Origin of the sequence: Streptomyces radicis, from assembly GCF_003626575.1 — a bacterium.
Taxonomy (GTDB): Bacteria; Actinomycetota; Actinomycetes; order Streptomycetales; family Streptomycetaceae; genus Streptomyces; species Streptomyces radicis.
In genome coordinates this window covers 1-57,671 of sequence record NZ_RBDY01000033.1, presented here as the reverse complement: position 1 = coordinate 57,671, position 57,671 = coordinate 1, and the positions used below count along the sequence as shown (strand labels likewise).

The 57,671-nt window shown below is 75.1% G+C and carries 47 protein-coding genes, 1 tRNA gene and 1 pseudogene (1 of these 49 running past the window's edge); 34 read left to right on the top strand and 15 right to left on the bottom strand.

The genetic code is table 11. The annotated features are described in order from the left end of the window. The 6 genes from D7318_RS27650 to D7318_RS27625 all read right to left on the bottom strand — a co-directional run. Positions 1-289, bottom strand: the start of a protein-coding gene (locus D7318_RS27650; RefSeq protein ID WP_220729845.1) for a carbohydrate ABC transporter permease. It extends 686 nt beyond the left edge of the window; the window shows 289 of its 975 coding nt (coding positions 1-289); its start codon is at positions 287-289; its stop codon lies off the left edge, out of view. A 7-nt stretch (positions 290-296) separates the two neighbouring features. After that, complete coding sequence (locus D7318_RS27645) at positions 297-1,592, bottom strand: extracellular solute-binding protein (RefSeq protein ID WP_183091636.1); 1,296 nt, start codon at positions 1,590-1,592, stop codon at positions 297-299. Positions 1,593-1,828: 236 nt separating this feature from the next. Beyond that, positions 1,829-2,899 carry a LacI family DNA-binding transcriptional regulator gene (locus D7318_RS27640; RefSeq protein ID WP_230424138.1) on the bottom strand — a complete coding sequence of 357 codons (1,071 nt, stop codon included), beginning with the start codon at positions 2,897-2,899 and terminating at the stop codon, positions 1,829-1,831. Next, positions 2,896-4,689, bottom strand: a complete 1,794-nt coding sequence (locus tag D7318_RS27635) for an alpha-amylase family protein (protein ID WP_120699956.1) — start codon at positions 4,687-4,689, stop codon at positions 2,896-2,898. The genes D7318_RS27640 and D7318_RS27635 overlap by 4 nt, the downstream gene beginning before the upstream one ends. 131 nt (positions 4,690-4,820) lie before the next feature. Further along, on the bottom strand, positions 4,821-6,653 hold the full coding sequence (locus tag D7318_RS27630) for an MBL fold metallo-hydrolase (RefSeq protein ID WP_120699955.1): 1,833 nt from the start codon (positions 6,651-6,653) through the stop codon (positions 4,821-4,823). 149 nt (positions 6,654-6,802) lie between these two features. Next, on the bottom strand, positions 6,803-8,971 hold the full coding sequence (locus D7318_RS27625) for an AfsR/SARP family transcriptional regulator (RefSeq protein ID WP_183091635.1): 2,169 nt from the start codon (positions 8,969-8,971) through the stop codon (positions 6,803-6,805). Between the two features lie 346 nt (positions 8,972-9,317). Between D7318_RS27625 and D7318_RS27620 the strand changes: the two genes are divergently transcribed. The 14 genes from D7318_RS27620 to D7318_RS27555 all read left to right on the top strand — a co-directional run bounded on the left by D7318_RS27620 (position 9,318) and on the right by D7318_RS27555 (position 24,732). Next, positions 9,318-10,046, top strand: coding sequence for an SDR family NAD(P)-dependent oxidoreductase (locus D7318_RS27620; RefSeq protein WP_220729841.1), 729 nt, complete (start codon positions 9,318-9,320; stop codon positions 10,044-10,046). Between the two features lie 154 nt (positions 10,047-10,200). Next, on the top strand, positions 10,201-11,085 hold the full coding sequence (locus tag D7318_RS27615; RefSeq protein WP_183091634.1) for an ATP-grasp domain-containing protein: 885 nt from the start codon (positions 10,201-10,203) through the stop codon (positions 11,083-11,085). After that, positions 11,082-12,227, top strand: a complete 1,146-nt coding sequence (locus D7318_RS27610) for an AMP-binding protein (RefSeq protein WP_120699951.1) — start codon at positions 11,082-11,084, stop codon at positions 12,225-12,227. The genes D7318_RS27615 and D7318_RS27610 overlap by 4 nt, the downstream gene beginning before the upstream one ends. Next, positions 12,224-13,618, top strand: coding sequence for a hypothetical protein (locus D7318_RS27605; RefSeq protein WP_120699950.1), 1,395 nt, complete (start codon positions 12,224-12,226; stop codon positions 13,616-13,618). Before D7318_RS27610 ends, D7318_RS27605 begins: the two co-directional genes overlap by 4 nt. An 8-nt stretch (positions 13,619-13,626) precedes the next feature. Then, complete coding sequence (locus D7318_RS27600; protein ID WP_120699949.1) at positions 13,627-14,940, top strand: phenylacetate--CoA ligase family protein; 1,314 nt, start codon at positions 13,627-13,629, stop codon at positions 14,938-14,940. Continuing rightward, the gene (locus D7318_RS27595) at positions 14,937-16,676 is read left to right on the top strand and encodes a prenyltransferase/squalene oxidase repeat-containing protein (RefSeq protein WP_120699948.1); all 1,740 of its coding nucleotides are present in this window, start codon (positions 14,937-14,939) and stop codon (positions 16,674-16,676) included. The genes D7318_RS27600 and D7318_RS27595 overlap by 4 nt, the downstream gene beginning before the upstream one ends. Positions 16,677-16,684: 8 nt before the next feature. Continuing rightward, positions 16,685-17,146 (top strand): tautomerase family protein, encoded by a 462-nt coding sequence (locus D7318_RS27590; protein WP_183091633.1) that lies wholly within the window; start codon positions 16,685-16,687, stop codon positions 17,144-17,146. After that, a complete protein-coding gene (locus D7318_RS27585; protein ID WP_120699947.1) occupies positions 17,143-17,436 on the top strand; it encodes an acyl carrier protein in 294 nt (97 codons plus the stop codon). The genes D7318_RS27590 and D7318_RS27585 overlap by 4 nt, the downstream gene beginning before the upstream one ends. Beyond that, positions 17,433-18,488 carry a class I adenylate-forming enzyme family protein gene (locus D7318_RS27580; protein WP_183091632.1) on the top strand — a complete coding sequence of 352 codons (1,056 nt, stop codon included), beginning with the start codon at positions 17,433-17,435 and terminating at the stop codon, positions 18,486-18,488. The genes D7318_RS27585 and D7318_RS27580 overlap by 4 nt, the downstream gene beginning before the upstream one ends. After that, positions 18,478-19,998, top strand: a complete 1,521-nt coding sequence (locus tag D7318_RS27575; RefSeq protein ID WP_120699946.1) for an aromatic amino acid ammonia-lyase — start codon at positions 18,478-18,480, stop codon at positions 19,996-19,998. The genes D7318_RS27580 and D7318_RS27575 overlap by 11 nt, the downstream gene beginning before the upstream one ends. 44 nt (positions 19,999-20,042) lie before the next feature. After that, positions 20,043-21,284 (top strand): 3-deoxy-7-phosphoheptulonate synthase, encoded by a 1,242-nt coding sequence (locus D7318_RS27570; RefSeq protein ID WP_120699945.1) that lies wholly within the window; start codon positions 20,043-20,045, stop codon positions 21,282-21,284. Then, complete coding sequence (locus D7318_RS27565; RefSeq protein ID WP_183091631.1) at positions 21,268-22,560, top strand: MFS transporter; 1,293 nt, start codon at positions 21,268-21,270, stop codon at positions 22,558-22,560. The genes D7318_RS27570 and D7318_RS27565 overlap by 17 nt, the downstream gene beginning before the upstream one ends. Before the next feature lie 61 nt (positions 22,561-22,621). After that, positions 22,622-24,028 (top strand): ATP-grasp domain-containing protein, encoded by a 1,407-nt coding sequence (locus D7318_RS27560; protein WP_120699943.1) that lies wholly within the window; start codon positions 22,622-22,624, stop codon positions 24,026-24,028. Beyond that, positions 24,022-24,732, top strand: a complete 711-nt coding sequence (locus tag D7318_RS27555) for an MBL fold metallo-hydrolase (protein WP_120699942.1) — start codon at positions 24,022-24,024, stop codon at positions 24,730-24,732. The genes D7318_RS27560 and D7318_RS27555 overlap by 7 nt, the downstream gene beginning before the upstream one ends. Here the strand turns inward: D7318_RS27555 and selB are convergent. The 3 genes from selB to D7318_RS33085 form a co-directional block, all read right to left on the bottom strand. Further along, positions 24,715-26,559, bottom strand: a complete 1,845-nt coding sequence (gene selB / locus D7318_RS27550; protein ID WP_120699941.1) for a selenocysteine-specific translation elongation factor — start codon at positions 26,557-26,559, stop codon at positions 24,715-24,717. The two genes, D7318_RS27555 and selB, sit on opposite strands and share 18 nt — an antisense overlap. Further along, positions 26,556-27,875 carry an L-seryl-tRNA(Sec) selenium transferase gene (selA, locus tag D7318_RS27545; protein ID WP_120699940.1) on the bottom strand — a complete coding sequence of 440 codons (1,320 nt, stop codon included), beginning with the start codon at positions 27,873-27,875 and terminating at the stop codon, positions 26,556-26,558. Before selA ends, selB begins: the two co-directional genes overlap by 4 nt. A 14-nt stretch (positions 27,876-27,889) precedes the next feature. Then, positions 27,890-27,983 (bottom strand) — tRNA-Sec (locus D7318_RS33085). Positions 27,984-28,095: 112 nt separating this feature from the next. Between D7318_RS33085 and selD the strand changes: the two genes are divergently transcribed. The 7 genes from selD (at position 28,096) to D7318_RS27515 (ending at position 32,698) form a co-directional block, all read left to right on the top strand. Then, complete coding sequence (gene selD / locus D7318_RS27540) at positions 28,096-29,103, top strand: selenide, water dikinase SelD (RefSeq protein WP_120699939.1); 1,008 nt, start codon at positions 28,096-28,098, stop codon at positions 29,101-29,103. Between the two features lie 93 nt (positions 29,104-29,196). Beyond that, positions 29,197-29,901 carry a hypothetical protein gene (locus D7318_RS27535; RefSeq protein WP_120699938.1) on the top strand — a complete coding sequence of 235 codons (705 nt, stop codon included), beginning with the start codon at positions 29,197-29,199 and terminating at the stop codon, positions 29,899-29,901. Between the two features lie 7 nt (positions 29,902-29,908). Beyond that, a complete protein-coding gene (locus D7318_RS27530; protein WP_120699937.1) occupies positions 29,909-30,508 on the top strand; it encodes a MauE/DoxX family redox-associated membrane protein in 600 nt (199 codons plus the stop codon). After that, positions 30,496-31,023 carry a hypothetical protein gene (locus D7318_RS27525; RefSeq protein WP_120699936.1) on the top strand — a complete coding sequence of 176 codons (528 nt, stop codon included), beginning with the start codon at positions 30,496-30,498 and terminating at the stop codon, positions 31,021-31,023. The genes D7318_RS27530 and D7318_RS27525 overlap by 13 nt, the downstream gene beginning before the upstream one ends. Then, positions 31,023-31,943: a peptidoglycan-binding domain-containing protein gene (locus D7318_RS27520; RefSeq protein WP_120699935.1), complete on the top strand. Its 921-nt coding sequence runs from the start codon at positions 31,023-31,025 to the stop codon at positions 31,941-31,943. Before D7318_RS27525 ends, D7318_RS27520 begins: the two co-directional genes overlap by 1 nt. After that, positions 31,943-32,119 carry a hypothetical protein gene (locus tag D7318_RS33080; RefSeq protein WP_183091630.1) on the top strand — a complete coding sequence of 59 codons (177 nt, stop codon included), beginning with the start codon at positions 31,943-31,945 and terminating at the stop codon, positions 32,117-32,119. Before D7318_RS27520 ends, D7318_RS33080 begins: the two co-directional genes overlap by 1 nt. 63 nt (positions 32,120-32,182) lie before the next feature. Next, positions 32,183-32,698, top strand: a complete 516-nt coding sequence (locus D7318_RS27515; protein ID WP_120699934.1) for a hypothetical protein — start codon at positions 32,183-32,185, stop codon at positions 32,696-32,698. A 34-nt stretch (positions 32,699-32,732) separates the two neighbouring features. Here the strand turns inward: D7318_RS27515 and D7318_RS27510 are convergent, their stop codons facing one another. Further along, positions 32,733-34,292, bottom strand: coding sequence for a peroxidase family protein (locus tag D7318_RS27510; RefSeq protein ID WP_120699933.1), 1,560 nt, complete (start codon positions 34,290-34,292; stop codon positions 32,733-32,735). Between the two features lie 284 nt (positions 34,293-34,576). Between D7318_RS27510 and D7318_RS27505 the strand changes: the two genes are divergently transcribed. The 7 genes and pseudogenes from D7318_RS27505 (at position 34,577) to D7318_RS27470 (ending at position 43,301) form a co-directional block, all read left to right on the top strand. Next, complete coding sequence (locus D7318_RS27505) at positions 34,577-35,803, top strand: PP2C family protein-serine/threonine phosphatase (RefSeq protein WP_120699932.1); 1,227 nt, start codon at positions 34,577-34,579, stop codon at positions 35,801-35,803. A gap of 170 nt (positions 35,804-35,973) precedes the next feature. After that, positions 35,974-38,484, top strand: a complete 2,511-nt coding sequence (locus D7318_RS27500) for a GTPase-associated protein 1-related protein (protein WP_183091629.1) — start codon at positions 35,974-35,976, stop codon at positions 38,482-38,484. A 94-nt stretch (positions 38,485-38,578) separates the two neighbouring features. Further along, complete coding sequence (locus D7318_RS27490; RefSeq protein ID WP_120699931.1) at positions 38,579-39,334, top strand: dienelactone hydrolase family protein; 756 nt, start codon at positions 38,579-38,581, stop codon at positions 39,332-39,334. A gap of 193 nt (positions 39,335-39,527) precedes the next feature. Next, positions 39,528-40,532 (top strand): pectate lyase family protein, encoded by a 1,005-nt coding sequence (locus D7318_RS27485; protein WP_120699930.1) that lies wholly within the window; start codon positions 39,528-39,530, stop codon positions 40,530-40,532. A gap of 310 nt (positions 40,533-40,842) precedes the next feature. Beyond that, positions 40,843-42,360 (top strand): glycoside hydrolase family 43 protein, encoded by a 1,518-nt coding sequence (locus D7318_RS27475; protein ID WP_120699929.1) that lies wholly within the window; start codon positions 40,843-40,845, stop codon positions 42,358-42,360. A 14-nt stretch (positions 42,361-42,374) separates the two neighbouring features. Continuing rightward, positions 42,375-42,500 (top strand): annotated as a pseudogene (locus tag D7318_RS35040) (transcriptional regulator); the annotation flags it as partial. 198 nt (positions 42,501-42,698) lie between these two features. Next, positions 42,699-43,301, top strand: coding sequence for a CBS domain-containing protein (locus tag D7318_RS27470; RefSeq protein WP_147437841.1), 603 nt, complete (start codon positions 42,699-42,701; stop codon positions 43,299-43,301). 8 nt (positions 43,302-43,309) lie between these two features. Here the strand turns inward: D7318_RS27470 and D7318_RS27465 are convergent, their stop codons facing one another. From D7318_RS27465 to D7318_RS27450, 4 genes are read right to left on the bottom strand one after another with little or no spacing between them, the layout of a single operon-like run. After that, on the bottom strand, positions 43,310-44,341 hold the full coding sequence (locus D7318_RS27465; protein ID WP_120699927.1) for a pyridoxal-phosphate dependent enzyme: 1,032 nt from the start codon (positions 44,339-44,341) through the stop codon (positions 43,310-43,312). Beyond that, the gene (locus tag D7318_RS27460; RefSeq protein WP_220729839.1) at positions 44,262-45,290 is read right to left on the bottom strand and encodes a GHMP family kinase ATP-binding protein; all 1,029 of its coding nucleotides are present in this window, start codon (positions 45,288-45,290) and stop codon (positions 44,262-44,264) included. Before D7318_RS27460 ends, D7318_RS27465 begins: the two co-directional genes overlap by 80 nt. After that, positions 45,287-46,129: a Rossmann-like domain-containing protein gene (locus D7318_RS27455; RefSeq protein WP_120699926.1), complete on the bottom strand. Its 843-nt coding sequence runs from the start codon at positions 46,127-46,129 to the stop codon at positions 45,287-45,289. Before D7318_RS27455 ends, D7318_RS27460 begins: the two co-directional genes overlap by 4 nt. Further along, the gene (locus tag D7318_RS27450; protein WP_120699925.1) at positions 46,126-46,893 is read right to left on the bottom strand and encodes a class I SAM-dependent methyltransferase; all 768 of its coding nucleotides are present in this window, start codon (positions 46,891-46,893) and stop codon (positions 46,126-46,128) included. The genes D7318_RS27455 and D7318_RS27450 overlap by 4 nt, the downstream gene beginning before the upstream one ends. Before the next feature lie 110 nt (positions 46,894-47,003). Between D7318_RS27450 and D7318_RS27445 the strand changes: the two genes are divergently transcribed. The 4 genes from D7318_RS27445 (at position 47,004) to D7318_RS27430 (ending at position 51,990) form a co-directional block, all read left to right on the top strand. Then, positions 47,004-48,260 (top strand): MFS transporter, encoded by a 1,257-nt coding sequence (locus tag D7318_RS27445; protein ID WP_220729837.1) that lies wholly within the window; start codon positions 47,004-47,006, stop codon positions 48,258-48,260. Between the two features lie 835 nt (positions 48,261-49,095). Then, a complete protein-coding gene (locus D7318_RS27440; protein WP_220729835.1) occupies positions 49,096-50,178 on the top strand; it encodes a FecCD family ABC transporter permease in 1,083 nt (360 codons plus the stop codon). 1 nt (position 50,179) lies between these two features. After that, the gene (locus D7318_RS27435) at positions 50,180-50,995 is read left to right on the top strand and encodes an ABC transporter ATP-binding protein (RefSeq protein WP_120699923.1); all 816 of its coding nucleotides are present in this window, start codon (positions 50,180-50,182) and stop codon (positions 50,993-50,995) included. Further along, positions 50,995-51,990 carry an ABC transporter substrate-binding protein gene (locus D7318_RS27430; protein WP_120699922.1) on the top strand — a complete coding sequence of 332 codons (996 nt, stop codon included), beginning with the start codon at positions 50,995-50,997 and terminating at the stop codon, positions 51,988-51,990. The genes D7318_RS27435 and D7318_RS27430 overlap by 1 nt, the downstream gene beginning before the upstream one ends. A gap of 78 nt (positions 51,991-52,068) precedes the next feature. Here D7318_RS27430 and D7318_RS27425 read toward each other — a convergent pair whose 3' ends face one another. Beyond that, complete coding sequence (locus D7318_RS27425; RefSeq protein WP_120699921.1) at positions 52,069-53,295, bottom strand: right-handed parallel beta-helix repeat-containing protein; 1,227 nt, start codon at positions 53,293-53,295, stop codon at positions 52,069-52,071. A gap of 685 nt (positions 53,296-53,980) precedes the next feature. Here D7318_RS27425 and D7318_RS27420 point away from each other — a divergent pair. Both D7318_RS27420 and D7318_RS27415 read left to right on the top strand, forming a co-directional pair. Next, positions 53,981-54,775, top strand: a complete 795-nt coding sequence (locus D7318_RS27420) for a pectate lyase (RefSeq protein WP_120699920.1) — start codon at positions 53,981-53,983, stop codon at positions 54,773-54,775. Between the two features lie 300 nt (positions 54,776-55,075). Next, positions 55,076-57,671 (top strand): beta-ketoacyl synthase N-terminal-like domain-containing protein (locus D7318_RS27415; RefSeq protein WP_120699919.1); only part of this gene is annotated, 2,596 nt, incomplete at its 3' end.

Sequence of the window (57,671 nt, the reverse complement as noted above, 5' to 3'; positions counted from 1 at the left end):
TGAAGACCAGGGTGTTGAGCAGCGAGGTGGCGACCGAGGGGTCGTCGAAGAGCTGCCGGTAGTTGTCGAGGCCGACGTTGTGGGTGGGGCCGATGCCGTCGTAGTCGGTGAACGACAGGACCAGGCTGGCGATCATCGGGCCCGCCGTGAGCAGGGCGAAGCCGACGAGCCAGGGCAGGATGAACAGGTAGGCGGCGCGCGTGTCGCGGTGGCGCCACGAGGCGAGCCAGCGGCGGGCGCGGGCGCGGCGGTCGGGCGGCGCGGCGGGGGCGATCGGGTGGGTGGTCACGGCCGGTTCACCTCTCTCCCTGGTAGGCGAGGTCAAGGGCGGTCTGGGCGCGGTCCTGGGCCTCTTCCAGGGCCTCGCGCGGCTCCTTGTCGCCGGAGAGGACCTGGTTGACCGCGCTCTGCCACGCCCTGCGGAACTCGGTGCCCGCGCCGTTGGCGGGGACGGAGAACGAGGCGTCCTGCACCGCGTCGATCAGGAGGCTGGCCTCGTCGAACGCCGCGCTGCCCGTGGGCTCCCAGATCTCCTCGCGGATGACGCGGTCGGCCTCGACGTTGCCCGTGAAGTCGCCGATGTAGGGCGACCCGGCGTCCCTGATCTCCCCCGCCTTGGCGGTCGCGGCCTCGATCCAGGACTCGGCGGCGGTCATCGTCGTGATGAACTCGCACGCCTCATCGGGGTGCGCGCTGCCCTTGGGGATGGCCCAGCTGGCGCCCGAGACGAAGTTGATCGGGCGCCCGTCGCGCCCCAGGAAGGGCTCGGTGCCCAGGGGCACGTCGGGGGACGCCCCGGCGAGGACATTGATGTACCAGTCCTCCATGGGGTAGGCGCCGATCTGGCCCTGGGCGATCTGGTTCTCCGCGCCGAACTGGTCGAACGAGTCCCGCAGCGACTTGAAGCGCCCCCAGCCGCCCTGGGCGTCGATCAGGCCCACGGTGTACTCGAGCGCCTCGACGACCTCGGGGCTGTCAAGGCGGGCGGTGCGGCCGTCGTCGCTGATGAGCGAGCCGCCGTTGGCCTCGACCCACAGCGGGAAGAACTCCGGGATCTTGGGGTCGAACCCGATGCGGGTGAGCAGCCCGCCGTCGCGGGTGTGCAGGTCGTCGGCGAGCCGGGCCAGGCCGTCCCAGTCGGAGGTGTCGACCTCCCGCCGCCCGTCGCCCGCCTCGGCGAGCACGTCCTGGTCGACCAGCAGCAGGCGGGTGTCGTAGGAGTCGGGCAGGCCGAAGACCGTGCCGTCGAGCGTGGCCTCGTCGATGGCGCCCGCGCGGTAGTCGGCGGGGTCGACGCCCTGGTCGTCGAGGCAGTCGGTGAGCGGCACGAGCGCGCCGCGGGCCGCGTAGCCGCCGATGAGGGCGCGGTCCATGCGGACGGCGTCGGGCGGGTCGTCGGCCGCGACGGACGAGAGGAACTGCTGCTCGTCGAAGGCGCCTTGGTTGACCTGGACGTCCAGGGGATCGAGGGCGGCGGTGGCCAGCTCCATGCGGACGGCCGAGAGCGCGTCCCCCGCGGTGAAGCCCATGGTGGTGAACGTGTCGGGCTCGTCGGCGAACGTCACCCCGCCGCAGGCCGCGAGCGTCAGCATCCCGGTGGCCGCGGCGGCCGCCGCGAGGCTCCGGCGTGAACGCGGGCGTGGGCGTGGGCGCGAACGTCGTCGAGCGCGCCCCGAAGTGCGCCGGTGTGGTGGTGCCGCCATGGTCACTCTCCCTTGAGCCGGGGTGACGGACGCCATATGGCATCGATCCCATGTGGGAACGTAGTCATATCGGGTCGCGGGCGTCAACAGTCGGGACATGGCGGATCGTCGGGGCGGAGGGCGCGTCAGCTGGCGCCGATGTCGGCCCCGGGCGCGGAAGCGGGTGCCGCGGTGGAGCCACGCAGCACCAACTCCGGGCGCAGCGTGCGGGTTTCGGCGCGGCCATGGCCGCCGTCGATGCGCTCGATGAGCAGCTGAGCGGCGCGGTTGCCCATCTCGTACACCGGCTGGCGCACGGCGGTCAGCCCGGGCTCGACCACCCGCATCCACGTCAGGTCGTCGAAGGACACCATGGAGCAGCGCCCCGGCACCGCGGCACCGCGGCGCTTGAGCTCCTGCCAGACCGCCTCGGCCATGACGTTGTTCGCGGCGAAGACGGCGGTGACATCGGGGTTGGCGTCGAGGAACGCCGCGACGTCGCGCCGCGGGTCGTCAGGGCGCAGGCCCAGGTCGAGCACCAGGCGGCGCGCCAGCGGGACCCCCGCGGCGCGGTGGGCCGCGCGATAGCCCTTGAGGCGGTTCCTGCCGGTGTCCCACACCGTCTCGTCCACCACGACGGCGATCCGCCGATGGCCCAGGGCGAGCAGGTGGCCCACGGCCTCGCGGGCGCCGCTCTCGCTGTCGATGATGACCGCGTCGCAGCCGCGCACGCCCGAGCGCCGGTCCACCTCGACCACGGGCGTGCCATGCCCGACCAGCAGCTCCGTGGCCTCGCGGCCGACCGGCGCGAGCAGCACGCCCGCGGCGCGCATCGCGACGAACGCCTTGGCCCCGCGCACCGCTTCGGCCTCGTCGCCGTGGTCGTCCACGAGCACCACCTGGTGCCCCGCCGCGGCCACGGTCTGCTCGACGCCCGCGGCGAGCTGGGCGTAGAACTGGTTGCGCAGGTCGGAGACCAGCAGGCCGATCAGCCCGCTCGAGTGGCCCTTGAGCGTGCGCGCCGAGATGTCGGGCACATAGCCGAGGCGGGCCGCGGCCTCCTCGATCCTGGCCTTCAACTCGGGCGCGACATAGCCGTGTCCGGCCAGCGCGCGGGACGCCGTGGACTGCGAGGTGCCGACCTCGTCGGCGATCTGGCGCAGGGTGACGCGCGCACGCCTGCCCCGCCCGCCGCCCGGCGCCTTCCCACCGCTCAACGCGGCTCCCCCCGCGCCTCGTCCCGCGCCTCTTCCCCGCCCGCCGCGCGCCCGGCCCGCCACCGCGCCCAACCGGCGCGCAGGGCCGCGTAGTCGCTCTCCTCCAACGGCTCGCCCGTCCTGTCCACATGGGTGGCGGCATAGAGCGCGGGCACGCCCAACTCGTGCTTGACGGCGGCGTAACGGCGCCACTGGTCGCGGTCGGGCGCGCACCAGTCGTCGGTGTCGACGGGCGTGCCGGGGCAGGAAGCGGCGGCCACGGCGGCCCGGTAGCGCATCTGGGGAACGACGGGCGCCCAGGGCTCGGGATCGTCGAGGCGCAGCATGTCGTTGAGCCGGATCATGTCGGTCACCGCGGCGAACGCCGGGTGCGGAGTGTGGGTCACCACCAGCGCATCCCGTTTCGCCTCCTTCGCCGCACCGTGGATCACGGCGAGTTGATCGTACAGCAGCGCCACACCCCACGCCGTTCCATGGCCGGTGAGGCAGGCCCCCGACGGGGTGTCAGCGGTGAAGTCGATCTTGAGCCCATCGGCGTCGAGGCCATCGGGGGAGAGCATGCGGGCGACGTTCTCCGCGAGCCTGGCCGCGGCCCCTGGATGGCCCGGGTCGAGGGCGACGGGCCGCCCGTCCGGCGTGCGCACGCAGTGGGCCGCGGGCGCGCCCTCGGTGGCCCAGGCGCGCCACCACAGCAGCACACGCTGGCCTGTGGCGTGCCGCTCGGCGATCCACCCACGAAGATCGGGCCACTTGGCGGGGTCGGGGTGCCAGGAGGCGTACACGCGCTGCCACTTGTCGTCGATGACGACCGTGCCGGGCACCAGGCCATGGGCGCCGAGGGCCGCGAGGTGGGCGTCGTACTCGGCCCGCGTGGACAGCTCGGGCGCGGGCAGTCCCGTCTCCGCCGCCCGGTGGCACTGCGCGCCCCAGCCGCAGAACATCGGCTCGAACCACCAGGCGGGGCGCTCGGCCCGGCCCCGTGCGCCGTCCGCCGCCTCGGGCGCCCACGCGTGGGCGGCGAGCCAGGCCCGGTGGGCGCGCAGCCCGGCGTAGGGGTCGCGGTGGCCGGGCGAGAGCAGCAGGGCCGGGGTGCGGAAGGAGCCGGAGACGCGCGTGTGGCCCTCGTAGGCGAGCCTCAGGTGCCAGCCCTGGTCGGAGGGCACATAGTCGCAGGTGGTGAAGGTGAGTTCGCGGACGGGGGCGCCGAGGCCCGCGGTCAGCCAGGGCCGCGCGCCCGCGGTCTCGGGCGGGGCGTCGTCCGGCAGCGGCGTCGCGGTGAACGCGAGGCAGAGCGGCGCCGGGGTGAAGAACCAGTGGCCGCGCCCGGGTCCCGCGTCCCCGCACACCCCCAGGGTGGCGCTCTCGCCCGCGCCGCGCAACAGGCGGCGCGGGGGCCCGGGATTGGGCGTGAACAGCGTCGACCAGGCGTGGCCGCTGGGCCGCAGGCCCCCGCCGCGCCCGCCGAACGCGGCGCGGGTGGCCAGCAGCGCGACCTCGTCGAGCAGCCCGTTCCCCCGTACCTCCCACGTGAGTTCGGGCCCCTCCGGCGTGCACACGACGCGGGTGGCGGCCGCCTCCCACGCGGTACCGCGGCGGGCGACGGTGACGACCGGGTGCGGGCCCGCGGTGTCCAGCTCCGGTGGGTCGACGGACAGCGTCTCGTCGCGGACGCCGACGCGGTCGAGTGCGCCGCACAGCTGGAGTTCGAGCCGATGCCCCTCGGCGTCGAGCACGGCGGTGCGGCCATGGGGCGCGACGGTGAGCCGATAGCCGGGCGCGACGATGCGCAACGACCCGTCGTCGGCCCGGCGGGCGTCGCACGCCGGTTGTTCTCTCGCTTCTCCGCCCGCCGGGCGAGGTGCGGCTTCCGCGCCCGGTTGCCGCCCGTCGGCCCGGCGCGCGTCGCTCGTCGGTCGTTCCCTCAACGGACGTTCACCAGCGCCTCGGCCTGCTGCCCGAACCGGGTCCGCCCCACGGTCAGGTCCGCCGCCACGCGCAGCCGCTCGGCGTGCGGCGTTCCTATGGGCACCCGCAGCGTGAACTCCACGACCGCCTCGCCGTGCGGGCCCAGGTCCACGCGGGCGAGCGGCGGATCGGCGTGCCAGCCGTCGGGCAGCGCGAGGCGCACCTCGGCGCGCTCCCCGCGGGGGAACGGATTGCGCACCTCGACCTCGAAGCGCGCCTTGCCACCGGGCGGAACGGTCGAACGGTACGGCGCGATCCTGGCGCCGAAGCCCTCGGCGTCGAAGTCGACATCGGCGGGCAGGATCTCGCGGTGCAGCCGGGCCAGCTGCTCGCCCTTGGCCAGCAGCATCTCGAGATAGGCGTCGGTGACCGCGCGCGGCGCCCAGTGGCCGCTGATCATCAGCTCGGGGCGCAGGCGCAGGTACAGCTCGGCGCTCCGGGTGAAGTCGTCGACGCGGAAACGGTTGCGGTACTGGTAGTTGAGCACCTCGGGCCGCAGGCCCGGCTCCCACTCGGTGGTCTGCTGGTCGCCCGTCGCGATGACGCGGCGGCCGTCCACCGTGAAGGAGTAGGCGGCGGCGTAGCGGGTGTGCCCCGGCAGGTCGTGCACGCCGATCTCGTACTCCCGCCAGCGCACGGACGCGTCGAGCCGCAGCCCGCGGTCGACCGGGATCGGGTCGTACCACAGGCACGGCAGGTCCCACTGCTCGGGCCGTGCCAGGACGGGCGCGATGTGGGCGGGCGCCCAGACCTCGGTGGAGTGGACCTCGCGCAGCAGGTTGAACCCGGCGACATGGTCGTCGTGGTAGTGCGTGGGCAGGGCCACCTCGACCCGGTCGACGCCGTGGTCGCGGCGCAGCGCCTCGATCGAGGCGAGCAACGGGCGGCGCGAGGCGCGGTCATGGCCGCCGGGCAGCCCCGTGGTGAGGTCGTAGCCGAAGTCGAGCAGCAGCGCCGTGCCCTGGTCGGAGAGCAGGGCGTAGGACGTGGCCACGCTGGTGGTGTTGCGCAGGAGGTGCGGCGTGACCTCGGCCCAGGGGTGGGCCAGGACGCGCTCGGGGTCCCATGGCGTGCGGCGGTTCATGTCGAGCAGCTCCGTCAGGCGCGAGCGGAGCCTGGCCACGGCCGCGGGCGGGTCGGTGACGGGCTCGCCATGGGAGGGGAGCAGCAGATCGGGCCCGTGGCCCAGGAGTTGGAGGCACGACAGAACGGTGGCGGCCACGCCCTCCTTGCCCTGGTTCTCGTGGAAGCCGGTGTACGCCCACTGCGTGGCGGCCAGCGACCACAGGCGCCCTTCGCCGTGGATCAGATCGCCGACGAACGCCACGCGGCGCCCCTCGACGTCCACCAGATAGCCGACGGAGCCCGGGGTGTGGCCGGGCAGCGGCAGCGTGTACACCTCGGCGTGCCCGTAGCGCGCGGTGCGGTACTCCGCGGCGGTGCCGGTGACCGGCACCTGGCGCAGCAGGGAGAAACGGTCCTGGCGGACGTCGTAGTCGTTGTCCAGCGGGCGGGTGCGCCAGTGCTCGTCCACGCCGGCGATCAGGTCACGCTCGACCGGCGGGACCCAGACGCGGATCCCCGCGGCGTGGGCGCGGGCGAGGCCCTGCACCTGGTCGCGGTGGTGGTGGGTGACGAGGACGTCGGTGACCTCGTCCACGCCGTAGTCGGCGAGCCGGTCGAGCACGGCGCCGTCGCCGAAGTCGATCAACACGGCCCGCCGTCCGCTCCGCAGCACATAGACGTTGCAGGTGTCGCGGAAGCGGAAGACATCGGTGGCGACGCGCACGGAAAGGCCCCTCCCTTGGCACTCCGGGGTCGGTCACCGTTATGGGATCGATCCCAGATGGGAACGATGTCATCTGCTTTCCACGCGCGTCAACAGGCCGGGAATTGCGGCGGCGGGGCGTTGCGCGCCAAGGCTCCCGCCCCGAAGGCTCAGACCCCGCGGTGTCCCTCGGCGTCGCGCAGGAGGTGGCACAGCGTCTCGTCGAACGCGCCCGACGGCGCGCCGACGGCCACCGGCACCGCCGCGGCTCCCTCGCCGAGGCGCGGCGGGCGCAGCAGGTCGCCGATGCTCGCCGCGAGGCTCATCGCCAGGCCCTCGTGCCCCTCGTCCCACGCGTGGTCGACGGCCGCGCTGAGCGCCGCCCGCTCCGTGTGGAACCACGCGAGCGGCGCGTCGATCAGCTCGTGCGGATCGGCGGCGAACCGCGTCCCGCGCGCGGCCCCGTGCAGCCGCGCCCCCGCCTCGGTGGCCAGCGCGAGCCACGCCTCCAACGCCCGCAGCACGGCCGAGCGGCGCTCCGCCGCGGGGAGCTCGGCCTCGGCCCGCTCCCTGGCGTACAGGCGCGCCAGCGGGTGGTGGCGGTAGCGGGGGTGTCCGGCGTGGTCCCAGCCCGCGATGGCGATGAGGTGGGCGTCGACCAGGCGCTCGACCCGTTCCTCCGCCTCGCCCGGATCGACGTCGAGCAGGGGCGCGGCGACCCAGGACGCGAAGTCGGGCGCGCGCACGAGCCCGAGGAGGGCGAACGTCCGCCGCTCGCGCGGCGCCAGGTCGCGGTAGCCGGTGGCGAGGGTGGCGCGGACCCCGAGGTCCCCGGCCTGGAGGACGTCAAGGCGCCGCCGCTCCTCCGCGAGCCGCCGGGTGAACCGCATCAGGTCACCGCTGGTCTGCTGGGCGAAGCGGGCCGCGGCGATCCGCAGGGCCAGGGGCAGCCGCCCGCACAGGGCGGTGATCTCGCGGATCGCGCCGTGCCGGTCGGCGCGCTGGCCCGCGGGCATGGCGCGTTCGAAGAAGACCACGGCGTCGTCGGCGTCGAACGCGTCGAGCGTGAGGTGGTGGGCGGCCTCGAGCCCGGCGAGGCGGCGCCTGCTGGTGACCAGCGTCGCGTTGCCGGAATGGCTCGGCAGCAGCGGGCGGACCTGGGCCTCGTCGACCGCGTCGTCGAGGACGATCAGCAGGCGTCGGCCCGCGCACCCGGCGCGGAAGAGGTCGCCGCACTCGACGGCGTCGTCGGGGACGGCGTCGTCGGGGACGTCGAGCGCGCGCAGGAAGCGGCGCAGGACGGCGAGCGGCGCAACGGGCCCGCCCTCGTCGTCGCGCAGCCGGGCGTAGAGGTGTCCGTCGGGGAACGCCTCGGCGACATGCCGCGCGGCGTGCACCGCGAGCGTGGACTTCCCCACCCCCGGCATGCCAGAGACGACCAGGAGCGGGGGCGCGTCGCCTTGCCCCGTGGTGAGCACGTCCCCGATCCGCGTGAGCTGGGCGGCCCGGCCCGTGAAGTCGGCGATGCCCGCGGGGAGTTGCGAGGTGGGCGGCGCGGCGCGGCGGGGCTCGGGCGCGCCGTCGTGGACGTCGAGCCAGGGCTCCCTCGTCAGGATCGCCTCGTGCAGCCGCCGCAGGTCGGGGCCCGGGTCGAGGCCCAGCTCGTCGGCCAGCAGCTCCCGCCCCTCGCGGTAGGTGCTCAGGGCCTCGGCGACGCGCCCCGACCGGTAGAGCGCCAGCATCAGCAGGGCGCGCAGCTGCTCGCTCAGGGGGTGCTCGGCGACGAACGTCCGCAGCTCGCCCACGAGCTCGGCGCACCGCCCGAGGGCGAGCTCGGCCTCGGCCTTCCTGAGGAACGCGTCGACCCTCCGCTCCTCAAGGGCCGGGGCCTCGCTCCTGACCAGCTCATCCGTGCCGTCCGCCAGCGGCCGCCCCCGCCACAGCGCCAGGGCGGTGCCCAGGATCCTGACGGCCTCGGCGCGCCGCCCGGCCGCGAGCGCCGACCTGGCCGCCGCGGTCAGCCGGTCGAACTCCGCGAGATCCGACTCGTGTTGGCGTAACGGCAGCAGATAGCCGCCGCCCCGCCGCGCGATGCGGTCGTGGCCGAGCCTGGCGCGCAACTGCGAGACGTACTTGTGCACCTGCGACATGGCCGTCGGCGGCGGGTCCTCGCCCCACAGCACGGCCACCAGGTGCTCGGCGGGGACGACGCGGTCGGCGCGGAGCAGGAGCGCCGCGAGGACGGACCTGACCTTCCTGCCGCTGAGCCTGACGACGGCGCCCCCTCGGCGCACCTCGATGGGGCCGAGGACCCGGAAGCTCAATCTGTCTCTGGTCATCTCGATTCCGGCCGGGGGCACGGGGACTTCCTGGGGACTTCCGGGAAATTCCGTGCCGACAATCTTCATGGATCCGCCGAGCCGCCACTTTATCCGCGCTCGGGGAACGCTACAAGTCCGCCGTGCGTCAGGGGCGTTGCCGGAGAGAGAGCCACGCGCCCACGGGCGGGCGCGACTTCGGCGAAGGCCGGGCCGACGAGAAGCCGATGGGAAGGATATGGGTAGCCGCCACGCCTAGGGTTGCCGTCGATCAATGGCGAACGCGCCCGTGCGTCGTCGTCCGCGCGGCTCCGCCGGTGCGGACGGGGAAACGCGCCGCGGGTGTGTGACGGCGAAGGGGGTTCCTGTGTCCAGGGTCGTGGTGGTCAGTGGAGGCGGAACGGGGATAGGCCGTTCCATCGCCGAGAGGTTCGCCGCGGGGGGCGACGAGGTCTTCGTCCTGGGGCGGCGCCCCGAGCCGCTCGACGCGGTCGCGGCGGCGCGCCCCGAGGCCGCGATCCACCCCGTTCCCGTCGACCTGACGGACACCGACCAGGTGATCGAGGTCGGCAAGCGGCTGGGCGAGCGCACGGTCGACGTCCTGGTCAACAACGCGGGCGGCATCGTGCGCGACGAGGAGCCGGGCCTGGCCGGGGCGTTCGACGGCTTCCGGCGGACGGTGGAGCGCAACCTCCTGTCCGCCATGATGCTCACCGAGGCCGTGTGGCCCGCGGTGCGCCGCCCCGGCGGGCGCGTGGTCAACATCAGCTCGATCGCCGGTCAGCGGGGCGGCGGCGACGCCTACGCCGCGGCCAAGGCCGGGATGATCGCCTGGGGTTACGACCTCGCCGCCAGGGGCGGCGGTGAGGGAATCACCGTCAACACCGTGTCGCCCGGATATGTGCAGGACACCGAGTTCTTCAACGCGCGGGGCCGCTCCGCGCGCCACGACGCGCTCGTCGGCCAGACCCTGCTCGGCCGGGCCGGGACGCCCGATGACATCGCGGGGGCCGTCCACTTCCTCGCCTCACCGGACGCCTCCTGGATCACCGGGCAGGTGCTCGGCGTGAACGGCGGGGCCCTGCTGGGCCGTTGAGATGACACCTTCGGCGGCAACACGCGGCAATCCCGCGCAACGTATTCTCTACATTTTCCCCGACCGCGGTTCACGGGCCGCGGGCGAATGGGAGCGCGACGAGTTCTGGCCCGTTTACCTGAGGGCCGCCGATGAGGTCGGTCTCGGATTCGGCGTGGCCAATCCCGAGCACATCGTCCTCGCCGGAGGAAAAGCCCTCTGGAATGGCGAGCCGCTGTGCAGGGAACGCGATGTCATCGTCCACGACATCCGCTCGGAACCCGCCCTCGACGTCGACCTGTGGACGAGTCTCACGCTCGTCTGCTCGCTGCGCGAGATGGGCTTCTGGCCGGCCATTCCCCTCTCGGCCGCGCTGCTGTTCAACGACAAGTTCGCCACCGCCGAGGCCCTCGCCGACTCCCCGATCCCGCTCATCCCCTCCGTCAGGATCACCACGGGGCGTGACCTGGCGCGCGTGGACTACCAGGCGCTGGTCCCCGACGCGTGGTTCCCGGTCTTCGTCAAGCCCGCCTCCTGGGGGCGTGGCCTCGGCTGCGTCCGCTGCCCCGACCGGGCCACCCTCGACGCGGTGCTCGGCCTGGCCTCCGGCAGCGGCGCCGCCATGCTCGTCCAGCCCTCGCTCGGCGACCGGGTCACCGACCTGCGGGTCGTCGCGGTCGAGGGCGAGATCGTCGCCCTGTACGACCGCGTCGGCGGCGGCGACTCGCACGTGGCCAACGTCAGCCGCGGCGGCTCGGTCAGGGTGCGCACCGCGGTCGAGCCCGGCGTGCGCGAGCTGGTCGAGCTGGTCCACCGGCGGTTCGACCTGCCCTATGTGTGCGTCGACCTGCTGCGCACCCCGTCGGGCGAGCTGTGGCTGTCCGAGCTGGAGCTCGACGGCGCGGTGTCCGCCCTCTTCGACTCCCCCCAGGCCGTCAGGCGCGTGGTCGGCGGGCGCTTCCTCGCGTACGCGGCGCGCCTGCGGGCCCATCGGCACCGGTCCGGCGAACCCGGCGCGGCACAGCGGCGGTTGGCACCCACAGGAAGGCACGAGCGATGAGCACGCGTATCGGTTCGGTCGGGACCCCCGACGTCCTGGCCGACGTGGACAGGCCCGCGCCCTGGAGCCACGCGGACCTGAGGGCGGCCACCGAGGAGCGGGCCCGCTCCGCCGGCGGGGTCTTCGTGGCGAGCGGCGGCACCAGCGGGGACCCCAAGCTCACCGTCATGGCCCCCGACCTCGGCGTTCCCAAGGTGGTGGCGCACTGGCGGCCGCTCGGCCCCGGGGACTGCCTGCTCAACCTCTTCTCCACCGGCAAGATGTGGGGCGCCCACTACTTCTACAACGCCCTCGCCACGGCCTGCCACGCCACCGTGGCGCCCATGGGCGCGCTCCACCCCGAGGAGTTCCGCCAGTGGGTCGACGTGATCGTCGACATGGGCGTCAACGCGCTCGCGGGCGCCCCCAACGTGCTGGCCCGCTTCGCCGAGACCGCGGCCGCCGCCGGGCTGCGGCTGCCGGTCCGCGCGGTGATCTGGTCGGGCGAGCCGATGACCGGGGCCAGGGTCGCCACGCTGAAGGCGGCCTTCCCCGAGGCGGGCCTGTGGGGGAACTACGGCTCGATCGAGACGTTCGTCATCGGGACCAGCACGCCCGACTGCCGCCTCGGCGCCCTGCACCTGCTGCCGGGACAGCTCGTCGAGCCGAGGGACGAGGGCGCGCTGCTGACCCGCGTCGGCGAAGGGTGGCCCACCCCAGCGCGGCGGTTCAGGCTCGGCGACCGGCTGCGCGCGGCCGAGTGCCCCTGCGGCGCGGCCGACGCCTTCGAGGTGGTCAGCCGCGCCGACGACAACGTCAAGCTCTACGGCGGCATGGTCTCCATCGGCGAGGTGCACGCCCGCGCCTCGCGCCTCGACGGCGTGCGCGACACCCAGCTCCTGCTCTACCGCGACCCCGAGGTGCCCTCGGCCGTCGTGGGGATGCGGCTGCGCTACACCGGGCCCAACGGCGACGCCGCGGCCGTCAGGGCGGCGCTCGTCCGCGCCATGGAGGACCTGGACCTGTGCGACCGGCACACGCCCGAGGCGTTCACCGTCGAGCACGCGGACGACGTGGAGCGGAGCCCCCGCACCCTCAAGGTGCTTCCGGTGCTGTGGCGGTCGGCCGACGACCTCGCCGCGGTGGTCGGGGGCGCGGCGTGAGCGCCGGGACCGGCGCCGCGCCGGCCGACCTGATCGCGGAGAACGCGCCGACCCGCGCCTACCTCGCCGCCACGACCGGCGGCGCCCACCCGCCCCTCGACCCCGAGCTGCCCGGCTACCGCCGCTTCCGCTCCTGGTTCACCCGCCCCCTGCTCTCCCGCCCCGCCATCCTCGACGCCGACGAGGCGCGGCGCCTCGACCACGACCTGCCGCTGCTGCTGCGCACCCTCCAGGCGCTCCCCGACCGGCTCTTCGGCGGCGACCAGGAGAGCTTCGCGCGGGCGCTCGGCTGGACCCAGCCGAGCGCGCGGGTCGCGCTGCGCAAGCTGTCGGGCCCGCCGGTCCCGCTGGGCCGCGCCGACCTGGTGCGCGGCCCCGAAGGCTTCCGCCTCGTGGAGTTCAACACCTCCAGCTCGCTCGGCTCGATGGAGTTCGGCGAGCTGTGCAGGGCGGTGCTCGGCGACCCCGGGTTCACCGGCTTCGCCGCCGCGCACGCGCTCGACTTCCACGACCCGATGCCCCTGATGGCCGCCACCCTGCTCGAGACGGCGGGCTGGCGCGCCGCGCGGCGGCCCACGATCGCCCTGGTCGACTGGGTCACCTCCCCGGTCACGGTGAACGCCTCCCTCTTCATCGACCTGCTCTCCGAGCTCGGCTTCCCGATCGTGGTCTGCACCGTCAAGGACCTGGAGTTCGGCGCGGGCGGGCTCGTCGCGCGCGGCGAGCGGATCGACGTCGTCTACCGGACGTTCCTCTTCAAGACCGTCGCCGAGGACCCGGCCGCCGACGAGCTGCTCGAACCCCTGGCCCAGGCGGTGGCGCACGGCGCGGCCCGGGTGTTCTCCCCGTTGAACGCCGACCTGTTCGGCTCCAAGCTCTGCCTGGCGATGCTCAGCGACGCCGACGCGGCGGACCCGCTCACCCCCGACGAGCGCGAGGTGGTCGATCGGGTCCTGCCCTGGACCCGTTCGATGCGGGGCGCCGACGCCACCCCCGCGCCCGGCGGCGGGTCGCTGGCCGAGTACGCGCGCGCCCACCGCGGCGAGCTGGTGCTCAAGCCCAGCATCGGGCACGCGGGCCGGGGCGTCGTCGCGGGGTGGCTGACCGAGCAGGACGCGTGGGACGCGCTGGTCCGCGCCGCCTGCGCGGGCGACCACGTGGTGCAGCGCCGCGCCGACTCGGTCGCCGAGCGCTTCCACGCGCCGGGCGCCGCCGGGCCCGCCACGGCCACGTGCTACCTGCACTGGGGCCTGTTCGTCACCGCCGCCGGGCTCAGCGGCGGCTTCGTCAAGGGGCTGCTCGACCGCGAGCAGGACATCCGCTTCCTGGGCGACGGCTCCCACGTGGGCTGCGTCTTCCACTCCGCCGTCCGACCGACGCGCCAGCAGTGAGGGATCCAGTGATAGTCAACTCCAAGGAACGGCTCGAAGCCGTCCTCGAGGCCGAGCGGCAGTTCCGCGACGCCCGCGGCTCCGTCCCCGCCGAAGGCTTCTACCGCGACAAGATCGCCCAGGCGTGGGGCCGGGCCCGCCGCGCCCCCGCCTACCTGCACATCGGCGACTTCGGCTGGCCCGCCTTCACCGCGCTGCCCACCACCCCCAAGGAGCGCCTCAAGGCCGACCCGTGGAGCTTCGTCGCCACCACGCTCCAGGCCAGCGCCAAGTACTACGAGACCACCGGCACCACGGGCACCGCGACGCCCACCCCGCGGCTGGCGGAGGACATCCTGTGGAACGCGGTCTCCGTGGCGGGCGCCTGGCGCGACCCGCTGGGCGACGAGCCGCGCGTCCTGAGCCTGCTGCCCTCGGACATCGTGCCCGTCGGCGACCTGGTGGCGTCCGTGTGCGAGTACCTGGGGGTGCCGCACGCCCGCGCCTACCCGTTCGCCACCGGCATCTCCGACTGGGACCGCCTCGTCGGGCTGCTCACCACCTTCCGCCCGACGGCGCTCTTCCTGGCCCCGGGCGTGGCCCTCCAGACCACGCGCCTGCTCCAGCAGCGCGGCCTGCTGGAGCAGGCGCGTGCCTCGGTCACCACCCTCATGCTGCTCGGCGAGGTCAGCGTGCCCGCCATGCGCGAGCGCCTCGGCGCCTGGTGGGACGCCAGGGCCTACGACGCCAGCTACGGCAGCACCGAGACCGGGACCCTGGCCGCGGCCTGCCGGGCCGACGGGCTGCACCTGCTGGCCGCCGCCCACTACGGCGAACTGGCCGACGCCGAAGGCCGGGTGACCCCGTTGCGCGCGGGAGCGTCAGGCCGCCTCGTGGTGACGCCGCTCAACCTCCACGCGCGCCCCCTGCTGCGCTACGACACCGGCGACGAGGTCGCGGTCGCCGACGGCTGCGCGTGCGGCCTCGCCACCCCCACGCTCACCGTGCACGGGCGCGCGGGCGACGCCCTGGTGATCGGCGGGGCGGCGCTCGACCCCAGGTCGGTCGAGGAGGTCGTCTACGGCGAGACGACCGCGACCGGCTATGTGCTCGAGGTGGACCGGGCCGCCGAACGCCTCCTCGTCCTGCTGGAGCGCCAGGTCGGCGCCGACCGGGCCGGGGAGGACGCGGTGGCCGCCGCGTTCCTCGGCGCCTTCGCCCGCCGCACCGGGCTGACCTGCGACGACGTCGTCTTCGTCAACACGCTGCCCGCGGCCACCAAGAGCGGCGGCTCACGGAAGAGCTGGAAGCGCTCCAACATCCGCTTCGTGGAGCCCCGGTGACCGCGCCCACGGCCCCCACGGCCCCCGGGGCGCGGGTGCCCGTCTCCGGCGCGCCCGACCTGTGGTGCACCTACGCCGCGGTCCGCACGCTCGCCTGGCTCGGCCGCGCCGCGCGCACGCCGCACCGCGCGGCCACCGTCGCCCATGTGCGCGGGCGGCGCAACGCCGACGGCGGCTACGCCTGGAGCCGCGGCATGCCGTCCGACGCGTGGGCCACGTTCTACTGCGTGGCCACCCTTGCGGACCTGGGCGAGCCGCAGGACGAGCCGGAGCGGACCGCCGCCTGGGTGCGCGGCGTCTGGTCCGGCGAGGCGTACGCGATGACCCCGGGTCAGCGCCCCGACGTGTGGGCGACCCACTTCGCCACCCGCACCGCCGTGGAGCTGTGCGGCGACGACGTGCCCGACCGCGCCCGGCTGCTCGCCTGGCTCGGCCGCCTCCAGACCCGGGGCGGCGGGCTGAGCTGGTCGCCCGAGCACGCCGACGCGGGGGACGCCGACGCGCGGGCCTGCTTCTACGGGGTGGCGGCCTGGCGGGCGTTGAACGCCCTGCGGCCCGCCGCCCCGCCGTGGGACGTGCCCGCCCTGGTCCGCTGGCTGCGCGGGCGGCAGACCTCATCGGGCGGGTTCACCTTCGCCCCCGACGCCACCGTGCCCTGCCTGTGGGCCACCTACCGGGCCACCGGCGCCCTGGCGGCGCTCGGCGCGGCGCCCGACGCCGACCCCGCGCCCTGGGTGCTCGGCCAACGGCTCGACGGCGGCGCGTTCACCCGTTGGCCCGGCTACCGGGTCGCCGACGTGTGGGCGTCCTTCAGCGCGGTCGGAACGCTGCGCACCGCGGGGGGCGTCACCCCCGAGGTCGCCGCGGCGGTCGAACGGCGGCTGGCCCGACTCGCCCTGCCCACCGGCGGGTTCACCTACCGCGAGGCCGAAGAGGCGGCCGACGCCCTGCACACCTCCGCCGCGGCCCTGGTCGCCGAGCCCGACGCCCCCGAACTCCCCGAGCTGCGGCGCTGGTTGGAGGGCTGCCGACTGCCCAACGAGGACGGCGTGATGTACATGCCGGGCCGGGGCGCCGAGGTGCGCTGCACCCTGTGGGCCCTGGCCGCGGGCGCCTTCCGCGACGACCCCGCGGGCGCGGGCGCGATCAGCGCCTGGCTGACGCGCCTCCAGAACCCCGACGGCGGCTTCGGCTACTGGCACGGGCGCGGCTCCGACCTGATCTCCACCGCGGCGGCCGTCGAGATCAGACGGCTCGTGGGCCGCCCCGGTGACCCCGCGCTCGACCTCGACGGCCTCGCGGCGTTCGTCGAAGGCTGCGACCGCGCCCGCCACGGGGAGCGGGGCCATGGCAACGTCCCCGGCGCCCCCGCCACCCTGCGCTCGGGGCTGCACGCCGCGCGCGTGCTCGACTTCATCGGCCGCGCCGACCGCGCCGCCGTGGCCGACGCCCTCGACCGGCACCGGGTGCGCGGCGGCGGCTGGGCCAACCAGGGCGCCAGGCTGCCCGACCTGCTCTCCACCTACGAGGCGGTCGCCACCGCCGACCGGCTCGGCATCGCGGTCGACGCCGCCCATGTCCGCCCGTTCCTCGACCGCACCGCGTCCGAACACGGCGCGTCCTGGTCGCCGTTGGCCCCCGCCACCGGCGACCCGCTGGCCGACTGCCTCCACCGGCTGCTGCGTCGGCGCCTGGCCACCCCGGCGGCCCGGCTGCCCGCCCTGACCCTGTCCTGAGAGCCGCCATGCCCACCATCACGATCGACACCCCCGAGCTGCCCGTGCCCCGGCGCAGGGCCGTCGCGGTCCGCCTCACCCGCTGGCTGTCCCGGCACGGCGTCACCCCCGCGCACGTCGTGGTGCGCTTCGTCGACACCCCGCCGCACAGCGCCTTCAGCGGCGGCATGCCGCTCGACGCCCTGCCCCAGGGGGACGGCCAGGTGCGGCACGCCTCGGTCGTCTGCTGCGTCGGCCCTGAGCGCGACGAGCGCTTCAGGGAGGCCCTGGCCGACGAGGTCGCCCAGGCCCTTGGCACCACCGAGCAGACGCCGTTCCTGTACGTCGAGTTCCGCCCCACGTCGCCCGCCCATGTGTACCTGGCCAGGGCGGGGCGGCTCACCAGGGCCGACGGGGCGCCTGGCGCCGACCACCAGGCCGTCGCCGACCACCAGGAAGCCGCCGACCACCGGAGAGAAGGGGAACGATGAGCGAGTCAGGCACGCCCGAGACCGTCACCCGGGTACGCGAGGCGCTCAGCCCGTACCTCGGCGACGAGGTCGCCACCGTCGACGCGGGGCGGGACCTCGCCGAGGCGTTCGGCGAGCGCTACGACAGCCTCACGGCCATGGAGTGCGTCACCGCGGTCGAGGCGGCCTTCGGGATCGAGGTGGACTTCGTCGCGCACGACGTCCGCCACTGGTTCGCCTCGGTCGAACGCATCGCGCGATTCGTCGACGGCGAGCTCGAGGACCGCGTGCGCCTGGGGAGCCACGGATGAGACCCGGGGACGACGGGGCCGAGGCCGACGTGCCCTTCGCCACCTCTGGCCAGTCGGGCGCCCCCGTCGTCTGGCTGCGCTCCGTCGCCCAGCTGCGGGCCGAGGCGGCCGTGGTCGCCGACGCCGTGGTCGGCGACGTGGACCGGGTCGTCACCTACGCGCCGCCCCTCCACCTCTACGGCCGCGTCTTCGGCGCGGTCCTGCCCCGCCATCTCGGCGTGCCCGTACGGCAGTTGTGGGACAGCCCGTTCACCCCGCCCGACCTCGCGCCCGGCTCGCGCACCCTGGTCGTGTGCCTGCCGTCGACCTGGGAGCTGCTCGACCGCGTCGTCGACCGGCTCAGGACCGCCACCGTGGTCGCCGTGCACAGCACCGCCCCGCTGCCGCCCTCGGCGCACCGCGTCATCGCCGCGCTCGCGGGCAGCGCCTTCCGGGCGGTCGAGATCCTCGGCTCCACCGAGACCGGGGCCGTGGCGCACCGGACGCTCGCCCCGCGCCCCGCGCTCCCGGCGCTGTGGACCCTCTTCCCCGACTGCTCCCTCATCAGGACGGCGGGCCCCGGCGACGAGCAGCCGCTGCGGGTGGCGGGGCCCCGGCTGGCCAGGGTCAGGGAGGCGGCCGTGCCACCGGCCGCGCTCACCCTGGACGACCTGGTGCGCCCCGTGGGGGAGCGGTCCTTCGAACTCCTCGGGCGCGCCAGCCGGATGATCAAGATCAACGGGCGCCGCGTCGACCTGGCCGAGGTGGAGCGCGCGGTGCGCGAGGCGTTCCCCAGGACCGACATCGTCTGCGTGCCGCGCCGCGACCGGATGCGCGCCGAGCACTACGACCTCTACTACGCCCAGGGCCCGGTCGAGGTGCGGGCCGCCGAGGTGCGGGACGTGCTGGCCGCCGCGTTCCCCGGCGTGCCCGTGCCGCGCGCGGTGCGCCGGGTCCCCGAGATCCCCCGCAGCGTCGCGGGCAAGGTGCGCGTCGACCGCCTCCCGGCCCTCGGCGAGAGCGGGCGGCCGCCGCGCACGGCACCCGGGGGAGCCGACGGCCGTGCTCACTGAGACCGAGCCCGCCACCGTCGCGGGCCTCATCGCCGAGGCCGCATGGGAGCGCCGCATCGAGCTGACCGCGCGGCGGCGCCAAGCCCTCGCCCACGGGCGCGCGTCGCTGACCAGGGCCGTCAGGCAGCGGCCCGTCTACGGCGTGAGCCGGGGCTTCGGGCCGCTCGCCGACCACCCGGCCGACCCGGACGCCGCCGTCCAGGCGAGCGGCCTCATCGACCACCTCACCGTGGGCCAGGGCAGCCCGCTGCCGCCCACGGTCGCCCGGCTGATGGTCTGGCTGCGGCTGCGCGGCATGGCACTCGGCCACTCAGGCGTCGAGCCGGAGACCTGGGAGGCGCTGGCCGCCCAGTGGAACGCCGGGTTCACCCCGGTCGTGCCACGCGAAGGCAGCCTCAGCGCCAGCGGCGATCTCATCCCGCTCGCGCACGCCGCCGCGGCCGCCGCCGGGCGCGGCGAGGCATGGCGGCGCACGGACGGCGGCTGGCGCCGCGAGCCCGCCGCTGCGGCCCTCGCCCGGCGGGGGCTGACCCCGGTGCGCTGGGAGGCGAGGTCGGCCCTGGCCTTCGTCAACGGCACATCGGCCGCGCTGGCCACGGCCCTGGTCAACCACGCGCGGCTGCTCGGGCTCGCCCACGCGGCCGCCGCCGCCACGGGGCGCCTCGCGCTGCTGCTCGGCAGCGACCCCGTCCCGTTCAGCGACGCGCTGGCCGCCGTGCGCGGCCACCCGGGCCACCGCACCGCAGCCGCGCTGATCCGCAGGCAGCTGACCGACGCCAGGCCAAGGGACCCGGACCGGCCGCTCCAGGAGCCCTACTCGCTGCGCTGCGCGCCCCAGGTCATCGGCGCGGTCATCGATCAACTACGCCTCCAGGAAAGGGTGTTGCTCACCGAGGCCACCGGCTGCACCGACAACCCCGTGCTGGTCGAAGGGGAGCTGTACCACGGCGGCAACTTCCACGCCGCGCCCGTCGCGCTGGCCGCCGAGCAGCACGCCGTGTGCGTGCACCAGCTGGCCTACCTGCTGGAACGCCAACTCGCCCTCGCCGTCGACCCCCGGCGCAACGGGGGGCTGCCGCCGCTGCTCGCCGCGCGCCCCGGGCGCGACAGCGGGCTCGCCGGGGTCCAGATCGCCGCCACCTCCCACCTCGCCGCGATCCGGCAGCGCGCCTACCCGGCGTCCTGCACCCCGCTGCCCACCAACCTGGGCAACCAGGACCATGTGCCCATGGCGCTCAACGGCGCCAACGCGGCCGCCGAGATGCTCGACCGCGCCTGGTGGGTGGCGTCCTCGCTCTACCACGCCCTCGCCCAGATCCGCCGCCTCCAGCGGCTCGAACGCCTGTGGCCGCACACCGCGAAGGGCGGCCTGTGGGAGCGCCTTGCCGAGCACACCCCCCAACTGACCACCGACCGGCCCATGGCGGACGCCGTGGCCACCCTCGCCGCGCGCCTGGAGGAGGAGTTCGTCCCCCGCGCCGCCCGTCCCCCCGGAGGGCCCCACCGATGACCCCGCCCACGACCCCGCCCATGACCTCACCGTTGCCCCCGCCCATGACCGGAGCCACGAAGGCGCCGCGCCCGCCCGCGCAGCAGCCGCGCTGGGCGGGCGGCGTTCCCCTCGCCGATGTCGTCGGCGAGCTGGCGACCCGCCCGCCCCTGGTCTCCGCCGAGTCCTGCTACGCCCTGCAACGCGAGCTGAGCCTGGCGGCCGCCGGCGGCGCCGTGGTCGTCCAGGCGGGCGACTGCGCCGAGCCGTTCGCGGACGCCGACCGGGAGCGGATGACCCCCAAGGTGGAGCTGCTCGGCGCCATCGCCGACGTCGTGGAGTCGGTCGTCGGCCTGCCCGCGGTCCGCGTCGGACGCTTCGCCGGGCAGTACGCCAAGCCCAGGTCGCGGGAGACCGAGCGGCTGCCCGACGGCCGCACCCTGCCCGTCTACCGCGGCGACGCGGTCAACGGGACCGCGCCGACCCCCGAGGCCCGCACCCCCGACCCCACCCGCCTGCTCGCCGCCTACGACCACGCCGCCCTGGCCCTCGACGCGCTCCGTCTCGCCGAGTTCCTGCCGGTCTTCGAAGGGCCCGCCCCGAGCCTGTGCCTCACCTACGCCAGCCACGAGGCGCTGCTGCTCGACTACGAGGACGCGCTCGTCCGCGACGACGACCGGCGGGGCGGCGGCTACGGCTCGTCGGGGCACCTCCTGTGGATCGGCGAGCGCACCCGGCAGGTCGACGGGCCGCACATCGCCTTCGCCGAGCGCGTCACCAACCCCGTCGGCGTCAAGGTGGGCCCCGACGCCTCGGGCGCCGAGGTCGGGGCGCTGATCACCCGGCTCACCGAGGGGCGCCCGCGGGGCCGGCTCTCCCTCATCGTCCGCATGGGCCCCCGCATCGTCGACGAACTTCCCCGGCTGCTGGGGGAGTTGGGGGACCTGGCGGCGCGCGCGCTCTGGATCTCCGACCCCATGCACGGCAACACCCGCCGCAACCACCACGGCCAGAAGACCCGCCTGCTGCCCGACATCGAGCGCGAGATCAGGGCCTGCGGCGCCGCGCTGCGCGCCCACGGGCTGCCCCTGGGCGGCGTGCACCTGGAGACCACGCCCGAGCCCGTCGTCGAGTGCGTCGAGACCGAGGCCGACCTGGCGACGCGCCTCGACCGTTACACCTCGACGTGCGACCCGCGGCTCAACGCCGAGCAGGCCCTCGCCGTGGCCCGCGTCGCCGCCGAGGTCCGCCTCGATCGCCCGCCCGTCCCCACTCCCGAAAGCCACCGACGTGCTGACCTCCCGTGACCCCGGCGCCGGGGCCCAGGGCGCCGCCGCGGCGCCCACGAGCCTGTGGCGGCACCGCGACTTCCTGCTCTACTGGTTCGGCCAGACCGTCTCGCGCGGCGGCACCCAGGTCGCCGAGCTGGTGCTCCCGCTGGCCGCGATCTACCTCTTCGAGGCGTCGGCCGGCCAGCTCGGCGTGATCAACGCCATCGCGTTCGCCCCCTATCTGCTGGTCACCCTGCTGGCCGGCGTCTGGATCGACCGGTCCACCAAGCGCGGCATCCTCGCCGTCGCCGAGCTCGGCCGGATCGTCGCCCTCGGCGCGGTGGCCGCCCTCACCCTCGTCGACGGCCTGGAGCTGTACCACCTCTATCTGGTCGCCGCCGTCATGGGCGTGTGCGCCGTGCTCTTCGACGTGTCGGGAACGGCCTATCTGCCCTCGCTCATCGAGCGCGACCAGCTCCTCGACGGCAACAGCAGGCTCCAGGGCAGCATCGTCGTCACCCAGGCGGGCGGCCCCGCGCTCGGCGGCGTGCTGGTCAGCCTCGCCAGCGCCCCTGCCGTCCTCGCGGCCAGCGTGATCAGCCCGATCGCGTCCCTGGCCGCGCTGTTCGGCATCCGCCACAAGGAACGCCCGCCCGAACGCCCCGAGCGCCGCGACACGTTCGCCGAGATCGGCGAGTCACTGCGCTTCATCGCCCGGGACCGCTACCTGCGCTTCCTGGTCGTCAGGTCCGGCGTCAACAACCTCTTCTTCATGGCCAGGACCACCATCCTGCCGCTCTTCGTGCTCGACGTCCTCGGCATGAGCAGCGCCCTGCTCGGCCTGGTCCTGGCCGCGGGCGCGGTGGGCGCGCTCACCGGGGCGACCCTCGCCAAGCGGATGGCCCTGCGCCTCGGCCCGGGCCGCGTGATCGCCTTCGGCTACGGGGGCGCCTCGCTCGCCCAGATCATCCTGCCGCTCACCATGGGCCCCACCCCGCTGGCGCTCGCGATGCTGCTGACGATGTTCTTCGTCAGCGGCACGCTGATGACCATCGGCAACACCAACGTCGCCACCTTCCAGCAGATGGTCATCCCGCGGCGGAAGATCGGCCGGGTGGTCGCCGGGATGCGGACGGTGACCTGGGGCGCCATGCCGCTCGGCGCCCTGCTCGGCGGCTGGCTCGGCTCGGTCATCGGCATCCGCGAGACCCTCTTCGTCACCGCCACCGGATTCTGCCTCTCCGCGCTGTGGATCGCGCTCTCGCCCATCGCGAAGCTGCGGACCATGCCGGAGCCCCCCGAAGAGGACTGAGCGGACGGCGGACCGCCGACGCCCCCCGAGATTCCGACCGCTGGAGACATGGTGAGGAGACATGGTGGAGCACGAGCACGAGACAGGCGGGCGGGTGCCGCCGGAGCCGCGGGAGGCGTTCCTCCTCGCCGGTGCCTTCCGGGTGATCTGCCGCAACCCCCGCTTCGTGACCGAGTTGGCCGACCGCGGGCTGCGCGTCCTGGTGCTGACCCCCGAGTCGTCGAGGCCCGTGGTCGAGCGGGCCAGGGCCGTCGCGCCCGGGATCACCGGGCTGATCGCCGACATCCGCTACGTGTCGGGGGCGATGGACCGGGAGGCGTCGTTCAACGCGGACGCCTTCGCCGCGTTGCAGGAGTGGCGCGTCCGGCACCGGATCGTCGGCGCCTACGCCATGGAGGAGATGCTCGTCGAGCCGACCGGGCTGATCTGTGACGCGCTCGGGCTGCCGGGGCCAGGGCTGCGCGCCAGCCGGGTGTGCCGGAGCAAGTACCTCCAGCGCGCCTACGCCCGCACGTTCGGGCCCCTCTCCCTCACGGTGCCCCCGGGGCGCCGCGACCGCGTCGACCTCGCCTCGCTGACCTGCCCGGTGGTGGTCAAGCCCGCGGCGCGGCACGCCAGTTCGGGCGTGGTGGCCTGCGCCACCGCCGACGAGGTCGCCAGGGCGCTGCGCGACTACCCCGCGCACGAGACGATCCTGATCGAACGCCAGGTGATCGGCGAGGAGTTCTCCGTGGAGTCCCTCGTCCAGGACGGCGAGATCCGCTTCGCCTCCGTGACGGGCAAGGAGACCACCGAGGACGCGGCCAGGTCGTTCGTCGAGCTGGCCCACTCGGTCCCGGTGGGGGAGCGGCGGATCGGCGGCACCGACGTGACCAGGGCCGTCACCGAGGCGAACCGGCGCGTCCTCGCCGCCCTGGCGTTCGAGAACGGCGTCGCCCACTCCGAGTGGCGGGTGACCGACACCGGGGAGACCCACCTGATGGAGATCGCCTGCCGCACCCCGGGGGACGGGCTGACCGCGCTCTACGAGCTGGCCTGCGGCGAGCCGTTGGAGCCCCAGATCATCCGCGTCGCGCTGGGCGAGCCCGCGGCGTTCCCCGCGCCGCGCCGCCGGGCCAGGCAGGTCTATCTCGACCATCCCCCCGGCGTCCTGCGCGACGTCACCGTCGACCTGCCGGGCGCGCGGGCCCACTGGGTGGGCGAGGGCGGGCTGTGGCCCGAGCCGAGCCCCGGAGTGCCAGGCGACCCGCCCGCGCTGCGCGCCGTGCTGGTCCTGAAGGAACGCGGCGCCGTGATCGGCCCGTTGCGCTCCTCCGACGACCGGGCGGTGACGTTTCTCATCGACGCGGACACCCCGGCGGAGCTCGACGCCATGGAGAAGAGGGCCCGCGCCGCGATCGCCGTACGGGTCGATCCCGTGGAGCCGGTGGATCCCGTCGATCCCGTCGCCCTGGAGGCGCCGTGCTGATCCGCACCGTGGTGGCCGACGCCTGGGGCACCAAGTGCTACTACGTGGCCCGCGGCCCCGGCGACGAGTGCGTCGTCGTCGACCCCGGCATGGGCGTGACGGACCGGCTGAGGAAGGCCGTCGAGGCGCACGGGCTGCGCCCGAGGGCCGTGTTGCTCACCCATGGGCACCTGGACCACACCCACTCGGCGGCGGCCGTCTCCTCGGCGTTCGGCATCCCGGTCTATCTCCACCCGGCCGACCACGGCATGCTCGTCGACCCGATCCCTGGCCTGGGCGACGAGTTCGGGCCGCGGTTCGAGCGGCTGCTCGGGCCGCGCTGGCGGTGGCAGGAGCCCACCGACGTCCGGCCGCTCGAGGGCGGCTCCGTCCTCGAGCTCGCCGGGCTCAGGCTCGGCGTCGACCACACCCCGGGGCACACCCCGGGATCCGTCATGTTCAACCTGTCGGGCGACGCCTCGATCCGCTCTTACTGCCTGGTGGGCGACGTCGTCTACGCCGGGAGCATCGGCCGCACGGACATGCCGGGCGGCAGCCGGGCGCAGACCCTCGCCTCGCTCCGCGGGCTGCTCGCCAAGCCGAACGACACCGTGCTGCTGACCGGCCACGAGGAGGACAGCACCGTCGGGGTGGAGCGCACGGCCAACCCGTTCATGCGCCAGGCCGCCGCCTCAGGCCCCGTCGCCTCAGGCCCCGTCGGCTGAGCCGGGCACGGGCACGGGCGCGGCGGCGACGGTGCGGCGGCCCTCCGCGTCGCGCCGGGTGACGCCCGCGGCGTCGAGCGCCTCGAGCAGCGGCAACGCCACCCGGCGGCTGGTGCCGAGCGCGCGGGCGCACGCGCCCACCGTGAACGGCCCCCGCAGCGCCCCGAGTCGGGCGGCCGCGCGGGCGGCGGCGCCGGGGGCCAGATGGAGCGGCCCGATCCGCTCGAGGCGCCCGCGCCGCACCAGCAGGGCCAGGGCCTCGGCGGACAGGCCGAGCTCGTCGAGGCGCCGCCGGGTCGGCGCGTGGAACGGCGCCTCGCGCAGCTCGGCGAGCAGCACGTCGAGGGCGGCGGCCACGGGCACGGGCAGCCGCTCCGCGTCCGCCGCGCGGTAGAGCCTGCCGTCCCGCGCCACCAGGTCGTCCCCTGCCAGGGCGGTCGGCGGAACGCCGTCGGGCAGGCCCACGCGCCGCCCCGCCTCGGCGAGCGGCAGACCGGGGTCGGCCGGGTGCGCGGCGGCGTGCCCCTCGACCGCGTCGCTCAGCGCGGCGCGCAGCCGGGCCGCGTGCCCGCCGTCGATCAGCCAGGGCCCGGCGACCAGCGCCCCCGGCACCTCGGCCTCCCGCCCGCCGACGCCCGACGGGTAGCCCATCGCGGCGAGTTCGGCGCGGTCGGCGAGCCCCGTGGCGCGCAGCCTCGCGGCCGTGTCGGCGGGGTGGGCGAGCGAGGCGAGGTGGCGGGCCCGCGCGGCCGCGGCGCCCTTGCCGCGCAGCGCGGGCGGGGCCACGTCGAGCACGGTGGCGCCGAGCAGCAGCCGCGAGCCGGGGTCGCGCACCAGCAGCCGGTCCCCGACGTGCAGGTCGAGGGGCGTGCGCAGGGTGAGGCGTGCCGCGTCGGGGCCCAGCGGGCGGAGCCGGGCGCTGGTGGCGGCGGTGCCGCAGTGGACCAGCGGCTCCGCGGGTGGCCGAGGCGGGCGTTCCGCCGGTGCGGCGCCGCGCTCGAAGCGGACGTCCAGGGTCGAGGCGCGCCACCAACGTCCCGGCGTGACCAGGGTGTTGCCCCTGCGCACATCGGTGGCGGCGACGCGGCGGAGGTTGACCGCGACCCGGGCGGGCCCGGTCACCCGGGGAACGCGCTTCCCGAGGCACTGGAGGCCGCGGACGGCGGCGGGGGTGCCCGCGGGGGCCAGCTCGAGCACGTCGTCCACGGCGATGCTGCCCGCCGTGAGCGTCCCGGTGACCACGGTCCCGGACCCGGCGACGGTGAACGCGCGGTCGAGCCACAGGCGCACGGGCGCGTCCGCGTCCGGCGGCGGGTGGGCGTCCGCCAGCGCGTCGATGCGGCGCGCGAGGTCGTCGAGCCCCTCGCCGGTGCGGGCGCTCACGGCGACGGCGGGGGCGCCTTCGAGGCCGGTGCCCGCGGTCCGCTCGCGCGCCTGCGCCAACGCGGCGGCCGGGTCGGCGAGGTCGCGGCGGGTCACGACCAGCAGCCCGGCGCGGACGCCGAACGCCTCGATGGCGGCCAGGTGTTCCCCGGTCTGGGCGCGCCACCCCTCGTCGGCCGAGACCACGAGCAGCACGGCGGGCGCGGTGGCGACCCCGGCGAACGTGGTGGCCAGATAGCGGTGGTGGCCCGGCACGTCGACGAACGCGAGCCGCCGCCCGCTCGGCGCGGTGGTCCACACGAAGCCGAGGTCGAGCGTCAGACCGCGCCGCCGCTCCTCGGCGAGCCGGTCGGGGTCGGTCCCGGTGAGCGCCCGCAGCAGCGTGGACTTGCCGTGGTCGACGTGCCCCGCGGTGGCGACCACGAACGTCCCGGGGCCCGTCATGGCCCCTCGGGCCGTGGCTCGTCCCCGGCGTGCGCGGCGAGAACGGCGTTCAGCAGGGCGTCGTCGTCCTCCTCGGGCACGGTGCGCAGATCCAGCAGGAGCCGATCCGCGTGGAGCCGCCCGACGAGGGCGGGGCGCCCGGCGCGCAGCGGCGCCGCCAGCGCCGCGGGCAGCGCGACGGCGGCGCTCGGCAGCACCGCCTCGGGCGCGCCACCGCCGCCGACCCGCGCCTCGGTGGGCAGCGGCAGGGCGTCGACCCCGCGGGCGCGCAGCGTGTCGGCGAGGCGCGAGGCCCGCGCGGCGAGGTCGGTGGGCCGGGCCGTGAGGGCGCGTTCGACGGGGGAGTCGGGGCCCCTGAGCGTGGCCTCGAGGGCGGCGAGGGTGAGCTTGTCGACGCGCAGGGCGCGGGCCAGCGGGTGGGTGGCGAGCCGGGTGACCAGGTCGCGGCGGCCGAGGAGCAGGCCCGCCTGGGGGCCGCCGAGCAGCTTGTCGGCGCTCGCGGTGACGAGGTCGGCGCCCTCGGCCAGCGACGTGGCGGCGTCGGGCTCGCCGGGCAGCGCGGGGTGGGGCCGCAGCAGCCCCGAGCCGATGTCGTGGACCACGGGCGCGTCAAGGGTTGCCAGTTGGGTGACGGGCACCGATGAGACAAAGCCGGTGGTGGCGAAGTTGGAGGGGTGGATCTTGAGGACGAACCCGGTCTCCCGGCCGATCGCGTCCCGGTAGTCGGCGAGGTGGGTGCGGTTGGTGGTGCCGACCTCGCGCAGCCTGGCGCCGGTGCTCGCGAGCAGGTCGGGCAGGCGGAACCCGTCGCCGATCTCCACCATCTCGCCGCGGCTGAGCACGATCTCGCGGCCCCGCGCGAGTGCGGTCGCGGCGAGGACGAGGGCGGCGGCGTTGTTGTTGGTGAGATGGACCGCCTCGGCGCCGGGCACGGCCTCGGCGAGGGCGGCGAGCGCGCTCGTGCCCCGGCGGGCCCGCCGCCCGGTGGCCAGGTCGAACTCCACGTCCGTGGCCCCCGACGCGGCGAGCAGCGCCTCGCGGGCCGCCTCGGAGAGCGGCGCCCTGCCGAGGTTGGTGTGCACGACCACGCCGGTGGCGTTGAGCACGGGGAGCAGCGCGGTGGCGGTCGGGGGCAGGGCGGCCACCGCGGCGTCGGCGGCCCGCTCGGGGGCCAACGCGCCCCGCCGCACCCGCTCCTGCGCGTCGGCGACGGCGCCGCGGACCAGGCTGCGGCCCAACCGCCCGACGGCGGTGGCGAGTCGGGGGTCGGTCAGCAGCGCGTCGGTGCGCGGAACGCGCCGTCTGGCGTCCGTCATCGGCTGAGCTCCCCGCGGAGGCGTATGGGAATCGAACCCACCCGGCCGGGGTCCCCGACCGCATCGGTGTTGAAGACCGTGGGGGCCACCAGGCGCCCGCCCGCCTCCGCCGCGGAGTCTAGTGCCGCGCGCCACCTGATCCGCAAGGCCCTGATCCGCCGGGCCCTGATCCCTCAACCCCTCTGTACCGACCGGCCCTTCGGGGGATACGTTCCCGTGGGTGACCACGCTGCGCCTGACCCAGTACGCCGGTGGTGGCGGCTGCGCCTGCAAGATCCCGCCCGGTGAGCTCGACGACCTCGTGGCGGCGTTGGCCTGCCCCCTGAGCCAACCGGTGGACCCCGCCGCCGAGTTGCTCGTGGGACTCGAAGGGGGCGGGGACGACGCCGCCGTGGTGCGCCTCGACGCCGAGCGGGCGCTCGTCACCACGGCGGACTTCTTCACCCCGGTCGTGGACGACCCCTACGACTGGGGGCGGATCGCGGCGGCCAACGCGCTCTCCGACGTGTACGCGATGGGCGGCACGCCCTGGGCCGCCGTCAACCTCCTGGCGTGGCCGAGGGAGACACTGCCCATGGACGTGGCGGCCGAGGTGCTGCGCGGCGGGCGCGACGTGGCCCACGCGGCGGGCTGCCAGGTGTCGGGCGGGCACAGCGTCACCGATCCCGAGCCCAAGTACGGCATGTCGGTGGTCGGGATCGTCCACCCCGACCGGATGCTACGGCTCGACGCGGCCGAGCCGGGGCGCGCCCTGACGCTCACCAAGCCGCTGGGCAGCGGCGTGCTCAACGCCCGGCACAAGGCGACCGGCACCGTCTTCCCCGAGGCGGTGGCGGCGATGGCGGCGCTCAACGGGGACGCGTCACGCGCCGCGGTCGCGGCGGGGATCAGGGCGGGCACCGATGTCACCGGCTTCGGGCTGCTCGGACACGCCTACAAGCTGGCCCGCGCCTCGGGGGTGACGGTGGCGATCGACGCGTCGGCCGTGCCGTTCCTGGCCGACGCCCGGCGGGCCGTGGCCGACGGGTTCGTCAGTGGCGGCACCCGGCGGAACCTCGCCTGGGTCGAGCCGCACGTCGACTTCGGCGCGGCCCCCGAGGCGGAACGTCTCCTGCTGGCCGACGCGCAGACCTCGGGCGGGCTGCTGCTCGCCGGTGAGGTGCCGGGGCACCCGGTGATCGGCGAGGTGCTGCCGCGCGGCGCCGCGCCCGTGGTGGTACGCGCCTGACGAGGCTTGACTGTACATCGACATGACGAGCGGGTAGGGTGAACGCCCGTTAAGGGCAGTCGACATGGGGCACCGCCCTCCGGGAGGAACGCCGTGGCGCCATCCGCAACCGTCGAACACCGCGCGTTGGACGGCGTCGCCTACCACCTCGCGGGCGGCCTCGACCTGACCCGCGAGGCCACCTCGGTCGTCGAGGTCGTCGCCGAAGGGCGCCTCTACGAGTTCACCTCGGGCCCCCTCGGCCTCGCCGACGCCGTCGCCGCCTCGCTCGGGATCACCGCGTTCGACACCGAGCTCACGTTCCAGGGCGGCACCCTGCGCACCGTCACCACGAGCGAGTACGACCCCCAGGCCCGGCAGGTGGAGAGCCCGACCCTGGTGGTGTGGCAGGGCAGGCGGTTCAGCCTGGTCACGCGCCTCTACCGCGCCGCGCTCACCGACGTGTTGCTGCTGCTGCGCACGCTCGGCATCGCCGAGCACGCCGACGGCATCACCCTGACGCCCGACAACGCCGCCGGCACCCGATGGGCCAGGCCCGCCACCGTCGTCAAGGAGGTGCCGGGGCTCGGCCTGGTCGAGATGTCCCGGCGGACCCGCGAGCACGCGGCCCAACTCCCGCCCTGGCAGGGCGCGTCGGTCGCCGCGGGCGAGCTGTTCCGCGACAGCCTCTCCGACGGCCGCCCGTTCTTCGTGGTCTCGGGCGCCGACGTGTGGGCCACGATCGTGCCGCTGGCCGACACCGACGTCGAACGCGTGCCCGGTCTTGTCGACGGGCTCGACCTGCGGGCCGCGGGGTGACGCGCGGGTGACGACCCTCATCGCCGCCGTCCCCACCGGGGTCGTGCTGCTCGCCCTCATCGCCGGCTGCGCCGCGCACCTGACCAGGCCCGCCGCCCTCCCCGCCGCGCTCACCGCCCATGGCGTGCTGCCCGCCCGCGCCGTGCCGCTCGCCGCCCGCGCGGCCACGCTGGCCGAGGGCCTGCTGGGCGCGGCCGGAACGGCGGCCCTGCTCGCCCGCCACCGCACCGCACTCGCCGCGGTGCTCGCCGCCGCGGCGGCGCTGTTCGCCTGCTACGCGCTCTACGCGCGCCACACGCTCGCCACGGGCCGCGGCGGCCCGTGCGGCTGCTCGCGCGCCGAGGTGCCGCTGAGCGGCTGGATCGTCGGCAGGGCCTGGGCGTTCGCCCTGCTTGCGCTCGGCGCCGCCCCGCTGGTGGCCGGTCGCGGAGCGCCGCCCGACGGCGCGGCAGAGGCGGCCGTCGTGGCCCTCGCCACGCCGACCTTCGCCGCCCTGCTGTGGGCGCTGCCGACGGCCATGACACGGCCGACGGCCATGGCGCGGCCGACCGTCGCGGCGCGGCCCGCCGCATCCGTGGGAGGAGGCCACCGGCCATGGACTTCATGACCAGCGCCCTGCTCGTCTCCTGGGTCGCCATCGCCCTGCTCGCCCTGGTGGTGTCCGGGCTGGTGCGGCAGGTCCACCAGCTCTCCAGCGGCCTCGCCAAGGGCGGGGTGGCGCGCTCCCACGGGCACCTCGGCGTCACCCCGGGAAGTGCCGCCCCGCACGCGGGGGAGCTGCTGGCCGAGGGCCGCGACACGCTGCTGCTCTTCCTCAGCGCCGAGTGCGGCACCTGCGCCGAGGTGCTGGCGGAGGCCGACCGGCTCGACGAGCCCGGATCGGCCGGAACGCCCCTGGTGCGGGCGGTCTACGCGGGCGCCGCCCCCGCCACGACGGGGGCCACGGTCCCGGTCGTCGACCACAGGCCCGACCTGTTCACCGCCTACGACGCGATCGCCACCCCGTTCGCCGTCGTCGTCGGCGCGACGGGCCGCGTCGTGCGCTCGGAGCCGCTCGGCTCCCCGGCCGCGCTGCGCGAGCTGCTCGCCGCCCCCCACCCCGGCCGACCGAGGAGCGCGTGATGACCCGTCTCGACGAGGTGCCCGAGCTGCGCCGCCCCGGCGGCGCCGACCGACCCGCCCAGCGCCGCAGGGCCCGCGCCCTGCCGCGGTTCGCGCCCTCCCGGCGCACGGTCATCCAGTCCGCGACGGCCGTCGGCTTCGCGGCGCTCGGCGTCTTCGGGGCGGCCCGCGAGGCATACGCCGACGGGTACGACATCTGGACCGGCGAGTGCCCCTCCTACGCCTCCGAGCACGACTGCTCGCCCGGCTGCGGCCCCAGCACCGTCCACGCCGCCGCGTGCGAGACCAGCGGCCCGTACGCGGGCTTCCACCGCAACGACGGCGTCACCTGGACCCTGCGCCCCAACCAGTGCTACTCGGGCTCCTACGACGGCTGGCTGTGGCGGTTCACCGGCGCGTGCGGCGCCTGCGGCTGCGGCATCGAGCGGCGCTGCCACGACGGTTACTTCAACTCCGGCTCGGGCTGGGTGCGTTCGATCTGCCGCTGGACCACGGACTGCGGCTGCGAGGGCACCGTCACCTGGCCCACCGTGCGCACCGGCGCCCGCGGGTCCGACGTGTACACGGTGCAGCACCTGGTCTCCCACCACGACTTCCCCACCGACCCCGACGGCATCTTCGGGCCCGCCACCGAGGCGGCCGTCAGCGAGTTCCAGGCGGCCGAAGGGCTCGACGCGACCGGCGTCGTCGACCCGGTGACCTGGCCACGCCTGGTCGTCACGGTCCGCAGGGGCGACAGCGGCGAGGCGGTGAACGCGGCCCAGCGGCAGCTCGTCAAGCACGGCCACCCGCTCACCGTCGACGGCGCGTTCGGGCCGCTGACCGCCGAGGCCGCCGTGGCGTTCCAGGAGGCCGCCGGGCTGACCGCTGACGGCGTCATCGGCCCGCAGACCTGGCGCGCGCTGACCGGCGGAGCGTAGTGGCCGACGCGCGAACGGGCGCGGCCTGGCCCGTGTGGCGCGGCCGCCTGACGGACCCGGCGGTGCCGGTGCTCGCGCTCGTCTGCGGCGCCGTCGCCGCCGCCTGGTACGCCCCCATCCTCACCTGGGCGATCATCGGCGGGCTCGCCGGGTACTCGCTCTCCGGATCCGTTTGAACGCGCAACAGCGCGCACGCGCTTGCCTCGCCAGGTTGGCGGGCGGTACATCGACAGACCACCGTGCTCGGGGTCTTCACGGCGGGACTGCTGCTCGGCGGCGCCCTGTCGGCCACGGTCCTGTGGCTCGCCTCGGGCCTTGTCACGCCCGTACCCGAGGGCTGGCGGGCGCCCGCCGCGATCGGCGTCGCGCTGCTCGGCGTGGCGCGCGACGCGGGCCTGATCGCGCTGCGCCTGCCGCAGAACGCGCGCCAGGTGCCGCAGGACGTCCTGCAACGCGATCTGGTGCGCGGCGCCCTCCAGTTCGGCTTCGAGCTGGGCACGGGCGTGCGGACCTATGTGTCGGCGAGCCTGCCCTACGCCGCCGCGGTCGCGGTGCTGCTCGCCAACGACGCGGGTGCGGCGCTGCTGACCGGCGTCGGCTTCGCGCTGGGCCGGGCGGCCACCCCGGCGCTGCGGTTCGCGTCCGGCACGGGCGAGGAGTGGGACGACCGGCTGCTCGACCGGCTGACCCTGCTCTCGGTCGGCGGCGGAACGGCGCTGGCCTGCGCCCTGACCCTGCTCGCACTGCGCGGGTAGGCGGCCGAGCCCTCGCCCGTGACGACGCGCGTGATCATGACGCCCGGAGACCGAACCCCGTGAACGTGATGAGGTGCGCCATGGTGAAGTCGCCCCAGTTGTCGCCCGGCAGCACGGGGCGCCAGCCGGGGGCGTTGGACAGGTAGGACGACGGATCGGCGAGCAGCATCCCGCAGAACACCTCGGCGACGATGCGGGAGCCGACCGGTCCGAGCGTCAGGCCGCCGTTGCGCAGCTCGGCCTCGCGCAGCACGTAGTACCACAGGGGCGAGGGCCCGTTGCCCGGCAGGTCGAGTTCCGCGTCGCCAAGCGGCTCGATGCCCATCGCCAGCGCCACCTCCTGCCCGGCGGGCAGCCCGAGCCTGGCGCCGCGGGCGAGATTGCGCTGCGCGAGGTTGACGCGCACGCCGCCCGCGAGCTCGGGAGGCAGGCACAGCAGCGGCGTGGCCAGGAAACGATCGATCCTGCGCACCAGTTGGAGATGCTCGGGCCCGTTCAGGTTGAAGAAGCGCCCCCACTCGATCTGCCAGCCGCGCGGCAGGGGCCGGAAGCCGCCGAGGTGCTTCTCCTCGTCGCCGGGGCCGATCACCGACTCCTGGGTGAAGATGGGCTTCGCGACGTTCTCGTTGAGCCGGTATCTCCCGCGCACCAGGGAGTGGCCGAAGCGGTAGGCCGCGACCGCGAACTCGATCGGCATGAAGATCTGGCCGTCCCAGGAGAAGAAGCGCAGCCTGACCCGCTCGACCGCGTCGCCGCCGCGCGTCAGCGGCTCCCGGTACAGCACGTCCTCGTAGGTGTCGGGGTCGACGATCTGCCTGAGGAAGTCATGGATGACGATCCACTGGTAGTGCCACCGCACGAGCCGCTGCGCGCAGTCGAAGACCTCCTCGTTGCCCCTGCGGTGCCGCAGGTAGTTCTGCCCGCCGTTCTCGGTCAGCCAGTCGCACACCTTGTTGTGGAACAGCATGAAGGTGAGCTGAAGTTGGCTGATGATGACGTTCTCGTCGTTCCGCGGGTCGCCGATCAGGGCGATGCCGCGGGCCCGCGGCAGGTCCATCTCGTCGTCAGAGCCGGTCACCCTGCCGATGTCGAAGTGCGGCGGCGCCTCACTCGTCGGCTTCCGGTACAGATAGGGCTGGTCGGCAGGACCGCGCCCGTAGACCGAGTCCAGGTCGAAGCGCGGCGTGCGGAAGTTGGTGAGCGCGTCGGGGTCGTTCTGCCGCTGGAGGCTCGAGGCCGGGTCGAAGGTGATGTCGTGGTCGATGAACTGCCCGAGATAGGTGTACCCGGCCGGGATCTTGCCGTCCAACGCGGCGCCCGAGGGCTCGCTCATCAGCCCGGCGACGGCCTCGATGCGCGCCTCGTCGGGGATGTAGGCGTCAAGACGGCGGAACATCCTCCCGAACAGCCCGGTGGACAGGCGCGATTCCGGCACATAGCCCATGCCGCGGATGACATAGGCGTGGTTGCGGATCGTGGAGGTGGGCAGCCCGAGCTCCTTGCCGGCCCCCGCCATGTCGACCGCCACCTGGCCCGCGTCCCGCACGTGTCCGTCGGGGTGGGCCTGGGTCTTCTCGACGACCTCTGACGTCATGGATTCCTTTCCTCTCTCCGGGGTGGGGAACGCGTGGGCGTGCGGGGACGCGGAGCCGCGGCCCTTGGTCGTGGCCGTGCGCGGACGAACGCGCGGGACGGGCGAGCAGCACGCCGAGCGGCCAAACGCTACGTCGTGCGCACCGCCCTTCCTCCGCGACGCGGACGGCGCGCGCCGACATGCCGCGCGCGGCGTAATGCGCCGATCGGCGGCCCTCCCGGGTCACGTTGTGCCGGATGGTCCACGGGAGGTGACCGTGGCGAGGGCGGCGAGGAGGCCGGGGTATGGACGACGAGAACGTGGACCGGTCGGAGGGGTACGGCGAGCGGCTGCTCGGCCTGCTGCTCGACCGGGTGCGGCAGATGCCGCCGCAGCTGATCGCCCCGCTCGTGGCCGAGGAGGTCGGGCGGATGGGCGGCCGCGACGTCTCCATCCTGCTCCAGGACTACGCGCAGGAGACGCTGGTGCCGCTCCCCGGCAGGGGCCTGGTGGTCGGCCAGCCCGAGCCGGTGGCCGACTCACCGGCCTGGCGGTCCTTCCTGCGCGGCGAGGTCGTCGAGGTGCCGCAGCACCCCTCGGGCGTGCGGATGTACCTGCCGCTCCTCGACGGCAGCGACCAGGTGGGCGTGATGAGCCTCACCCTTGACACCGTCCACGACGACGACCGGCGCCTGCTGCGGCGGCTCGGCGGCCTGGTCGCCGACATGATCGTCACCAAGAACGCCTACACCGACCAGTTCTTCAGGGCCAGACGCCGCGAGCCGATGAGCGTGTCCGCGGAGATCCAGTGGGGCCTGCTGCCCCCGCTCTCGATGACCGTCCCCCAGGTCGCGGTGGCCGGCATCCTCGAGCCCGCCTACCGCGTCGCGGGCGACAGCTTCGACTACGCCCTCAACGACACCATCCTGCACGTGGCCGTGATCGACGCGATGGGCCACGGCCTCGACGCCGCCACGATGGCCGCCGTGGCCATCGGCGCCTACCGGCACGCCAGGCGCGTGTTCGTCAGCCTGGCCGAGAAGTACGGGTTCATGGACGACGCCATCTCCCGGCAGTTCGGGCCCGACCACTTCGTCACCGCCCAGCTGATGCACCTCAACATCACCACGGGGCGGATGGAGCTGGTCAACGCGGGGCACCCCGCCCCGTTGCTCATCCAGGAGGGCCGCGTCGTGGGGCAGTTGGAGAGCGCGACCACGCTGCCCGTCGGCTTCGGCGGCAAGGCGCCGCGCGTCAGCGAGTACAACCTCAGGCCCGGGGACCGGGTGCTGTGCTTCAGCGACGGCATCATCGAGGAGCATGTCTCGGGCGGCACGACGTTCGGCGAGGAACGCCTCATCCACTGCATCGACCGCCTGGGGCGGCGCCCGTCGGACGGGCTCAGGGCGGACCTGCGGCGGCTCTCCCACACGCTCAAGCGCGAACGGGGCGGGCACACGAGCGACGATGCCACGCTCTTCATGATCGAGTGGCGCGGCGGCGCCGCCGACCACCTCGCCGTCGTGGACTGACCGCTCCGCCCCCCGGGGGCCCGGTCCGCGCGCCGTCGCCCAAGAGCTGCGATAACGTACGGCGTTGAGCCAGGGGAAGCCGAAAACGGCGCGTACGGAGGGCCGTTGGCGCCGCCTCCGCCTCGGTGCGCGCGGTGGCACGGGTGGCTCGCCGAGTGAGGGAGTGGTCGATGAGCCTGGCGCAGCTGCACTGGACCTCGGCCCTGCCCGCGCCCGACGGGACCGGCTTCCGCCTCGTCGCGGCCTCGCCCGGCGTGCCGGACGACGCGGTGCGCGAGGCCGAGCGGCTCGTCTCCTACGTGCCGCGCGCCGACGCGCCCGCGCGGCCCACCACCGCCGACCTGGCCGCCGAGCCCGTCGCGTTCAGCCACAGCCTGCTCCCCGACGGCGGGCGGCTGCTGGTCCGCGCGGTCCGCGCGGGCGCCGACCGGTACCACGCGCACGCCGTCCATCTGCCGCCCGGCGCCCAACTGCCGGGCGAGGCACCGCCGGTGGCGGCCTGGGACGCCCCCTGGTGGACGAAGGCCGCGCCGCCCACCGGGGCGCCCGACCCGCTCGGCGCCCCGCCGCCCGCGGGCTTCGGCGTGGACACGCTGGCCAGGTTCGCCGCCTCGCGCGCCACCTGGCTGCCCGCGTTCTTCGCCGACGTGCGCAGGGCCAGCGAGGACGAGGACGCGCCACGGGTCGTCGTCGTCGAGCGCGGCAGCGGCGACGTGGCCCGGTGGATCGCGCTGGCCACCGCGGCGCTGCCGCGCCCGCGCGCCCAGCGGCTGACGTTCACCACCTACGCCGGGCGACCGTCCGACGCGCCCCAGCGGATCGTCGGCGCGCTGCCCGAGCACGCCCGCGCGCTGACCGGCCACCGGCACCGCCTCAGGGTGCACGACGCGACGGGGAGCGCCGCAGCCGCGCCCGTCGACGACACCTGGGCGCGCACCGCGGCGCTCGTGTGGCGGGGCGCCGCGCCCCGGCTGTTCGACGAGGCCGCGGCGCTGCCGGGCGGCGACTTCGCGGCCGGGCCGCTCGCCGCCCTCGCCCTCGCCGCCGGGATCGAGGTCGACACCGACGGCAGGACGGCCGCGGCCGAGTGGGCCGCCGACCACGTGGACGCGCTGGACGCCGACCGGCTGCGCCGCCTCGTCGCCGCGCTCGGCGAGCCCACCGCACACCGGGGCGCCGCCGCGACGGCCGCCCTCATCCGGCTGCTGCCGCGCCTCGCGCCCCGGCTGCGCGCCCCCGCGATCTCCTCGCTCGCCACCCTCGTGCTGCCCGACGCCGTCCGCGCGCCGGGCGGCTCGCTCGCCGCCGTCCTCGACGCGCTGCACGAGGCCGCCCCCGACGAAGGAAGGACCGGCGCCCTGGCGGCCGAGCTCGCCACCGGGCTGCGCGCGGGCATCGCCGACGCCGGGCACGACGAGGTGCGGACGGTCGAGCTGGTCGGCGTCGCCGGGCTCATCGGCGTGGACTGCGCCGACCTGCTGCCCGCGGTCGCGCGCCGCCTCGCCCCCGCCCTGCTCGCCGCGCCCGACGCCGTCTGGACACCCGCCGTGCGCCGCACCGTCGAGGACTCGTTCGACCTGAGGGTCCCGCTGCTCGGCGAGCTCGAGGAGCGGGCCAGGACCGAGCCCGCTGCCGCGGCCGCGACGCTCGCCCGGGTCGCCCTCCGCTTCCCCGAGAGCCAGACGCTGCCGCACCTGCGGATGTGCGCCGCGCCCCGCGGCACTGGGGGCGACCGGGTCGCCGCGGCCAACGCCCTGCTGCGCGCCGGACGCGTCTCACCGGTCGACGACCCGGCCGTGCTGCGGACCGCGGTCCGCCTGGTGTGGCGGGGCGAACGACTCGGCGCCGCCGAGGCGGTGCGGCTGCTCGCCCAGACGGGCTCCGACCCGCACCGCGCCGCGGGCACCTGGGCGGAGCTGGTGCGCGCCGCGCTCGACGGGCACGCCGCCGACCCGGACGTTCCTGAGCTCGCCGCGCACCTGCTGCGCCACTTCTCCCTCGACCTCGACGCCCGCGCGCGGGGCGCGCTGCGGCTGCTGACGTTCGCCCGCGACCTGGAGGCCGGAACGGCGCCCCCCGGCTGGGTCGAGGAGGCGCGCGAACGCAGGGCGGCCGCCGCGCCCGTCGAACCCGCCGTGCTCGGACGGGCGTTCCTCGCGGTGGCGCACCGCGTGCTGGCCGAGGACAGCCAGGACGACGAGCTGTTCGCGCTCATCCACAGCGACGACCGCGAGCTGCTCGCGGCCTACCGCGAGGCCGCGGCCTCCGGGCGGGTCCGCGAGCGGCTGCGCGGCTCGCCCGCCTATGTCGCCCGCTGCTTCGCCGCCTGGAACTCCTACCAGGACGCGGGCGCCGCCTGGCGGGAGACCTGCGCCGCGCTGCTCGACCAGGTGCTCTCCCCGGCCGTCCGCGATCTCTCGGGCGCGGACCTCGCCGCGGTGCGCGGTGTGCTCGGGGAGGCGAACGCCCGCCGCGCGGAGGAGTTCAGGGCGTTCTGCCGCAGGGGCGCGTTCGAACGCATGGGCCGCCGCTTCTCCCTTCGCGGCCGGGCCACGGGCGACCCCGGGCCCCCGCCCTCGCCCCCGCCCTCGCCCCCGCCCGCGCCGACGATCCCGCCGATGCCCGCCGCGCCGCCCCCGGTGCCGCCCCCGCCCGCGCACCCGCCGCGGAGCGGCGGCTGACGGCGCGGAGCGCGTGGCGACGTGGGGCGGCGCGCGGGTCGTACGGTGGTGGCCCGACCAGCGCCGCCCCCGCCACGAGACCGGAGCGTTCCCCATGACCGCCGTGCACGGATCGTCCGTCGACATCGCCACCCCCGACGGCACCGCCGACGCCTATCTGACCCACCCCGACGACGGCGCGCCGCACCCCGGCGTCCTGATGTACATGGACGCGTTCGGGCCGCGTCCGCATCTGCGGGGCATGGCGGACCGGCTCGCCTCGGCCGGGTACACGGTCCTGCTGCCCAACGTCCTCCACCGGCACGGCCGGGCGCCCGTGGTGGAGCTGCCCGCGTTCATGGGCGCCGAGGAGCGCTCCGAGATCATCGAGCGCCTGCGCCCCGCCATGGCGGCCCTGACGCCCGAGGCGGCGATGCGCGACGCGGGCGCCTATCTGGACTGGCTCGCCGCCTCGCCGCTGACCGCGGGCGAGGACGTCGGGGTGACCGGCTACTGCATGGGCGCGGCACTCGCGCTGCGCACCGCCGGCACCTATCCCGAGCGGGTCGTGGCGATGGCGGGCTTCCATGGCGCGTTCCTGGCGGGCGAGGCGCGGGAGAGCCCGCACCTGCTCGCCGAACAGATCACCGCCGAGCTCTACTTCGGGCACGCCGACCAGGACGCCGCCCTGCCGCCCGAGCAGATCGACCGGCTCGGCCGCGCCCTGACCGCGGCGGGCGTGCGCCACCGCGCCGAGGTCTACCCCGGCGCCGCGCACGGGTTCACGCAGGCCGACACGTCCTCCTACGACGCCGAGGCCGCCGAACGCCACTGGGCCGCGCTGCTCGACCTGCTGCGCCGCGCCCTCTGACGGGCACAACGGGGAAGCCCCGCCCGGGACTTCGAAAATTTCGATCTCATATCGCGTTGCTGCGCGCTCCATTGACGGGTCACCGGCCCGCATTTAACGTTTCAATGCCCGGCTCTCCGCCGAGCTGAACTTCGAAATTTTCGAGGCATGAGCCGCCTCAGCTCACACCCCCCCACAGCATTCGGAGAAGTCCATGGCCAAGACAACCGTGAGGCACCGCCGTTGGGTGATCGCCGCGACGGCGGTCGCCCTGAGCGCCTCGCCGCTGACCGTCCCCGCGGCCGCCGAACCCGCCCCCGCCGCACCGGCGTTCGCGGACGCGCCCGAGGGGTTCGCGTCCACCGACGGCGGCACCACGGGCGGCGCCGCGGGAAGCACGGTCACCGTCAGCACCTTCGCCGACCTCAACCGCTACGCCACCGCGTCCGAGCCGTATGTCATCAGGGTCGCGGGGACGATCGACGTCAACCCGTTCGGGCACGAGATCCGCGTCGCCTCGAACAAGACGATCATCGGCGTCGGCACCCAGGGCCACATCGTCGGCGGAGGCTTCTTCCTCAACGAGGTCTCCAACGTCATCATCCGCAACCTCACGATCCGCGACACCCGCATGCCCGACGACGACCCGGACGACGACGCCTACGACTACGACGGCATCCAGCTGGACGGCGCGGACCACGTCTGGATCGACCACAACCGCATCGAGCGGATGAACGACGGCCTCATCGACAGCCGCGAGGACACCACCGACCTCACCGTGTCCTGGAACATCCTCAACGAGGGCAACAAGTCCTTCGGCATCGGCTGGACCGACAACGTCACCGCCCGCATCACCATCCACCACAACTGGATCCGCGACACCAACGCGCGCAACCCCAGCATCGACAACGTCGCCCTAGCCCACCTCTACAACAACCACATGCAGGACATCACCGGCTACGGCAACTACTCAAGGGGCCGGACGCGCGCCGTCATCGAGAACGGCTACTTCGACAACGTCCAGGACCCCTACTACCGGGACTCCACCGCCACGTTGACCGAGACCGGCAGCATCCTCGTCGACTGCGAGGGCCGCAGGGAGGAAGGCGGGACGACGTTCGACCCCCGCGACCACTACTCCTACACCCTCGACCCGGCGAGCGAGGTCCCCGACATCGTCGGCGAGGGCGCGGGCCCCCAGTCGTCCATCGGCCTGTGAGCCGGGAGGCAGCGAGCCGGGAAGGACCGACCCAGCCATGAGCCGCACCCGCCGTCCCCGTCCGCCCCGCGTAGCACCGCCGTACGGCCGACCTGGTCGTGGACCGGGACGGCGGGCTTCCTCATCACCGACAGCGTCGTCACGGGCGATGTCGACGCCGCGTCGTTCCACCTCGGCCGCCCCTGGTACGCGGGCGGCGGCGCACGAGCCCGCCGACTGGCTCGGCGACTGGACCCCACGGGCCCTCGACTGAACGCGTCCCCGACGCAACGCACGACCCCGCCGTAAGCCCCCGAGGAAAGGCGCTCCCGTGAGCGATCGGTCGGCCGAACCCGGCTACCGCAACCCCGTCCTGCCCGCGGACTGGTCCGACCCCGACGCCATCCGCGTCGGGGAGGACTTCTACCTCACCGCGTCCAGCTTCGGCCGCGTGCCCGGGCTGCCGCTGCTGCACTCCCGCGACCTGGTCAACTGGCGCTTCGTCGGGCACGCGCTGCGCCGCCTCACCCCCGAGGAGGACTTCGCCGCCCCGCGCCCCGACGGCGGCGTGTGGGCGCCCGCGCTGCGCCACCACGCGGGCCGGTTCTGGATCTTCTGGGGCGACCCCGACCGCGGCATCCACCAGGTCAACTCCCCCTCGGTGGAAGGCCCGTGGACCGACCCGGTGCTGGTCAAGCCGGGGCGCGGCCTGATCGACCCGTGCCCGCTGTGGACCGAGGACGGCGGCGCCTACCTCGTGCACGGCTGGGCCAGGTCGCGCTCCGGCGTCAAGAACCGGCTCACGGGCCACCGCATGAGCCAGGACGGGCGGCGGCTGCTCGACGAGGGCAAGGTCATCGTGGACGGCGACGCGCTGCCGGGGTGGTTCACACTCGAGGGCCCCAAGCTCCACCGGCGCGACGGCTGGTACTGGATCCTCGCCCCCGCGGGCTCCGTGGAGACCGGCTGGCAGGGCGCGTTCCGCTCCCGGGACTTCTTCGGCCCCTACGAGGAGCGCGTCGTCCTGGCCCAGGGCGGCACCCGGGTCAACGGCCCCCACCAGGGCGCGTGGGTCGACGCGCCCGACGGGGCCGACTGGTTCCTGCACTTCCAGCACCGGGGCCCGTTCGGCCGCGTCGTCCACCTCCAGCCGATGGCGTGGGACGACGACGGCTGGCCCGTCATCGGCGACGGCGGCGAGCCCGTCGAAGGGCACCGGCTCCCCGTCCCCGGCCAGCCGCGCTCGGCGCCCGCGACGGACGACGACTTCCCTGGCGGCGCGTTCGGCCCCCAGTGGACCTGGCTCGCCAACCCCGGTCCCGACTGGGCACTGCCGCACGACGGCGAGGGGCTGCGCCTCGCCTGCCTGCCCACCCCCGGCGCCCACGACCCGCGCACCCTGCCGAACGTGCTGGCCCAACGCCTGCCCGTCGGCCCCCGCACCGCCGAGGTGGAGCTGCGGCTCGGCCAGGGGGCGCCGGGTGCCAGGGCCGGACTCGCCGTGGTGGGCGACGCGTTCGGCTGGATCGGCCTGGAGCGCGCGGCCGACGGCGGCGCGCGCCTGGTGCACCGCTTCGGCGAGCCGGTGGCCGAGCGCGAACGGGACGCCGCCCACGCCCGCCCCGCGCCCGATGGCCGCGCGCTGCTGCGCGTCCACATCACCGACGACGGGCGCTGCCGCTTCGCCGCCCGGCTGCCCGACGATGCGGGACCGCGGCCCTCGGGCCCTGAGTTCGCCGCGCGCCCCTGGGGCTGGACGGGCGCGCAGCTCGGCCTGTTCGCCGCCGTGCCACCGGACGCGGCCGCCCCCGCGGGCACCGCCGAGTTCCGCCGCTTCCGCCTCACCTGACGCCGCCCGACGCCGCCGAGCTGCTCGACCGGCGCGTGGACGGCGTCATCCACGCCGCGATGTCGCTCGACGCGGGCCACCGCCGCCTGGCCCTGATCGGCGGCCTTGACGCCATGGCCTCGGTCGAGCGCCCGCGCGGCGACGTTCGGGGACATGGTGATCCGCGGGTTCGGCTGAGCCCCGGGGCGGCGCACCCCGCCTCCGTGTGGCGGGGGAGTGCCAGGCGGCCACCCCGCTCGCCGCCCCGGCCCGCCGCGGCCGAGGGCGGCCCCGACCCCCTCCGGCGGGCCGCCGGGAGGCGCCCGCTAGGGTGTTAAGAACGCGTCAAGACGCGTGGTGTGCCGGGAAGTCTGGTCGGCGTCGCAGGGCCGGTGTGCCCGTATGTCGATGTCCCGGAGGCCCCCTTGTCCCTCGGCCCGAGCGAGCGCCCACCCCATGGCGGCCCGCCGTCACCGCCCGCGGAGGAGCCCGCCGCCGCCGTGCGCGCCCGTGACCTCGCCGAGCCCTTCCCCTCCGTCACCACGGACGACCCCGCGATCGCCGCCGCGCGCCTGCTCGCCGAGCGCTCGCTCCCCGCGCTCCTGGTGCTCGACGCGGACGGGTGCCCCGACTCCGTCGTGCCGGGGCCCGCCCTGATCCGCCGCCTCCTGCCCACCCACCTCACCGAAGTCCCGTCCCTCGCGGGCGCGTTCGGCACCCGCCTCGACGCCGAGCTCGCCGAGGACCTGGCCGGGCTCACCGTGGCCGACTGGGTGCCGCGCCACCGTTACCCGCCGCCCGTCATCGGCCCCGACGCGCGCCCCCTGGAGGTCGCGACCCTGATGGCCAGCTTCCGCAGCCCCCTGGTGGCCGTCGTCGAACGGGAAGGCGACGCCGTGGCGTTGCTCGGCGGGATCACGGTCCCCCGCCTCCTGCGGCACTTCCTCGGGGCGCGCTCCTGAGGCGGGGCCTACGCGCCCGGCGTCGACGGCGGCCCCGTGGACGCGGGCCCCCACGCCGGTCTGCGGCGCCAGTCCATCCGGCACCAGGGCAGGGCGAGTCGGTCCGTGCCGGACACCTGGAGCGGCGCGAGCCGGTCCAGCGGAACGGCCTCGGCGTGGCGCGCGAACACCGAGTCGGCGTAACGGTGTCCGGTGTCGGCCGCGATGAACACCACGGTGCGCGTGGGGTCTTGGCGCAGCTCCCAGCGGGCGGCCAGGTGGGCCGCCCCGGAGGACAGGCCCGCGAACACGGCGTGCCGCCGCAGCAGTTCGACGCTCCCCGACAGCGCGGCGCCGAACGCCGTCCAGTGCAGCGTGTCGTAGAGGGTGTGCGAGACGTTGCCGAAGGGGATCGAGCTGCCGATCCCGGCGATGATGATGTCCGGGTCCGCGACATGCTCGCTGCCGAACGTCACGCTGCCGAACGGCTGGACGCCCACCAGCCGCGTGTCCGGGGCGTGTTCGCGCAGCACCCCGGCCAGCGCCCCGGTGGAGGCGCCCGAGCCGACGCCGCCGACCAGGGTGAGGGGCCCCGGCACCTCGGCGCGCAGCCGCTCGGCGACGGCGCGGTAGCCGAGGTAGTGGATCCGGTCGTGGTACTGGCGCATCCAGTGGTGGTCGGGGTGCTCGGCCAGGATCTCCGCGACGCGCGCCACGCGGCGGCTCTGGTCGAGCTTGAGGTCGTCGCTCGGCTCCATCTGCTCCAACGTCGCGCCGAGGATGGCGAGTTGGGCCCGCAGGGTGGCGTCGATGGTGGTGGAGCCGACGATGTGGCAGCGCATGCCGTAGCGGTGGCAGGCCAGGGCGAGGGCATAGGCGTAGATGCCGCTCGAGCTGTCGAGCAGCGTGGCGCCGGGCCGCACCACGCCGTGGTCGAGCAGGTGCCGGACGGCGGCGAGGGCCGAGACCACCTTCATGGACTCAAAGCGCAGGCACACCAGACCCGCGTCGAGCCGTATCGGATCCGGGGCGCCGATCGCGTCGGCCACGTGGTCGTACATGGTCACTCGGCCTCTCGTGCGAGGGGGGCGTGGTGGTCCTGAAGGCGCGGGCGGCCGGGGTGCCCTCGCGCGCGAGGGCCCGCACGCAGCGGCGCAGCCGCCCGCGCAGATCCGGGGTGGCGGGGTCGAAGACGATCCCGGCGACGTTGCCGCTGTGCGCGACCTGCACCCCGACCGCGCCCACCTCGGCGGCCACCGCCCGCAGCGCGGGCAACTCCTCCTTGGGCAGCAGCCGTTGATGCCGCAGGGCGCTCTCGGTGCAGACCTCGCCGAGCAGCGCCGCGTCCCCGGTGCCGACCGCGCGCCGCAGCAGGGCGCGCAGCCGCTCGAACGCCCGCAGGTCGGCCTCACGGTGCGCCGCACCCTGGAGCGCCAGGGTGTCCACGGGGCGGCCGCCGCCCGTGGCGCAGCCGACCACGACGGCGGGCGGCAGCGCGGCGCCCAGCGTCTCGAGCACCCGGCCCTCGCGCTGCGCGAACAGCACGGGGCGGCCGTCGAGCATCAGCGGGTCACACGCGCTCTCGGCCCGAACGGCCAGGCGCGCCACGGCCGTTGGCGGCAGCTGGATGCCATAGCTGGCCGCCACCGCCCGCACGGCCGCGATGACGTCGCTGCTCGACGAGCCCATGCCGAGCCCGATCGGCACACCGCCCCCCAGCCTCAACCGCCCGCCGTACACCGGGCGTTGCGTGCGGCGGGCGCACTCCTCGACGGCCAGCGCCGCGGCCCGCGACGCCTTGGTCCGATCGGCGGGCAGCACGGTGATCCGCCCGGGGGGCGCGTCCGCGCGGGGCGTGAACTCCGCCCGGCTGCCGAGCCCCGAGCCGCCGGGCAGCGGCAGGGTGACCAGCGCCGCGCACACCCGGCCGCCGCCGTCGCGGAACGCGCCCTGAAGGATCTCGCCATGGTGGCAGGGCGCGGTCCCGACGCCGGTGGCCAGGCCCGTCACTCGGCCCTCGCCGACGGGGCCGAACGGTAGCGGTAGAGCGCCGTCGGCTCCGCGCTGAACTGCGAGAACGGGAACGGCTCCGCGGACAGCGCGGTCACGCCCGAGCCCAGGAACGCCCGGGCCACGGCGCTGCCGCTCTGCGCGTAGACCACCAGCGGAACGTTTCGCCTCCGGCAGTGGCCCAGGATCGTGTCGAACGTGCCGTTGCCGAGCGTCATCCCGGTGGCGACCACGGCGTCTGCGGTGTCAAGGACGTCGGCCATCGACGCGGCGACGGGCTCGCCCCACCGGGTGGTGCGCAGGTTGCGGTCACACGGCAGGCACACGCCCCCGCGGTCGCGGATGGCGGCGATCAGGGGGTTGACCACGCCGATCAGGGCGACGCGGGCGCCCGGCGCGATGTCGAGCAGCCCGGCGATGGCCGCGTCCCTGGCCAGCGCGCGCTCCTCGGGGGTCCCCGCGGGCAGTGTCACCCGTTCCGCGTCGGGGCGTTGACGGTGGGGTGACGCCTCGGCCAGGCACGCGTCGAGGGCGGCGAGTCCGAGCGGGACGGGAACGTCGTCCGCGAGCAGCGCGTCGAGCGGGCTGCCCGAGGCGGCCCGGCAGACCGCGGGGTCGATCTCCCCGTCCTCGACCGCGCACGCGCCGAACGACCGCCCGACCCGCACCAGCACGTACTGGTTGAGGTAGGTGGTGTCACCCCCGGCCAGGCGCGTGCCGTGGTGGAGCCAGAAGACGCTGGTGGCCACGAGCCCGGCGGGGCCCGGGCCGAGGGCGCCCGCGAGCGCGGCGGCGCGCACCTCGTCGACGGTGGTGGGCCGCGGCGGCGCGGTGCTCACGCGGCGCCCCCCCGCGCCGACCCGGCCGTCTCGGACCCGGGTATCCCGAACCTGAGGATGTAGGTCAGCACCCCGTCGTGCCAGTCGTGCCGGTGGTGCACCTCGGCCCTGAAGCCGTGGCGCAGCGCGTGCCCGACGATGCCGCGCAGATCGGCCGTGTTGGAGACGACGACGAAGACCTCGCCACCGGGCGCCAGCAGCTTCCGCTCGGCCAACTGCCCGAAGAACGCGGCCAGTACGGGCGTTCCGACGCAGACGTTCCGCACGATGTCGGGGTCATCGCTGACCGGCTGGCTCACGGCCGGGGGGTTGAACGTGACGACGTCGACGAGGACGCCGTCGGGGAAGCCGTCGAACACGTCGGCGACCACCGGGACGAACGCCGTGCCGGGGCGCTCGCCGACCAGCCGCGCGTAGTGGCGCGCGGCGGTGGCGACGCTCTCCTCGTGCACGTCGACGGCGTGGATCGCGCGGGCGCCGCGCAACCCAGCGACCACCGCCTCGACGCCGAGCCCGACGCCCATGGCGGCGTAACGGCGGCCGCGCACCTCGATGTCGCCGTCGAGCAGCCGCTGGTGGATCATCCGGCTCGTCCCACCCGGCATGAACACCCCCGGCGGCACGTCGAACGTCCAGCCGTTCCAGGCGTAGTGGCGGGGGAGGCCCTGATCGGCCCTCGGCCGGTTGAGGGCGATGATCCGTGGTGTCGGCAGGGGTGGGGGCAGCTGTTCCAGCAGGTCCGGACCGGTCGTCTTCCGTTCCACGGGGCTCCTTCGAGCTCGTCGCCGTCTGACGCCGGGAAGTATTACAAGTGAATGTCATTATCGTCTAGGGTCCTCGGTGTGAGATCGGAGAGCGAGAGGAGTGCCGACCTGTGAGCGGAACACCGGTGGTGAGCGCCGCCCGACCCGCCGCGGAGGCCCCGCGGTCGGTGCTGCGGGAGGCGTCGTTCCTGCGGCTGTGGGTGGCGGCCACGGCCTCGGGTCTCGCGACATGGGCGCTGCCGTTCGTGCTGGGCTTCGCCGTGCTCGAACGCGCCCTCACCCCGGGCGCGTTGGGCCTGGTCCTCGGCGCGCGGACGGTCGGGTTCCTGATCGCGGTGCCGGTGGGCGGCGTGCTGGCCGACCGGTACGCGCGGCGGGACGTGGTGCGGGCCGCGGGTCTCGCCGCCGCGCTGGCGACGCCCGTGCTGGCGGCGGCGATCGGGCGTTCCGTCGCGGTGATGGCCGTGGCCGCGGTGGTGATCGGCGCGGGGCAGGGGGCGTGCCGCCCGGCGTTCCAGGCGCTGACGGCCGACGTGGTCGACCCGGGGCGGCGGCAGCAGGCGAACGCGGCGATGACCCTCGCCGTGCGCGTGACCACGCTGGCGGGTCCCGGCGGCGCGGCGCTGCTGGCCACGGTGCTGCCGGTGCCCGCGCTGGTGTGCGCGACGGGGCTGCTGTGGCTGGCCGCCGCGCTGCTCCCGCCGCCCGGGGGCCCACGGGTGGCGGCGCCCACGGCTCAACGGGGCACCTATCTGCGGGAGTTCGCGGAGGGCCTGCGGGAGGCGCGGCGGCACGCGTGGTTCCTCGCGGGGCTGGGGGCGCTCACCGCCGTGATAGCGACCGGGTATTCGGCGACCGGCGTGCTGCTGCCGCTGATGAGCCGGGACACCTATGGCGGCGAGGCGGTGCTGGCCGCGGCCACCACGGCGTACACGGCGGGCGCGCTGCTCGGCGCCGTCGTCATCGCCCGCTGGCGCCCGCGCTCGGCGGGCTGGGCGGCGCTCGCCGGTCTCGCCTGCTACGGCCTGGCCCCGCTCGGCCTGTGGCTCGAGGCGCACCCGCTCGTGGTGGTGGCGGGCTATGCCGCCGCCGGCGCGGGGATCGAGCTGTTCAACGTGCCGTGGTTCACGGCCATCCAACGGGAGGTCGAGCCACGGCTGTTGGCCCGGGTCTCCTCCCTCGACTTCCTGTTCTCCTACGGCCTCGCCCCCGTAGGGCTCGCGCTGATCGCCCCGGCGGCCGAGGCGTTCGGCCCAGGCGTGGTGCTCGGGGTGTGCGCGGCCGTCTGCTTCCTGGCCCCGGCCGCCGCCGCACTCGCCCCGGGAGCGCGTCACTTTGCCCGCGCCGGGCGGCTCGAGGGTGGCTAGGGCGGCGGCTACGGGCTGGACGTCCTCCCGTTCGCCGTCCGCCGACCGCTTCTTTCGTGGTGGGTGCGGGTCAGGGCTGGCACCTACGGGGGAGGGGGCGTCGGGTGTGCGGCCGTCTCGGTAAACGGCAGGTCTCGTTGTGGGCCGGGACCGTTCGCCGAACGGGCGCGGCCGCGAAGGGTTTGCGGGCGGCCGTTTTCCCGGTGGTCGGCTGAGGTGGCGCGCACCCTTCGGGCCTGCCCTGGCCGCCCGAAGCGTTTTCATTCCTGATGTCCGACGAGCTGATGTAGCGCGCCGGTGCTTATCCGCGGCTTATGCCGGGGCGGGTGGTCTTGTGAAACGGCGCACACTTTGTGTTGAACAGAACGTGCCGCGTTTCAGCAGAGACCCCGACCCCGGGTAAGCGGCGGATAAGGACCGGCCTGCTACATCAGCTCAACGTGCGCGCGGTGAACGACGATGGCGGCGGCCAGGGCAGGCCCGAAGGGTGCCCGCTACCCCGGCCGACCACGCGGAAGTCGGCCACCCGCAAAGCGGTATCCGCTGCGCCCGTTTGGCGAACGGTCCCGGCCCACAACGAAATCGACCGGTGACCGGGACGGCCGGTCACCCGGCGCCCCCTCCCCCGTAGGTGCCAGCCCTGACCCGCACCCACCACGAAACCGACCAACCGGCGGACGGCGAACGGGAGGACGTCCAGCCATGAGCCGCCCTCACCCCTCCGCCGCGAGCCGCGAGACCGCATGAGGGGCCGCGTAGGTCGACGCGGCCCCGAGTGATCTTGGCGACATTGACGCGGGGCGTACGCCGGTGCAAGCTCATGACAATGATTTCCATGAGCACAACGGTGGCGCGCGGGCGCACTCGGAGGCGTGAGCGGCGCGAGCGTGGCGCCCTCGTCCTTCAGGTCGTCGCGCTCGTCGCCGTTCTGCTGCTCTCCGTCCTGCTGGCCATCGGTCTCGGCCCCGCGACCGTGGCCCCCGTCGACACCGCGCGCCACCTGTGGGCCGCGCTCACCGGGGGCACGATCGCCGCGGACGACGTGACGGAGTACCAGATCATCTGGCAGGTGCGCACCCCGCGCGTGCTGCTCGCCGTCGTGGTGGGCGCGGGGCTGAGCGTCGTCGGGGTCGCCGTCCAGGCCCTGGTGCGCAACGCGCTCGCCGACCCGTTCGTGCTCGGCGTCTCCTCGGGGGCCTCGGTCGGGGCCGTGTCCGTCACGGTGCTCGGCGCGTTCGCGTCCCTCGGCGTGCACGCCCTGACGTTCGGCGCCTTCGTGGGCGCGTTGGCCGCCTCGGCCCTGGTCTACCTCGCGTCGTTCAGCCGCGCCGGGCTCACCCCGCTGCGGCTCGTGCTCACCGGCGTCGCCCTGGCCTACGGCTTCCAGGCCGTGATGAGCGTCCTTGTCTATCTCGCGCCCGACGGCGAGGCGACGCACGCCGTCCTCTTCTGGACGCTGGGCGGGCTCGGCGCCGCCTCGTGGGGGTCGTTGCCCGTGGTCGCCGCGGTCGTCGCCGTCGGCATGGCCGTGCTGCATCGCTGCGCCCGCCCGCTCGACGTCCTCGCGCTCGGCGACGAGACCGCCGCGAGCCTCGGCGTGGACACGGCGGCCGTGCGCGGGTGGCTGTTCGTGGTCACATCGCTCATGACCGGCGCGATGGTGGCCGTCAGCGGCGCCATCGGGTTCGTCGGCCTGGTCATGCCGCACCTGGTCCGCATTCTCGTCGGCGCGAGCCACGCGCGCGTGCTGGTGCTCGCGCCGCTGGTGGGCGCCGTCTTCATGGTCTGGGCCGACCTCGTCGCCCGCACCCTGGCCGCCCCGCGCGAGCTGCCCCTCGGCGTCGTCACCGCGCTCGTCGGCGTGCCCGTCTTCCTCGCCCTGATGCGCCGCAGGGGCTACCTCTTCGGGGTACGCTGACATGAGCACGAGCAACGCCAAGGCACCGGCCGCGCTGCGCCTCGACCGCCTCCGCGTCGAGATCGACGGGCACGCCCTGCTGGCCGGGCTCTCCCTCGACGTGGCCGCGGGCCAGGTCGTCGGTCTCGTCGGCCCCAACGGCAGCGGCAAGTCCACCGCCCTGCGCTGCGTCTACCGCGCCCTGCGGCCGACCACGGGAACGGTCCGGCTCGACGAGCGCGACCTGGGCGCGCTGCCCCGCCGCGACGCCGCCCGCCGCGTGGCCGCCCTGACCCAGGAGAACGGCAGCGAGCTCGACTTCACCGTCCGCGAGGTCGTCGCCCTCGGGCGCGCCCCCCACCTGCGCGGCAACCAGGCCCTCAGCCGCCGCGAACGCGAGCTGTGCGAGCGGGCCATGGCCGACCTCGACGTCACCCACCTCGCCGACCGGGGCGTGCTCACCCTCTCCGGCGGCGAACGCCAACGCGTCCTCGCCGCACGGGCGTTGACGCAGGAGCCCGCCGTGCTCCTGCTCGACGAGCCCACCAACCACCTCGACCTCAGGCACCAGATCGAGCTGCTCTCCCTGCTCCGCCGCACCCCCACCACCGTGCTGGTCGTGCTGCACGACCTCAACCTGGCCGCGGCCGTGTGCGACCGCATCGGCGTGCTCGCGGGCGGGCGGCTGGTCACCGCGGGCCCACCCGAACGGGTCCTCACCGCCGAGCTGGTGCGCGACGTCTTCGGCGTCACCGCCACCGTTGTCCCCCATCCCCTCACGGGCGCACCGCAGTTGCTCTACGCCCTGTCCCCTTCCACTCCTCCAGGAGACGCGTGATGACCGCCACCCGACCACACCCGCGCACCGCCATCGTCCCCGCCGTCGCCGCGCTGCTGCTCACCGCCTGCGGCGCCGAGGTCGAGCCCGACGACGAAGGCGACGCGGCCGGGCCCGCCCGCGTGGAGCGCTGCGGCGAGGAGGTGGAGTACCGGCTCCCCGAGCGCGCCGTCGTCTACGAGGCGGGCAGCGCCGACAAGTTGTTCGCCCTCGGCCTGGCCGACCACGTCCACGGCTATGTCATGCCGCCCGCCAACCCGCCGGTCACCGAGTCCCCCTGGGCCGAGGACTACGCGCGCGTCGGGATGCTCAGCGACGACCTGCTCAACCGCGAGCTGGTCGTGGACGCCGAGGCCGATCTCGTCGTCGCGGGCTGGCAGTCGGGGTTCAGCGAGGAACGCGGCATCACCCCCGAGATACTCGACGGGCTCGGCATCCAGAGCTTCATGCACAGCGAGACCTGCTACAACTACCCAGGCCACCCGGTGGAGTTCACGCCCTTCGACGGCCTGTACCGGGACCTGGAGCTGCTGGGCGAGATCTTCGGCGTGCGGCCGCGCGCCGCCGAGGTCGTCTCGGAGCTGCGCGAACGCGTCGCGGCCGTCGAGGAGGCGGCCCCCGAGGGCCGCGCCCCGCGCGTCTTCGTCTACGACTCCGGCACCGACCAGCCGTTCACCTCGGGCAACCAGGCCCCGCCCCAGGAGATCATCGACGTCGCGGGCGGCGAGAACATCTTCGCCGACCTCACCGACCGCTGGACGAGCGTGAGTTGGGAGGCCGTCGTCGAGGCCGAGCCCGAGGTCGTCGTCATCGTCGACTACCAGGACCAGCCCGCCGAGGAGAAGATCGCGTTCCTGAAGTCCAACCCCGTCACCTCCCGGCTGCCCGCGGTGGTCGACGACGCCTTCTTCGTCCTCGACTACAACGAGGCCATCAGCGGCCCACGCGTCGTCGACGGCGCGGAGGCGTTCGGCGCGTACCTGCGCGACCGCTGAGACCCGCCGAGCGCCCCGCCGATCCCCTCGACCGCCGCCGCGGCTCAGGACCATCCGACATCGGCGGCGGGCGCGCGGTCAGAAGCGGGCGCCGACCTCCGCGCCGTTCGCCGGGCGCAGGAACGGGGACGAGGGGATCGACCCGTCGGACCCGCGCGATCCGGTGATCGTGCCGGGGTCGGTGCTGGCGAACGACCACGAGCCGCCGATGTCCCAGGAGTTGCCGCTGCCGGACGAGCCGGAGCCGAGGGAGGCGTCCGTGCCGTTCGCGACCGCCAGGTTCGCGGTCAACGTGCCGTCGGCGTCCGCGAAGTCGAACCCTGTCCCGCCGTTGTCCCAGGCCGTGCAGCGCTCGGCCACCAGCGCGCCGGGGTTGGCGTTGTCGATGAACCCACCGGCCGAGTTGTCCCAGGCCATGCTGTTGCGCGTCACATGCGCGGCGGGCAGGTCCTCGTCGCCGCCGCCCAGCTTGAAGCCGTTGCCGTCGCCGGTGTAGTCGGGCAGGTTCCACCGGTTGTAGCCGTTGCCCCAGGCCAGGCTGTCCTCGATCAGGACGGGGGAGAGGAACTCCCAGGCGTCGTAGCCGTCGTCGGAGTTGTTCCACAGGCGCGCGCCGCGCACCACGTTGCCGCTGCCCGAACCCTCCTTGATGGCGAGGCCGTCCGCGCTCTCGCCGTTCTTGCGCGGGTCGCGGTTGCCGTAACTGTCAAGATCCAGGATCTCGTTGCCGCCCGACGCGCCCTGGAGGTGCAGCCCCGACTCGTAGTTGTCGCGGGTGACCAGGCCGTCGAAGACGTTGTCGCTGGTGTCCACGCCGAAGACGCCGTAGGGGCCGTTGATGATCTCCAGGTCGATCAACCGCCAGTGATCGCCCGCCAGATGGATCGCGCCGCGCTCGGCGCGCGGGATGCTGCCGTCCACGGGCGCGGGGGTGTGCGGCATGTTCTCGCCGTCGATCACGGCCCGTTCGCCCTCGTGGGCGCGGAGCGTGATGGGCTGGCTCGCGGTGCCGCTCTCCAGCAGTCTGATGTTGGTGGCGGGCGCGTAGGTGCCCGCCCTGAGGTGGATGGTCGTGCCTGGCTCGGCCAGGTCGACGCCGCGCTGCACGGTGCGCAGCGGCTCGGCCGGGGTGCCGGGGGCGGCGTCGTCGCCGTCCGGCGCGACATAGAGGTCAACGGCGGCCGCTTCCAGGGGCGTCGACCCGGGGGCGGCGGAGGGCGCGGCGGTCGCGGTGCCGGGTCCTGAGAGCGCGGTGACGGCGCCGACCAGCAGGCTCACGCAGACCAGGAGGGCGTTACGTTTCATCGTTCCTCTCCAAGGGGGTCCGCCGCGTCCCGCGCCGATGGGCCGAGCCGTTGAACGGTGGGGGCTGAACGGTGGGGGCTGAATGGTTTCAGCCGAGGGCGCGGAACGGCGGCGATGTCGCTGTGCGGTGGGGGTCGAGCGAGACGCGGGCGGCTCGGCGCGCGTCACCCGGGCGGCGTGGAGGCGCTCCCACGGCCGGAACGCTGCGAACGTACTGACCCGCCGTCGCGGCGTCAAGAGTATGAGGATCGCGCATTCTTCGGGTGCCTTCTCATGGCCGACTCAGCGGTAAAGTCCACACGGTGAGCGTCATATTCCACGCCCATTCTGCAAGCGTCCCCGCATTCTCGATCCCGAATATCGGCCGTGGTCAAGAGCCTTGACAGTGATTAACCCCGGCGATACATTCCGGGAATAGAAAGCGCTTGCGGCAAGGGTTTCCGCGGGTCGAATCATGCGCGGTAGTGCATGTGCGCCCCTGCGTCAGGCGTGGTGGGAATTCCGTTTGACGTGCCGCCGTGAATTCCTTGTCCCTGCCTTTCCATCGGTTCGTCACCTGCGGGCCGACCCCCACACGATTCCCCCACCCGACGCCCGTGCGCAGCGGGACCGTTCGGACCCATCATCGAGAGGCAGCGACATCATGCGATCCCCCCACCGACTTGTCAGCGGAAGGCCGGGCCGAATGCTGCTGGCCGTCGTGTTCGCCGGAGCCCTGGCCACCGGCGGGACGACGGCGTTCGCCGAGGCGCCCGACGCCGCCGCCCCCGCACCCGCGGCCGACACCCTCGCGGTCGAGTGGCCGCAGGCCACCGACGAGGTCGTGGTCAACGAGACCATCGAGGTCGACGGCTCCTTCGACGGCGGCAACGTGCGCTATGTGCCGGGCCCCGAGCTGGGCGACGGCGGCCAGGGCGAGGACCAGCTGCCGGTCTTCGAGCTCTCGGGGGGCGGCTCGTTGAACAATGTCATCATCGGCTCGCCGGGCGTGGACGGCGTGCACTGCCAGGGCAGTTGCACGTTGAACAATGTCTGGTGGGAGGACATCGGCGAGGACGCGGCCACGTTCCGCGGCGGTGACGGCTCCCAGTTCCTGGTCAGCGGCGGCGCGGCCCGCGCCAGCGACGACAAGGTGTTCCAGCACAACGGTGGCGGCACGTTGACCGTCAGGAACTTCGCGGCCGAGGACTTCTCCACCCTGGTGCGCTCGTGCGGCAACTGCTCGAGCCAGTACGAGCGGACCATCGTGCTCGACGGCGTCGAGGTCACCGCGCCCGCGAGCCGTCTCGTCGGCATCAACGAGAACTACGGCGACTCCGCGACGCTGCGGAACATCACGATCATCGGCGACGACGACCGCGACATCACCATCTGCCAGAAGTACATCGGCAACGACGAGGGTGACGAGCCGGACGAGACGGGCACCGACCCCGACGGCACCCACTGCCGCTACTCGTCCTCGGACATCACCTACCAGTAGGTCCCGCCGCGACCACCGTGTGACCCGGCGTGCCCTCGCGCCGAGAGAGACCGGCCCCCCGCACGCGCTCGGTGCGGGGGGCCGGTCGTGGCTCGGGGGATGGGCCGGTTTCCACCGCTTGAAGGGCCGGTCGGGGCGCGAGGTGGGGCGGGGCTGGGGCGGTTCAGGGGTGGTGAGGCCCGGCGGTGGCCCTTACGTTCGGTGAGTGAGCGGGCCGGATGGGTGAGTGGTCGTGGGGTCCCGTGGCCCGCACCCACCGAGCGCGCGCCATGAGCCGGTCGGCCAGCAGCGGGAGAGAACATGACGGTCGTCCCTGCCAGCACCGCCCACGTCCGGTGCCTCCCCTTGTCCCCTTCGTCCGCCGCCACCGCGCGGCCCTGGGTCCTCTCCGGCGGCGGCCCCGGGGGCGTGCGCGCCGGCGCGCGGGAGCTGCGCGCGCTGCTCGACCGGCACCCTGGATGGGAGCCGGACGCCGTCGGGCGGGCCCTGCTCCGGCTCGACGTCTCGCCCCCGCGCCCGCACCGCGCCGTGCTCGTGGCCGGGGGAAGGGAGGAGTTCGCCGCCGCGCTCGCCGCGTTGGCCGACGGGCCGTCCGACGCCCGGGTGCCGGGGCTGATCGAGGGGCGGCCCGAGGCCGCCCCGGCGGGCGGCCCGGTGTTCGTCTTCCCCGGGCAGGGGCCCCAATGGCCCGGCATGGCACGGGAGTTGATGGCCACCTCGCCCGCCTTCGCCGACCGCATGCGGGCCTGTGACGACGCCTTCGCCCCGTTTCTCGACTGGTCGACGGCCGACGCCGCGACCGACGCGGACGGCGCGCCGCCCCTGGCCGGGGCGGACGTGGTGCAGCCCGTCCTGTTCTCCGTGATGGTCTCCCTGGCCGCGCTGTGGGAGGCGGCCGGGGTGCGGCCCGCCGCCGTGCTCGGGCACAGCCTCGGCGAGGTGGCCGCCGCGTGTGTGAGCGGCGCCCTGTCCCTGGCGGACGGCGCGCGCGTCGTGGCCCTGTGGAGCAGGGCGCAGGCCACCCTCGCGGGCCGGGGCGAGATGGTCTCCGTGCTGCTGCCCGCCGAGCCGCTGCGCGCCCGGCTCGCCGAGCACTACCGCGACCGCCTCGTGGTCGCCGTCGAGAACGGCCCCGGCATGACCGTCGTCTCAGGCGACGCCGACGCCGCCGACGAGCTGCTGCGCGACCTCGCCGCCGACGGCGTCCACGCCCGCACCGTCGCCGTCGGCCTGGCGGCGCACTCGCCGCACATGGACGCCATCCTCGACACGCTGCGCGCCGACCTCGCGCCACTCGCGCCCCGGCCCCCGCGGCTGCCGTTCTACTCCGCCGTCACCGGGGGCGCGTTGGACCCCGACGAGCGCCTCGACGCGGCCTACTGGTGCCGCAACCTGCGCGGCACCGTCCGCTTCCACGCCGCCACCCGCGCGGCCCTGGCCGACGGGCACCGCGCCCTCGTCGAGATCAGCCCGCACCCCGTGCTCGCCTCGGCGATGGAGGTCAGCGCCGAACGCGCCGGGTCGGCCGCCGCCGTCCATGTGCAGGCCACGCTGCGGCGCGACGAGGGCGGCCCGCGCCGCTTCCTCACCGCGCTCGGCGAGCTGTATGTCGCGGGCGGCGAGCCCGACTGGAGCACCGTCCACGCCGCCCAGGACACCCCCGTGACCGTCACCCTGCCGCCCGAACTCTTCGCCGGAGCGGGCGAGGAGAGCCCAAGGGCGGACGGCGCGGCGGCCGCGGGTGCCGCGCTGCGCGAGCGGCTGCGGGCCCTGGGCGCGGCCGAACGCCGGGGCGCGCTCGCCGCGTTGGTGGGGGAGTGGGCCCTCGAGGTCCTGCGCCCCGGCGAGGCGAGGGGCGAACGGCCCGACCCCGAGCGGACGTTCCGCGACCTGGGCGTCGACTCGGGGACCGCGCTCGCCATCCGCGACCGCGTGCGCCTGGCCACCGGCGTGCGGCTCTCGCCCACCGCCGTCTTCGACCACCCCACGCCCGCCGCGCTCGGCAGCCACCTGGAGGCCGAACTCTTCGGCACCAGGCGGGCGTTCGGGCCAGGCACCACCACCGTGCCGCCCGCCCACCGCGACGGGCCGATCGCGATCGTCGGGATGGGCTGCCGTTTTCCCGGAGGCGTGGGCTCTCCCGAGGAGTTGTGGCAGCTGGTGGCCGAAGGGCGGGACGCGGTCGGTCCGTTGCCGACGGATCGCGGCTGGGACATCGAGGGCCGCTACGACCCTGACCGCGCCAGGCCCGGCACGTTCTACCAGCGCGAGGGCGGATTCCTCGACGGCGCGGCCGACTTCGACGCCGAGTTCTTCGGGATCTCGCCCCGCGAGGCCCTGGCGATGGACCCGCAGCAGCGGCTGGCGCTCGAGACCGCGTGGGAGGCGTTCGAGCACGGCGGGATCGACGCCACGCGCCTGAGGGGCTCGCGCACCGGCGTGTACGTGGGCGCGATGACGATGGACTACGACCGGCGCGCTGACGCCTCGGACGACGAGGTCGCGGGCTATCTCCTCACCGGGAACACCGGCAGCGTGGTGTCGGGGCGGGTGGCGTATGCGTTGGGTCTCGAGGGTCCCGCGGTGACGGTGGACACGGCGTGTTCGTCGTCGTTGGTGGCGCTGCACCTGGCGTGCGAGGCGCTGCGGGCCGGGGACTGCGACCTGGCGCTCGCGGGCGGGGTGACGGTGATGTCCGGCCTCGGCTCGCTCACCGAGTTCTCGCGGCAGGGCGCCCTCGCGCCCGATGGTCGGTGTCGGGCGTTCGCGGCTGATGCGGATGGGTTTGGTTTGGCTGAGGGTGTGGGGTTGGTGGTGTTGGAGCGGTTGTCGGATGCGGTGCGGTGGGGGCGTCGGGTGTGGGGTGTGGTGCGGGGTTCGGCGGTGAATCAGGATG

Coding starts and splice junctions, on each gene's coding strand:
- D7318_RS27645 (WP_183091636.1), bottom strand. CDS start 1,592: ATGCTGACGCTCGCGGCCTGCGGCGGGGTGACGTTCGCCGACGAGCCC.
- D7318_RS27625 (WP_183091635.1), bottom strand. CDS start 8,971: ATGACCAGAGACAGATTGAGCTTCCGGGTCCTCGGCCCCATCGAGGTG.
- D7318_RS27610 (WP_120699951.1), top strand. CDS start 11,082: ATGAGCACGCGTATCGGTTCGGTCGGGACCCCCGACGTCCTGGCCGAC.
- D7318_RS27590 (WP_183091633.1), top strand. CDS start 16,685: ATGCCCACCATCACGATCGACACCCCCGAGCTGCCCGTGCCCCGGCGC.
- D7318_RS27585 (WP_120699947.1), top strand. CDS start 17,143: ATGAGCGAGTCAGGCACGCCCGAGACCGTCACCCGGGTACGCGAGGCG.
- D7318_RS27580 (WP_183091632.1), top strand. CDS start 17,433: ATGAGACCCGGGGACGACGGGGCCGAGGCCGACGTGCCCTTCGCCACC.
- D7318_RS27570 (WP_120699945.1), top strand. CDS start 20,043: ATGACCGGAGCCACGAAGGCGCCGCGCCCGCCCGCGCAGCAGCCGCGC.
- D7318_RS27560 (WP_120699943.1), top strand. CDS start 22,622: ATGGTGGAGCACGAGCACGAGACAGGCGGGCGGGTGCCGCCGGAGCCG.
- selB (WP_120699941.1), bottom strand. CDS start 26,559: ATGACGGGCCCCGGGACGTTCGTGGTCGCCACCGCGGGGCACGTCGAC.
- selA (WP_120699940.1), bottom strand. CDS start 27,875: ATGACGGACGCCAGACGGCGCGTTCCGCGCACCGACGCGCTGCTGACC.
- D7318_RS27525 (WP_120699936.1), top strand. CDS start 30,496: ATGGACTTCATGACCAGCGCCCTGCTCGTCTCCTGGGTCGCCATCGCC.
- D7318_RS27520 (WP_120699935.1), top strand. CDS start 31,023: ATGACCCGTCTCGACGAGGTGCCCGAGCTGCGCCGCCCCGGCGGCGCC.
- D7318_RS27510 (WP_120699933.1), bottom strand. CDS start 34,292: ATGACGTCAGAGGTCGTCGAGAAGACCCAGGCCCACCCCGACGGACAC.
- D7318_RS27505 (WP_120699932.1), top strand. CDS start 34,577: ATGGACGACGAGAACGTGGACCGGTCGGAGGGGTACGGCGAGCGGCTG.
- D7318_RS27500 (WP_183091629.1), top strand. CDS start 35,974: ATGAGCCTGGCGCAGCTGCACTGGACCTCGGCCCTGCCCGCGCCCGAC.
- D7318_RS27490 (WP_120699931.1), top strand. CDS start 38,579: ATGACCGCCGTGCACGGATCGTCCGTCGACATCGCCACCCCCGACGGC.
- D7318_RS27485 (WP_120699930.1), top strand. CDS start 39,528: ATGGCCAAGACAACCGTGAGGCACCGCCGTTGGGTGATCGCCGCGACG.
- D7318_RS27465 (WP_120699927.1), bottom strand. CDS start 44,341: ATGTACGACCACGTGGCCGACGCGATCGGCGCCCCGGATCCGATACGG.
- D7318_RS27440 (WP_220729835.1), top strand. CDS start 49,096: ATGAGCACAACGGTGGCGCGCGGGCGCACTCGGAGGCGTGAGCGGCGC.
- D7318_RS27435 (WP_120699923.1), top strand. CDS start 50,180: ATGAGCACGAGCAACGCCAAGGCACCGGCCGCGCTGCGCCTCGACCGC.
- D7318_RS27430 (WP_120699922.1), top strand. CDS start 50,995: ATGACCGCCACCCGACCACACCCGCGCACCGCCATCGTCCCCGCCGTC.
- D7318_RS27425 (WP_120699921.1), bottom strand. CDS start 53,295: ATGAAACGTAACGCCCTCCTGGTCTGCGTGAGCCTGCTGGTCGGCGCC.
- D7318_RS27420 (WP_120699920.1), top strand. CDS start 53,981: ATGCTGCTGGCCGTCGTGTTCGCCGGAGCCCTGGCCACCGGCGGGACG.